Consider the following 55,539-nt stretch of genomic DNA (forward strand, 5'->3'; position numbering starts at 1 on the left):
CGATCAGGAACCCCGAGTCGTAGTAGATCGTCGTCAGCGGGCCGACGAGGATCCCCGACAGCACGCCGAGCCCTGCCGCGAGCGTGAACGCGAGCCGCCCGGCTTCGGTCGTGCCGATGCCGACGAGCCGCGCACCGAGCCGGTTCACCGACGTCGCACGCAGCGCCTTGCCGGCGATCGTGCGGCCGAAGTACACGTAGAGCGCACCGATCAGCACGAGCGCCGTGACGACGACCAGGATGCTCTGGGCCGATACCGTCATGCTGCCGATCGCGAACGACGCGTCCGAGAATCCGTTGGTGCGCGAGCCTTCCGCACCGAACATCACGAGGCCGAGGCCGACCATCGCGAAATGGACGGCGACCGACACGATCAGCAGCAGCAGTGTCGTGCCTTCGGCAATCGGCTGGTACACGAGCCGGTAGACGAACGGCCCCATCGGCACAACGATCGCGAGCGTCAGCGCGATCTGCGCGAGCATCGGCAACGGTTGCGCGGCAAAGCCGCGCGTGACCGCGAACACCGCGAGCGGCAGCAGCACGTAGCGGCTCGCCAGCGTCGCGAGCGTGCGGCCGAGCTGATGACGGCGTTCGCGATGGCGGATCAGGCCGCCGACTTCCAGCAGGAAGCACGCGATACCCATCACGAACAGCAGCCAGCAGGTGGCGGGGAATTTCTGCGCCTGCAACGCGGCCAGCGTCAGCACACCGTAGGCGACGAATTCGCCCTGGGGAATGAAGATCACCCGCGTGACGGAAAACACCAGCACGAGCGCCAGCGACAACAATGCATAAATGGCGCCGGTCGTGATGCCGTCTTGCGCGAGGATCGCCGCAATCGAGAGATCCATACGTTTCGTGTATCGAGAGAGAGAATGCTGCGGAGAAACGAAAGGCGAAAACGCCCGGGGCGCGCGCGAAGCGATTGGCCCGTCGCGCGCCATGCGGCGGCCCCCGGTGGTTCCAGGCGGCACGGGTGCGGCCCGTGGGGCGCGCCACCCTGCCGACGGCACACGCGGCGCCGTTCGCGCCGCGCACGCCGGTTTCACGCGATGCTTACTCGGCCTGCAACTTCCACTTGCCGTCGACGATCTGCACCATCACGCGCGCACGCGTGTCGAAGCCGTTGTGATCGGTCGCCGTCGTGTTGATCACGCCGTGCGAGACGGGCAGATCCTTCACGCTTTCGAGCGACGCGCGCAACGCTTCGCGGAACGCCTCGGTGCCCGGCTGGCCCTTCTTCAGCGCTTCCGGGATCGCCCTCTGCAGCAGCAGCCCCGCATCCCACGCATGGCCGCCGAACGTCGACAACGAACCCGCACCGTAGGCCTTCTCGTACGCGGCCTTGTAGCCGAGCGCCGGCTTCTTCACCGGATTCGAATCGGGCAATTGATCGGTCACGAGCACGGGGCCGGCCGGCAGGATCTCGCCTTCGCAATCCTTGCCGCACACGCGCAGGAAATCGTTGTTCGCGACGCCGTGCGTCTGGTACACCTTGCCCTTGTAGCCGCGCTCCTTCAGCGTCTTGGCCGGCAGCGCCGCCGGCGTGCCGGAGCCCGCGATCAGCACCGCATCGGGGTTCGAGCCCAGCAGCTTCAGCACCTGCCCCATCACCGACGAGTCGGTCCGGTTGTAGCGCTCGTTCGACACCAGCTTCAGCCCGTTCTTCGCGGCCGCCGCGTCGAACGTCTTGTACCAGCTGTCGCCGTACGCATCGGCGAAGCCGATGAAGCCGACCGTCTTCACGCCGTGCTTCGCCATGTAGCCGGCGATCGCGTCGGCCATCAGCTGATCGTTCTGCGGCACCTTGAACATCCACGCGCGCTTCGCGTCCATCGGCGCGATGATCTGCGCGCTCGCCGCAAGCGAGATCGTCGGCGTCTTGCCTTGCGACACGGGGTCGAGCATCGCGAGCGAGTTCGGCGTGACGGAGGAGCCGATGATCGCGTCGACGTGGTCCTCGTCGATCAGCTTGCGTACGTTCTGCACCGCGCGGCTCGTGTCGGAGGCGTCGTCGAGCACGATGTACTGCACGCTCTTGCCCGCGATTTCCTTCGGCAGCAGCGCGATCGTGTTCTTTTCCGGAATCCCGAGCGAGGCGGCCGGGCCGGTGGCCGACAGCGTCACGCCGATCTTGACCTGCGCCGACGCCGTGGCCGCCGCACACACGAGGCCCGCGGCAAGCAGGGCCTCCATCCATCGATTCATCTTCATTTACGTTGTCTCCAAACGCTGCTCGAAAAAACCACGGGTCGCTCGGGCGGCTCCCGGTCCCCAAAACAAGTTAATATCTTAATTATCCATCTCGTCCGCGCCCATGCTCGTTTTCCCGTGAAACGCTGCACCCATGCGCCGCATGCCGGCCGAAACGGTCATTCGGCCATCACGATGCGCAGCAGCAATGTCGTCAGGATGAAGAAGGCGAATAAAGGCGGGATCGCGCGGAAAATCGGTGCGTGCGCAACGATGGCGGAAACGCACGCCGTTCCGGCGCGATGCGGCCCAGTACGCGTGCGATGAAACGTCGGAAAACCGGGCGCTCATGAGGAGGATGCAGATACGGATGCGAGCGCAACGATCCGCGCGGGCGTCTGGACGCGCATCCAGGCCGCGGAGCGGCTCGGGAATGCCGCGACGACCCATCGCGCACCCGATGACGAACGAACGGCGCTCGCCGCCTCTCCTGCCCCGATCCACCGCGCTGCGCTGCTCATCCAACCGTACTCCCTCTTCTGCATTGTGCTTGTAGGAGAACTGCCGACCGATTTTCCCGACCGCACGGTCGGCGAAAGCCGAGTGTAACGGACGCATTTCGCCCACGCCAACCGGGTAAGCCCGGAGCGCCTGTGCAGGATTGCGCATCGTCTGCGAACGGATCGCGGGAAAGGGAAAACGGAGGGACGCGCGAAGCGCGGAAAGACGCGGTGCGAACGCAAACGCGGGAAGTGGCCGTCACGCGGGCCGATGCACCATCGATGGAATCCGTGCACGCAAATGAAAAAGCGCTGTTGGATTCCGTCCAACAGCGCTTTGGGGTCCGGGCACTTTGTGCCTCGATTGTCTCCTCGTTCTCCACCTGCAAATTCGTTTCGCGGTGCATCAGAACTGAGGTGAATCTTAAAGAGGCTTAAGCACCACGACAACTTAGCATTTACCCCTATGGTGCATCGCCGCACGAAAATGGGGCACCAGCGTGCCGCGCGGCGTCGGCCCCAACCCGCTGCGACGCCCTTCCCGGGCGTGCCGGATGGTGCTTCGCATCAACTCGCGGCGACGCGCACGGCCGGCTCACGACGAGGCTCTCAACGGCTTGATCCGCGCGACCATCTCGCCGACGATGCCGCGCCGGAATGCCAGCACGCATGCGATGAAGATCAGGCCGGTAACGATCGTCGCCGATTCGCCGAGCGAATGGAACCACGCAACGCCCGTCGTCGACGCGAGCCATTCGCCGATGTCGCCGAGCCGGTCTTCCAGCGCCACGATCAACGCGGCGCCCAGGAGCGGCCCGAACAGCGTGCCCATCCCGCCGACGAGCGTCATCAGCACGACGAGGCCCGACATCGTCCAGTACGCGTCCGACAACGTCTCGAAGCCGAGCACCAGTACCTTCATCGAGCCGGCCAGCCCCGCGAGCCCGGCCGACAGGATGAACGCGAGCAGCTTGAAGCGGTCGGTGTCGTAGCCGAGCGAGATCGCGCGCGCTTCGTTCTCCTTGATGGCGACGAGCACCTGGCCGAACGGCGAATGGACGACCCGCACGATGAACGCGCACGCGGCCACGACCACCACCAGCACGACGTAGTACAGCGCGACGTCGTTCGACAGGTCGAGCAGCCCGAACAGGCGTCCGCGCGGCACGCCCTGCAGGCCGTCCTCGCCGTGCGTGAACGGCGCCTGCAGATAAATGAAGTAGACCATCTGCGCGAACGCGAGCGTGATCATCGCGAAGTAGATGCCTTGCCGGCGGATCGCGAACAGCCCGACGACGAGCCCGAGCAGCGTCGCGGCGACGGTGCCGACCAGCACGCCGAGCTCCGGCGTGAAACCGAGCGTCTGTATCGAATAGCCGGTCGCATAGCCAGCCGTCGCGAGGAACATCGCATGGCCGAACGACAGCAGCCCCGTATAGCCGATCAGCAGGTTGAACGCGGCCGCGAACAGCGCGAAGGTGAGCACCTTCATCACGAACACCGGATACGCGCCGATGAACGGCGCGGCGAGCAGTGCGGCGAGCAGCACGCCGTAGAGCACTTTTCTCTGCATCATTTTTCCTTGCCGAAGAGGCCCGCCGGGCGGAACAGCAGCACGATCGCCATGATCACGAACACGACGGTGGCCGACGCTTCGGGATAGAACACGCGCGTGAAGCCCTCGATCACGCCGAGCAGCAGGCCCGTGACGATCGAGCCGAGGATCGAGCCCATCCCGCCGATCACGACCACCGCGAACACGGTGATGATCATCGGCTGGCCCATCAGCGGCGACACCTGGATCACGGGCGCGGCCAGCACGCCCGCGAACGCGGCGAGCGCGACGCCGAAGCCGTAGGTGAGCGTGATCATCATCGGCACGTTCACGCCGAACGCCTCGACGAGCTTCGGGTTCTCGGTGCCCGCGCGCAGGTACGCGCCGAGGCGCGTCTTCTCGATCACGAACCACGTCGCGAGGCACACCGCGAGCGACGCGACGACGACCCACGCGCGATAGTTCGGCAGGAACATGAAGCCGAGGTTGGTCGCGCCGGACAACTGCGACGGCACGTCGTACGGCTGGCCGGACGACCCGTAGATCGATCGGAACACGCCTTCGACGACCAGCGTGAGGCCGAACGTGAGCAGCAGCCCGTACAGGTGATCGAGCTTGTACAGCCAGCGCAGCATCGAGCGCTCGATCGCGATCCCGAACGCGCCGACGAGCACCGGCGCCAGCACGAGCATCGCCCAGTACGGCAGCCCGAAATACGACAGGCCCATCCACGCGAGCATCGCGCCCAGCATGAACAATGCGCCGTGCGCGAAGTTGATCACGTTGAGCAGCCCGAAGATCACCGCGAGCCCGAGGCTCAGGATCGCGTAGAACGAGCCGTTGACGAGCCCGAGCAGCAACTGGCTCAGCATCGCCGGCAACGGAATGCCAAAGATTTCCATCGACTTAGCCGTCAGAATGAGTTTCGTTGCGTGCGCAACGTTCATGCATCGCGCACGCGGGCGGCGCAGCGGGCACATCGCTGCAGCCGCCACCGTGCGGCGCGCCCGTGCGCGCCGCTAGGCGATGCTTACTTCCACAGCGCGCAGCGCGTTTCCTGCTTGGTGCCGAACGCCTGTTCGCCCGGAATCGTCGCGAGCACCTTGTAGTAGTCCCACGGCTCCTTCGATTCCGACGGCTTCTTGACTTCCATCAGGTACATGTCGTGGATCATGCTGCCGTCCTGGCGGATATAGCCCTTCGCGTAGAAGTCGCTGATCTTGATCTTCTTCAGCTCGGCCATCACCTTGTCGGAGTCGGTCGTCCCGGCGGCCTGCACGGCCTTCAGGTAGGTCGTCACCGACGAGTAGTCGGCCGCCTGCAGGCTCGACGGCATCTTCTTCATCTTGCCGAAGTAGCGCTGCGCCCACTGGCGCGACGCCGCGTCGCGGTTCCAGTACCAGCTGTCGGTCAGCACGAGGCCCTGCGTCGTTTCGAGGCCGAGGCTGTGCACGTCGTCGATGAACATCAGCAGCGCGGCGAGCTTCATCGTCTTCGTGATGCCGAACTCCTTCGCGGCCTTGATCGAGTTGATCGTGTCGCCGCCCGCGTTCGCCAGGCCGAGAATCTGCGCCTTCGACGCCTGCGCCTGCAGCAGGAACGACGAGAAATCCGACGCGGACAGCGGGTGACGCACCGCGCCGAGCACCTGGCCGCCGTTCGCCTTCACGACGTCCGAGGTGTTCTTCTCGAGCGCCTTGCCGAACGCGTAGTCGGCCGTCAGGAAGAACCACGTCTTGCCGCCCTGCTTCACCACCGCGGAACCGGTGCCCTTCGCGAGCGCCATCGTGTCGTACGCGTAGTGGACCGTGTACGGCGTGCACTGCTCGTTGGTCAGCGTGTCGGCGCCCGCGCCGATGTTGATGTAGACCTTCTTCTTCTCGGCCGCGACCTGGTTCATCGACAGCGCGGTCGCCGAGTTCGTGCCGCCGACCAGCAGGTCCAGCCCGCCGCGGTCCATCCATTCGCGCGCCTTCGACGCGGCGATGTCGGCCTTGTTCTGGTGATCGGCATAGACGACCTCGATCGGCTTGCCGAGCACCTTGCCGCCGAAGTCCGCGACCGCCATGCGGATCGCCTCGAGACCGCCCTGCCCGTCGATATCCGCGTAAAGCCCCGACATGTCGGTGATGAAGCCGATCTTCACGGTATCCGCCGCGTGGGCGGCGCCGGCGGTGAACGCGGCGGTCGCGAGCGCGAGACAGGCCTGTGCGAGGGTCTTCATTTTCATTGACGTCTCCTGTTGTTCTGATGCGTTGTGGTTGTTCGAGGGCCGCCACGGCTAGCGGCAAGGGAAACGGGGCGGCGTCACACCCCGAGCAGGTCGTGCAGGGTCGGCATCTTGCCTTCCAGTTCGGATGCGCGGAAATGCTCGACGATGCTGCCGTGCTCCATCACGTAGAAGCGGTCGGCGAGCGGCGCGGCGAAGCGGAAATTCTGTTCGACCATCACGATCGTGTAGCCGCGTGCCTTCAGCGCGACGATCATCCGTGCGAGCGTCTGCACGATCACCGGCGCCAGGCCTTCGGAAATCTCGTCGAGCAGCAGCAGGTTCGCGCCGGTGCGCAGGATCCGCGCGACCGCGAGCATCTGCTGCTCGCCGCCGGACAGCCGCGTGCCCTGGCTCTGCCGGCGCGACGCGAGGTTCGGGAACATCGCGTAGATCTCGTCGAGCGACATCGCGTGCTCGCGCGGCCCGATCAGCGGCGGCAGCATCAGGTTCTCCTCGCACGACAGGCTCGAGAAGATCCCGCGCTCCTCCGGGCAGTAGCCGATGCCGTAATGCGCGATGCGGTGCGTCGCGAGGCCGATCGTCTCGTGGCCCGCGACCTTGATCGACCCGCTGCGGCGGCCCGTGAGGCCCATGATCGCGCGCAGCGTCGTCGTGCGGCCCGCGCCGTTGCGGCCGAGCAGCGTGACGACCTCGCCGCGATGCACGGTCAGGTCGACACCGTGCAATATGTGGGATTCCCCGTACCAGGCCTCCAGGCCCGTGATCTCCAGCGCAGGCGTACCGCTCTCGACGCCGCTCAATTCGCGTTCCTCCCGTTCGCTGTGCTTCATGCGTGCGCCCCCGCGAGCGCCGCGTCGGCACTGCCCATGTAGGCCTCGATGACGAGCGGATTCTTCGACACTTCCGCATACGAGCCTTCGGCCAGCACCTCGCCGCGTTGCAGGACGGTGATCGTGTCGGAGATCCCCGCGATCACGTTCATGTTGTGTTCCACCATCAGGATCGTGCGCCCGCTCGCGACCTTCTTGATCAGCGCGGTCACGCGGTCGACGTCCTCGTGGCCCATCCCCTGCGTGGGCTCGTCGAGCAGCATCAGTTCGGGCTCCATCGCCAGCGTCGTCGCGATCTCGAGCGCGCGCTTGCGGCCGTAGGCCAGCTCGACGGTCGGCACGTGCGCGAAATCGGTGAGGCCGACCTGCGTGAGCAGGTCCATCGCGCGATCGTCGAGCCGCTTCAGCGTGCGTTCGCTGCGCCAGAAATGGAATTCGGTGCCGAGTGCCCGCTGCAGGCCGATGCGCACATTCTGCAGCGCGCTCAGGTGCGGGAATACGGCCGAGATCTGGAACGAGCGGATGATGCCGCGCCGCGCGACCTGCGCGGGCCGCTCGTCGGTGATGTCGATGCCGTTGAAGACGATCTGGCCGGCCGTCGGCGTCAGAAATTTGGTGAGGAGGTTGAAACAGGTGGTCTTGCCCGCGCCGTTCGGCCCGATCAAAGCATGGATCGCACCGCGCCGCACACGCAGGTTGACGCCGTTCACGGCGGTGAAGCCCCTGAATTCCTTCGTCAGTCCGCGTGTTTCCAGAATCGTGTCGCCGAGAATCATGTTCCCTTCCGTACGAAGTCAGGCGAAGCACCGGGAAGCCTGGCGCAAGCGGCCGCGAACAGGTCAGCGGATCAGCGGGCTGCCCCCGGGCGCCGTGGTACGCCTCGAGGGTGGTCTCCCGCGCCGACGCGTATGCACATTGCGCAACATTGTCGCGCCGTTGGTGCAGTGCAATCATCGGGATTTGCACTTATAGGGGTGGCCGCCATATCGGACGCGACTGCGTGCGGTTTTTCTCCACGCTTTTTTGATACGTGCATCATCACGCGTTGACCTGCTGCAGGACATGGCACGCGCGCCGAAAAAAGCCGCGCGACGGCGCGGCTTGCACGGATCTTGCCGTTCGAGCAGAAGCGACGTCAGCCATGCTTCGCATAGCGAATCAGCGGGTGTGCATGACGGCGCGCTGGCGCGCGTGTCAGCGGGCCGTCATGCAGCCGTCACCGCGGCCTCGGTTCGCACCGACGTCGTTTCGCGCGCCGCACGGCGGTCGGCACGAATCATGTCGCTCGCGCGCTCGGCGATCATCAGCGTCGGCGAATTGGTGTTGCCCGACGTGATGAACGGCATCACCGACGCATCGACGATTCTCAGCCCGGCGACGCCGCGCACGCGCAGCCGGCTGTCGACCACCGCGCGCTCGTCGTCGGCGCGCCCCATCCGGCAGGTGCCGACCGGGTGGAAGATCGTCGTGCCGACGGCGCCGGCCGCATCGATCAGTTCGGCCTCGGTCCGGTACTGCGTGCCCGGCAGGATTTCCTCGGGACGATAGCGCGCGAGCGCCGGCGCGGACGCGATCCGGCGCGTGAGACGCAGCGCGTTCGCGGCGACGTGCCGATCGTGATCGGTCGACAGGTAGTTCGGCGCGATCGACGGTGCGCTACCCGGATCGGCGCTCGTGACGTGCACGCTGCCGCGCGACGTCGGCCGCAAATGGCAGACCGACGCCGTAAAGGCGTTGAAGCCGTGCAGCGGCTCGCCGAAGCGTTCGAGCGACAGCGGCTGCACGTGGTATTCGAGATCGGGGCGCGTGAGTGCGGGATCGTCCGGGTCAGATTTCGCGAATGCGCCCAGTTGCGACGGCGCCATCGACATCGGCCCGCGCTGCAGCAGCGCATATTGGGCGCCGATCATCAGCTTGCCCCACCAGTGCGCGGACAGCGTGTTGAGCGTGCGCACGCCGTCGACGCGAAACGCCATCCGCAATTGCAGGTGATCCTGCAGGTTTTCGCCGACGCCCGGCAGGTCCTGCACGACGTCGATGCCGAGCGCCTGCAGCCGCCGACCGTCGCCGATGCCCGACAGTTCGAGCAATTGCGGCGAATTCACGGCGCCCGACGTCAGCAGCACTTCCGCCCGCGCCCGCGCGACGTAATCGGTGCCGCCGCCGTGGTATTCGACGCCGACCGCGCGCCGCCCGTCGAAGATCACGCGCTGCGCGTGCGCGCCGGTGATCACGGTCAGGTTCGGGCGCGCCATCGCGGGCCGCAGGAACGCCTTCGACGTATTCCAGCGCACGCCGCGCTTCTGGTTCACTTCGAAGTAGCCGACCCCGGCATTGTCGCCGCGGTTGAAATCGTCGGTAGCGGGGATGCCCGTCTGCTGCGCGGCCTGCGCGAACGATTCGAGAATCTCCCAGCGCAGCCGCTGCTTCTCGACGCGCCAGTAGCCGCCCGCCCCGTGCGCGTCGCTCGCGCCCGCATGGTGATCCTCGCTGCGCTTGAAGATCGGCAGCACGCTGTCCCACGACCAGCCGGCGTCGCCGGTTTCCCGCGCCCAGTCGTCATAGTCCTCGCGCTGGCCGCGCATGTAGATCATCCCGTTGATCGACGAGCAGCCGCCGAGCACGCGGCCGCGCGGATACGACAGCGCCCGGCCGTTGAGCGCCGCTTCGGGCTGCGTCTTGTACAGCCAGTCGGTGCGCGGGTTGCCGATGCAGTACAGATAGCCGACCGGGATATGAATCCAGTGATAGTCGTCCTTGCCGCCTGCTTCGAGCAGCAGCACGTGGATGTCGGGATCCTCGGTCAGGCGGTTCGCGAGCACGCAGCCCGCGGTGCCTGCGCCGACGATCACGTAGTCGAATTCGCCCTCGAGCGTGCGTTGAGTAGTCACTGCTTGTCTCCTGTCGACCAGCGTTAGCGCTTCAGCGCTTACGCTGGTCCCATGGCGTGGTTGGATGGAGTTAGCGCTTCAGCGCTTACTCCATCCCCACGGCGGTCGACCCAAGTTGGCGCTTCAGCACTTACTCGGGTCCCATGGCGTGGCTGGACGGAGTTGCCGCTTCAGCGGCTTACTCCATCCCCACGGCGGTCGACCCAAGTTGGCGCTTCAGCGCTCACTCGGCTCCAAACCTCTTTGTTATTGCACCGCGCGGCGCGATGCCGCGCGCCTTTTCAGCATAGTGCGTCGCGTAGCACCGCGCCTGCTGCCCCCGCGCACGACCCGATGAAGCGTACTCCCGCGCCCGGCCGCCGATCCAATGAGTTATGCTGAACCGCGTTATAAGCTACGCTCATATCACGACGATGGATCTCACCCTGCTCCGCGCGTTCGCGACGGTCGCGCGCGAAGGCAATCTGACGCGCGCCGCGGCGCAGTTGCACCTCACGCAGCCGGCCGTCAGCCTGCAGATCAAGCATCTGCAGGAAACGCTCGGCGTCGCGCTGTTCACGCGCACGTCGCGCGGCCTGGCGCTCACGCGCGACGGCCAGACGCTGCTGCCGCACGCGGAACGCGCGCTCGCCGCGGCCGCCGACGTGCAGCGCGCCGCAGCCGCGCTGCGGCACGAGGTGCGCGGCCGGCTGCGGATCGGCACGATCCTCGACCCGGGGTTCCTGCGGCTCGGCGGCTTCCTGCGCGCGCTGGTCGAGACCCATCCGCAGATCGAGACCGCGTTGCGGCACGGGATGTCGGGCTGGGTGATCGAACAGGTGCGCGCGCGGGCGCTCGACGTCGGCTACTACATCGGCCGGCCGGGCGAGGACGATCCGCTCGACGGCGCGCTGTTCCACACCCTCACGCTCACGCATTTCCAGTACCGCGTGCTCGCGCCCGCCGGCTGGAAGGAGCGCGTGCAGCGCGCGCACGACTGGCGCGCGCTCGCCGCGCTGCCGTGGATCTGGACGCCGCCGGCGTCCGCGCACCACCGGCTGCTGTCGCGGCGTTTCGCCGACGCCGGCGCACAGCCGGTGAAGGTCGCCGAGGTCGACCAGGAGCAATCGATGCTCGACCTCGTCAAATCGGGGATCGGGTTGACGCTCGCGCGCGATTCGACCGCGCTGGCCGAAGCGCACGCGCATGCGCTGACGATCGTGGAGCGCGTGACGGTGCCGACCGAACTGACGTTCGTGACGCTCGCCGAGCGGCGCGACGAACCGGCGATCGCGGCCGCGCTGCGGTTGATCGAAACGCAGTGGGCGATATGAGCGTTGCTGATGTCGATGCGGCCGGTTGCGCATCGGGTTTCGCCGCCTGACGCATTCCGCGGATCGCCGTGACGGACCGGATCGCCCGCTCCCGCGTCGTGTCGCCGCGTCCCGTCCGGTCGTCACGCCATCGTTGCAGGCTTTTTGCTAGATTGTGCGTTCGCACACCGCGAGACCCCGATTGAAGGAGACCCGCATGGCCCGCAACATCGAGATCAAAGCCCGCGCCCGCGAATTCGACCGGCTGCGCGAACAGGCGGCTCAGCTCGCGACCGAAGCACCGTTGTTCTACCGCCAGCAGGATTTCTTCTACGACGTGCCGCGCGGCCGGCTGAAGCTGCGCCGCTTCGAGGACGGCACGCCGGCCGAGTTGATTTTCTATCAGCGCGACGACCGCGACGGCCCGAAGGCGTCGTACTACACGCGCAGCCCGGTAACGAACCCCGACGCGATGCATTCGCTGCTCGCGACCGCACTGACCACGCGCGGGATCGTGACGAAGGAGCGGCACGTGTACCTCGCGGGCCGTACGCGCATCCACCTCGACCGCGTCGACGGCCTCGGCGATTTCATCGAGCTCGAAGTCGTGCTCGGCCCGGACGACGACGAAGCCGGCGGCGAAGCCGAAGCGCACGAGGTGTTCACGAAGCTCGGCGTGGCGCAGGACGATCTCGTCGCGGTCGCGTACGTCGATCTGCTGAACGCCGACACCCAACCCGAAACGGCCTGATCCGGCCCCACCGATGGCGCCCCGCACGGGACGCCCCCGGCGCCCGTGCCGCGGCCCCTCCCCGTCACGCGGCGCCGGGCGTCAGATGCGCGAGCGGCAGTGCGCCGTTGCGCTTGAAGGTCGTCAGGACGATGTTCGAGCGCACACTGTCGACGCCCGGTACCCGCATCAGCTTCTTCATCACGAACTGCGACAGCGCGTTGAGATCCGGCGCGACGATCCGCAGCAGGTAGTCGGCATCGCCCACCACCGCATGGCATTCGAGCACTTCCGGCAGCACGTCGATCTGCTGCTGGAACTGCTCGATGATCGAATCGCCGTGATGCTTGAGCTTCAGGCTCGTGAACGCGGTCACGCCGAGCCCGAGCTTTTCGGGCCGCAGCATCACGCGGTAGCCTTCGATCACGCCGGCCGCCTCGAGCCGCTGCAGCCGGCGGCCGATCTGCGACGGCGACAGCGGCACCTCCTCGCCCAGTTGCTGATGCGTCGCGCGACCAAAGCGCTGCAGCACGTCCAATAGCGCGAGATCGAAGTGATCGAGTTCCAGCATGAGCATTCTCCGCATTGATTCGTGATTTAATGCGAGATTATCGCATAATTATGCGATTCAACGCCAACTATGCGCCCATTCCGCGCGCGGCCCGCTCTACACTTGCATGGTCCCAATCCCAGCGTGCAGAGCCTGATCATGTCCACCGTCGTCACCGCGAAACTGCAGGAGCAGTTCGATGCGGGTCTCGAAACCCGCGCCGATTTCACCATCGACCAGCCGCTGCAGCGCTACGGCCAGGTCGACCACGCGGTGTGGACGCAACTCTATGCGCGCCAGTCGGCCCTGCTGCGCGGCCGCGCGTGCGATGCATTCGTCGCCGGGCTCGGCAAGATCGAGCTGCCGGTCGATCGCGTACCGTCGTTCGCCGACGTGAACCGCCAGTTGAAGCCCGTGACCGGCTGGGAAATCGTCGCGGTGCCGGGCCTCGTGCCCGACCGCGTGTTCTTCGAACACCTCGCGAACCGGCGTTTTCCGGTCACCTGGTGGATGCGCCGTCTCGACCAGCTCGACTACCTGCAGGAACCCGACTGCTTCCACGACCTGTTCGGCCACGTGCCGCTGCTGATCGATCCGGTGTTCGCCGACTACATGCAGGCGTATGGCCGCACCGCGCTCGCGGTCGCCGACGACGAAGCGGCGCTGGCGCGGCTCGCGCGCCTCTATTGGTATACGGTGGAATTCGGGCTGATCCGCGACCCGCGCGGAACCAACGGGCTGTCGATCTACGGCGCCGGGATCGTGTCGAGCAAGGGTGAAAGCCTGTACAGCCTCGAAAGCGCGGCGCCGAACCGGCTCGGGTTCGACCTCGAGCGCGTGATGCGCACGAAGTACCGGATCGACACGTTCCAGAAGACCTACTTCGTGATCGACGATTTCGCGCAGCTGTTCGCGCTCGCCGACGTCGACGGCCGCGCACTGGCCGACCGGCTCGCGGCGCTGCCCGAATTCGCGGCCGGCGCGGTGCTCGAGACCGACCGCGTGCTGCATCGCGGCACGGGCGAAGGCTGGCCCGACGACGACGCGTGACGCATGACACGCCGGCGCCGCGGCGCCGGCCGCCGGCCGCCCGTCGCCCGTCACCCTTTGCGCAACTATGAAACAATGAACGATGCCGGCTGCGCCGCGCGGCGCAGCCGTGCGCGGGCGCCGTTACCGAACGAGAGGTGCAAGATGATCCACAAGCTCACATCCGAAGAACGCAAGACCCGGCTCGAAGGCCTGCCGCTATGGACGGCCGTGCCGGGCCGCGACGCGATCCAGCGCCGCCTGCGCTTCGCCGATTTCAACGAGGCATTCGGCTTCATGACGCGTGTCGCCATCAAGGCGCAGGAGATGAACCACCATCCGGAATGGTTCAACGTGTACAACCGCGTCGACGTCACGCTGTCGACCCACGACGCCGACGGCCTGACCGAGCGCGACATCGAACTCGCGCGGTTCATCGACGGCGCCGCCGCGCACGCGCAACCGGGCGCCTGAGTCCCGCCTCTACCGCCGCGCGTCTTTTCGATGCGCGGCGCGTCAACTTTTCATTTCGCTAAACGTTTTCTAGGATGTACTCAGCGAAAGCCTTCAGCTTTCCAAGCCATCCTTAAGGCGCGCGTAAGTCTCGTACGCTTTCCGCGCCTTGGGGTCTAAACCTTCCAGTTGCAGCGCGCTTTCGCGCTGTACAATCAGCAGCGCATACGGCTTGGAGAGCGCGCTGGCCTCTTCGCAGAGTTTGAGTTCGTCGCCGCTCGACGGCGAGCGGGCGCGCCAGAAATTGATCGCGGCTTCTAGGTCGTGGATCGAAATATCGGACATGATTGGATCTAATCGTTCGCTGGCCGCCATGCTTGATGTCAGGCGATGCGGCGCCCCTGTGGAAACGGCTTCGTGCTGTCCGCGTGCCTGAACCGCCAACCCATTGTACTTGAGCGAACTTCATGCGACTCCTTCTGATCGAAGACGACCGCCCCATCGCACGCGGTATCCAGAGCAGCCTCGAGCAGGCTGGCTTCACCGTCGACATGGTGCATGACGGCATTTTTGCCGAACAGGCGCTGGCACAAAACCGCCACGAACTCGTGATCCTCGACCTCGGCCTGCCGGGCATCGACGGGATGACGCTGCTCACGCGCTTCCGCCAGACCAACCGCCACACGCCCGTGATCGTGCTGACCGCACGCGACGAGCTGAACGACCGGATCCAGGGCCTGAACTCCGGCGCCGACGACTACATGCTCAAGCCGTTCGAGCCGGCCGAGCTCGAAGCGCGCATCCGCGCGGTGATGCGCCGCAGCGGCCCGCACAGCGACATGCCGCGTCCGGAAGTGTCGCTCGGCGGCGTCCGCCTGTCGGGCGTCGACCGCCGCATCTTCAACGACGACAAGCCGCTCGAACTGTCGCCGCGCGAATTCGCGGTGCTCGAGATGCTGCTGCTGCGTCACGGCCGCGTCGTCAGCAAGGCCCAGTTGCAGGATCACCTCACGCACTTCGGCGGCGATCTCGGCGACACCGCGATCGAAGTCTACGTGCACCGCGTACGCAAGAAACTCGAACAGTGCCGAGTCGAAATCGTCACGGTGCGCGGTTTCGGCTACCTGCTGCAGGAAATCCGCCAGACGGCGAGCGTCTGAGCGACGCCGCGCGCCGGCCGGCCGCGTGCCGTCGGCGCATGCGTGCTGCTCCGCGTCGCCGCTCCCGGCGTACGACCGCGCCGCTCCCCGTGAGCGGCGCTTATCCATTTGCCCGTCGAAATGTCTCCTGATCCGGCTGTGACCACCAGCCTGCGCCGCTCGCTGCTCCGGCGCCTCGCCGCCCCGCTGTCGATGCTCGCGCTGATGAGCGGCCTGATCGCCTACTGGCTCGCGTGGCAATACACGCAGCACGTGATCGACCGTTCGCTCGCCGATCTCGCGACCGCCATCTCCAAACAGATCCAGATCGCCGGCCCCGACGCGCCGTTCACGGTGCCGCCGCTCGCGCAGGCGATGTTCTCCGATCCGGCCGAAGCGCTGATCTACCGGATCAGCGACGGCGAGCAGGAACTCGCCGGCGACCCGAAGCTGCCGCTGCAGGGCATCAACGTCCGCCGCATGCATCATGCGTACGTGTTCGAGGCCGAATACGACAACCGCGCGGTGCGGGTCGCGCAGGTGCGCGTCGACAACGTCGAAGGCGGCCGGCCGATGGTCGTCGAAGTCGCGCAGCCGGTACGGCACCGCTACCGGATCGCGGCCGAATTCCTCGTCGCGATCATGATGCCCCTGCTGCTGCTGCTGCTCGCGGGCTGGGGCATCGTGTGGCGCGTCGTGAACCAGCAACTGGGCCCGCTCACGCATCTCGCCGATTCGCTGAACCGGCAGACCCACACGTCGCTGGAACCGGTCGACGAAACCGACGTGCCGCTGGAGATCCGGCCGCTGACGAGCGCGATGAACGCGCTGCTCGGCCGTCTGAAGACCGCGCTCGACGCGCAGCGCAAGTTCATCGCCGATGCCGCCCACCAGCTGCGCACGCCGCTCACCGCGGTGAAGCTGCATGCCGAGCAGGCGGCCGTCGCGCGCGACCCGCACCAGACCTACGCCGCGGTGCGCGAGCTGCGCGCGGCCGCGGACCGCGCGGTGCGGCTGTCCAACCAGTTGCTGTCGCTCGCGCGTGCCGAGCCGGGCGAACAGGCCGCACGCTTCGTCGATGTCGATCTCGCGGCGATGGCGTTCGAGACGGGCGCCGAATGGGTGCCGCGCGCGCTCGCGTCGCACGTCGACCTCGGCTTCCAGCGCAGCGACGACGCGGGCGACGACGAGAAGCTGATCGTGCGCGGCAACCCCGTGCTGCTGCGCGAGGTGATCGCGAACCTGCTCGACAATGCGCTGAAATACGTGCCGCTCGCGCGGCCGAACGGCGCGCGGATCACGGTGAACGTCGCGCGCGCGGCGCTCGAGGACAGCCAGCCTGCCGCCGAGATCGTCGTCGAGGACAACGGCCCCGGCGTGCCCGCGAACCAGCAGGCCGACCTGTTCAAGCGTTTCTTCCGCGGCGACGCGCAAAGCGGCAACGGCGTCGAAACGGGCGCCGGGCTCGGGCTCGCGATCGTGCACGACATCATTGCGATGCACGGCGGCACCGTGTCGTACGAGGATGCAGCGGAAGGCGGCTCGCGCTTCGTGGTGAGGGTGCCGCTCGCCGCGCATACGGAGAAACCGGCCAGCGAAACGCCGGCCGCGGCGCCGACGCACTGAGCGATTCGCGGCGGGCAGCCGCCGGCCCGTTGACCGGGCGGCCCGCCGGGGAAGGAAAGCGAACGACGGCCTATACGACGCGGCAACCGTCGGCTGAAACGACAGCGGCAGCGCGAGATGCGCCGCCGCCTGCATCACTTCCTGTTCTTCTTGTCCTTCGAACCGGACGCGGACTTGCCGTCCTTCTTGTCCTTGTCCTTCTTCTTTTTCTTCTTTCCGCCTTCGTCGGACGTCGCGAGCAACGTGCCGCGGCACGACTCCGCCCCGCAGTGGCACGCGTATTCGCGCTTGAGCTTCTTCGTCAGCTTCGCGTCGATCACGAGGCCGTAGTCGTAGAACAGCTCTTCTTCCGGCCCGATGTCGCGCAGCGCGTGGATGTACACGCGGCCCTTGACCTCCTCGGCTTCGCAGTTCGGCGCGCACGAATGGTTGATCCAGCGCGCGCTGTTGCCGTCGATCTTGCCGTCGATCACGCCGCCTTCGTCGAGTGCGAAGTAGAACGTATGATTCGGCTCGCTCGGGTCGTGCGGATGACGGCGCAGCGCTTCCTTCCACGAGATTCGCTCGCCCTTGTATTCCACTACGCGCTCGCCGGCCTTGATCGGCGCCACGGCGAACACGCCCTTGCCGTGTACTCCCGAGCGGCGCACCGCGATCCTGCGTGAACTCATCGAACGATCCCTTGTGAAGACGACTTGAATGGAAGCGGCCGCGATCGCGGCCGGACGCCGCGCCAAACGAAAACGCGGCACCGGTCGGTGCCGCGTCGGGGCATGCGGCGAATCACCCGCATCCTACACGTTCACGATTGCTTCGTTCAACATCGCGCGCAATATTGCGCGATGTGCTCAGCGCTGGCCGAATGCGACGTCGCCGAACAGCGCCTTGTGCTCGCGCGGCTGCGAGCGCCAGTATTGCGGCGGCGCCGTCACCTGCGCGCCGAGTTCGGCCGCCGCGTGCCACGGCCAGCGCGGGTCGTACAGCATCGCGCGCGCCATCGCGACGAGATCGGCGTCGCCGGCCTCGATCAGCCGGTCCGCGTGCCCGGGTTCGTTGATCAGGCCGACCGCGATCGTCGGCATGCCGACCGCCCGCTTCACGGCCTGCGCGAACGGCACCTGATAGCCGGGCGACAGCGGAATCTTCTGGAGCGGCGACACGCCGCCGGACGACACGTCGATCCAGTCGCAGCCGCGGCGCTTCAGTTCGTGCGCGAACGCGATCGTATCGTCGAGCTCCCAACCGCCTTCGACCCAGTCGGTCGCGGACACGCGCACGCCGACCGGCCGGTCTTCCGGAAACGCGGCGCGCACGATCTCGAAGATCTCGAGCGGAAACCGCATCCGGTTTTCGCGCGAGCCGCCGTATTCGTCGGTGCGCCGGTTCGCGAGCGGCGAGAGGAACTGATGCAGCAGGTAGCCGTGCGCCGCGTGCACTTCGATCGCATCGATGCCGAGCCGCGCGGCCCGCCGGGCCGACGCCGCGAAGGCGTCGCGGATGCGGTTCAGGCCCGCGGCATCGAGTGCGAGCGGCGGCGTCTCGCCGTCCTTGTGCGGCACGGCCGACGGCCCGTGGGGCAACCAGCCGCCGTCGGCGACCGGCACGAGCTGGCCGCCTTCCCACGGCGCCGCGCTCGACGCCTTGCGGCCCGCATGCGACAACTGCATCGCGACGCGGACCGGCGAATGCTTGCGGATCGCGGCCAGCACCGGCTTCAGCGCGGCTTCGGTCACGTCGTCCCACAGGCCGAGGTCGCCATGCGTGATGCGCCCGTCGGGTTCCACCGCGGTCGCTTCGATGCACAGCAGCCCCGCGCCCGACAGCGCGAGATGGCCGAGGTGAATCATGTGCCAGTCGGTCGCTTCGCCGCGTTCGGCCGAGTACTGGCACATCGGGGAAATCACGATCCGGTTCGGAAGGGTTACGCCGCGCAGCGTGAACGGAGAAAACAGCGCTGTCATGGAAGCCGCTCGTCAGGAAAGGGAAAGAGCGGACGAGCGTAGCACGCACGCCTGAAGCGTGCAGACGGCGCGATCGACAGTAAGCGGATGGTCAGGTACGGCCGGCCGGATGCCGGCGGTCCGCGGAACGTGCGGTGTACGGCGATGCGCCGGCCCGCAGCGGATGCAGGCCGGACTCACCTTGGCAGCGGGGGGAGCCGCTGCCCGCGACGTCAGAGCCCGACGCTGCCGAGCCACTCCGCGAACATGCGCCGTGCGGCCGTCTCGAGCGCGGGGCCGTGCTGCGCGGTATCGGCGCGCAACTGGCGCGCGTCGACACCGGGCGTCGCGGCGATTTCGCCGGCGTTCGCGATCAGCCACGGTTCGAAGCGCTCGGTGCGGATCTCGGGATGACATTGCAGCGCCAGCACGTGCTGCCCCCATGCGAATGCCTGGTGGCGGCAGGCCGGCGTCGACGCGAGATGGATCGCACCGCCCGGCAGGTCGAACGTATCGCCATGCCAGTGCAGCATCGACGTCGTCGCGCCGTCGAGATGGCGCAACGGCGACGCACGACCGGCGTCGGTGAGCGTCAGCGGCGTCCAGCCGAGTTCGTGCCGTGCGGCCGGATAGACGTGCGCCCCGAGCGCCCGTGCGATGAACTGCGCGCCGAGGCAGATGCCGAGGATCGGCAGCCCCGCGTCGATGCGCTGGCGCACGAGCGCCAGGAGCGGCGCGATCGTCGGATACTGTGCATCGTCGTACACGCTGAGCGGCCCGCCGAGCACGACGAGCAGCGACGGCTCGAGCACGTCGAGCACCTCGACCCGCGACGATCCGACATCGACGTAGCGCACCCGTCGACCGCGTTCGCCGAGCACCTGCTCGAAACTCCCGAGATCCTCGAAATGCACGTGGCGGATCGCCACGACTTCAGCGTTCATCATCGGCCTCCCGGTCGATCGACGGACGTCAGCCTGCGAAAATCTTCCAGGTCTTCTTCTGCGTCGCCGCGTCGGCTTCTTCCTGCACCGAGCAGTCGAGACGCAGATCGCTGTCGGACATCGAAATGTCGAGCGCCGCGCAGTGATGCACGGTCTTCTTCGACAGCTTGCCCGGCTGGAAATGCGTGCACGTGAGGCACATGCGTTGCGGCGGCGTCGCACCGGCCACCTGCAGCTCGCGCAGCGTCTTCAGCAGCGCGCGATACAGCGTGCCCTGCTCGTCCGCGCCGAGCTTGCCGACCGCTTTCGTCAGGAATTCAGGCCATTGCAGCGCCTTCTTCGCGGCCGTGCGGCCACGCGCCGACAGGCGCACGGCCAGTGCCCGGCCGTCGTCCAGCGCACGGCGCTTCTCAACGAGCCCCTTCGTCTCGAGCGTGCTGACCGCATCGCTCGTGGTGGCCGCGGTGAGCTGCGTCTCGCGCGCGATCTCGCCGAGCCGCATCGGGCCCTTGCGCTGCAGCAGCAGCACGAGAATCTCGCCCTGCGTCGGCGTGAGGCCAGCGCCTTCCGCCCAATCCCATGCCTCGCTCCGCATGGCCGTGCTCAACCGCAGCAGGCTGTGGGTCACACGTCCCGCAGCCTGGTTCCCGTAAACGCCTTCGCTCATAGTCTTTTCGCTTTGCCGCCGCCCGGATGGCCGAGCGGCCGTAGTGTGGAGATCGAATCCATCTCAAAACAGACGCACTCTTTCGAGTGGCGTCAGCACGGCCGTCGCGAGGCACACGCGGCGGTCGCGTTCGCGGCGACCGGAGAGACACGCATCGTTTCCGGTGTCCGCAAAGCCGACATTCTAAGCGAGAGCGGAAAATCGCACAGCTAAGTTATCCCCTGCACTCTGTGGAAAATCGCTGGATAACCGGATTTTTTCGTTGTGCGTGCAATGTCGCGCGCCCGCGAAACGGGGCGCGCCGATATTTTCCTGTTCGGATCGGCCATCGGCCGCACGCCGATGATCCACCGGGTTATCCCGCCCGCAGAGCATTGACTTTGCAGTGGAATATCGGGTTATCCACAGATTTTCAGGACGCCCGACAACGATTTCGGCCGGACATGGCAGCGAACGCCATTCAGCGAATCGCGCCGCGGTCGATCCCGCAATCTGCAAAACATTTTTTCACTCGCGCCAACGCAAGCACTGCTGCCGGACCGTCTCGTTCAGCGATTTTTCCTGTTTGAAAACGGTTCTCAACCACGATGCGTCGTTCACGCGCGCCTTCGCGAGCGCACCGATCTCGTCGAGCGCCGCCCGCGAACCGAGCACGGCCGCATGCGGCGCGATCCGGTCGAGCGTGTCGAGGATGTCTTCCGCGATCGTGCGGCGCTCGCCCGTCTGAGGATTCACGCAGGTGCCTTCGAGCCCGAAGCGGCACGCTTCGAAACGGTTGAACGTGTAGACGAGGTAATCGTCCTCCGACAGCTTCAGCGGCCGGTCGGTCAGCAGGTAGCGTGCGAGCGTCTGGATGTAGCAGGCGATCGCCGCCGCGCGATCGACCGACAGCGGCGTGTCCATCACGCGCACCTCGATCGTGCCGTAGCCGGGCTTCGGCCGGATATCCCAGTAGAAGTCCTTCATCGAGTTGACGACGCCCGTGTTCACCATCTTCGTGAAGTACTCCTCGAAGCTGTCCCAGGTCAGCACGAACGGCGCGCGGCCCGACAGCGGGAACGCGAACACCGAATTCAGGCGTGCCGAATGGAAACCCGTGTCGACGTTCTGCACGAATGGCGACGACGCGGACAGCGCGATGAAGTGCGGAATGAAGCGCGACATCGAGTGCAGCAGGAACAGCGCGCTGTCGGGATCGGGGCAACCGATGTGCACGTGCTGGCCGAACACGGTGAACTGCTTCGCGAGATAGCCGTACAGCTCGGAGATGTACTGGAAGCGCGGCGCATCGTAGATCTGCCGGTCGCTCCATTGCTGGAACGCATGCGTGCCGCCGCCGGCCAGCCCGACGTTGAGCTGGTCGGCGGCCTTCACGAGCACGTCGCGGATCGCATGCAGTTCGCCGACGGCTTGCTCGTGCGAATGGCAGATGCCGGTCGACAGCTCGATCATGCTTTCTGTGATTTCCGGCGTGATGTTGCCCGGAAAGGTCTCGCCCTGGATCAGGCGCATCAGGTCGGATGCCGCTTTGGTCAGGTCGTAGTTGTGCGTGTTGACGACCTGGATCTCCAGTTCGACGCCGAACGTGAACGGTTCGGAATTGACGAAGGTTTCGAGTGCCATGGCAGGTTCCGGAATCAGTTGCCGTCGCTGCGTTCGCCGACCGCCGACAGGCAGCGGTAGACGACGAACGGGCTGACGAGCTGCAGGATCACGATCGAGCACATCACGATCGCGCGCAGGTGCGGGTCGAAATTCGGATAGAGCTGGTAGGTATCGTCGACGAGCAGGTACGACAGCGCGGACATCGGCGTGAGCGCGATGCCGAGCGCGACGCCCTGCTTCATCCCGATGCCGCTCGGCTTCGCGAACGCGACGACGCCGGCCAGCTTCGCGACGAGCCGCGTGACGATCAACACGATCGCGAGCAGCCCGCCGAGCGCGATGTCGCCCCACGTGAACGACGTGAGCGTCAGCACGAACAGCACCACCGTCAGCAGCCATCCGGCCGTGCCGAAATGCTCGGGCCACAGCTGCGGCCGCGCTTCGAGGTTCTTCACGATGATGCCGGCAAGCAGCAGCGTGAGCAGCGTCGACAGTTTCAACGCCTGCGCGACGGCAATCGCGAGCATCACGAGCCCGAACAGCGCGACGAACGAATGCTCGTCGCGCATCGTCGCGGTCATGTGACGGAACAGGTAATTGCACGAACGCGCGACGAGATACGCGACGATGAAGGAACCGGCGAGCAGGTAGAGCGGTTGCAGGATCGTCGCGAAAACGTTGCCGTACGCTTCCTGATGCAGCCAGCTCGTCACGAGCTTGGTCAGCACGATCGCATACACGCTGTTGAGCGCGGTGAGCGTGATGAGGCGTTGCGACACCTGCCCTTCCGCGCGCAGTTCGGTCTTGAGCTGGATCACCATCGACGGCGACGTCGCGATCGCAATCGCCGACAGCACCAGCGCGACCATCCCCGATACGCCGAGCGCGAGCATCACGAACAGCACGAGTACGAACGTGAGCGTGGCTTCCGCGAGACTCGACGCGACGAGCCACGGATTGCGCCGGATCCAGCGCAGGTCGAGGCGGCTGCCGAGCTCGAACAGCAGCAGGCCGAGCGCGACGTCCATCAGCAGTCGCGAGGTTTCGTCGGTGCTCGCGTCGATCACGCCGAATCCGAATGAACCGGCGATCAGGCCGATCACGGCATAGCCGGTGATGCGCGGCAGGCGCCACGCGCGATAGCACAGCTCGCCGCACAGGCCGGCTGCGAAGAGCGCGAGCCCGGCCCAGAACACGGCATCCGGCGCAAGCGGCCAGTTGGGCAGGAATGAGAACGCCGACTTCATCGTGGTGACTTCTCCTTTGGAAGCAACCGCCAGCGACGCGGGGTCAAGCGTCAGGAATGGATGCGCGCCGGCTGGGTATCGCCCCGAATGTGATTGTTGTGCTCGACGATGGCGGTACATGGGGTCCGCCTGTTCCGCCACAAGGCGGAACGTCGTTCAGGTTGCCGATCTGGATTGTCGGCCTGGTGTGTGAACGGACAGCGCAGTCTCGAAGATTCAGATTCGAAATCGTGCCGACCGTTCCATTGAAGCATGTCCGGCGCCTGGCCGAACGAACGCGAAGGAAACCGATTGTGCCACAGGTTTTTCGCTCTGGAACCGATTGAATCGACTCGCGGCGCTGTGCGGCACCACAGGTCTTTGGTTTCAAAGGTTTACTTGTATATATACATAGTAGAAGTTAACAAAGGGCGCACAGTTCTGTGGATAACTCCGGTTTACGCTGCCATATCAAGGCGTTGGCGAAACCATAACCGATTGCACAGGCTGTTCGTGCACAGACGTTTGAGTTGAGCAACTTTCGGGCCGCTTCACAGCTGTGCCGAGTTACCCAGTTTACGTCCACTGTGATTACACACGAAGTGCGTGCGGATTTTGCGCGGTTATCCACAGCGTGGCGTGGATAACCTTGCACGGGAAAATCGGGAAACTGTGAGAAAGGCGCGGCCGATCAGCCCGTCGAACCGACGCGGCGTGCGCGCAACGCGCGGATCAGGAAGCGGGCGGGATCGACCGCGTCGGCGAGTTCGCGCTCGAGCGGCCACGGCTCGCCTTCGAGTTGCGACGCGATCAGCTCGGCGCCGAGCGCAGCCCACACGAGGCCGCGCGAACCGAAGCCGAATGCGCCGTAGAGGCCGGGCATGCGCGGCAGGTCGCGCGCCTGCGCACCGCCCAGCGCGCGTGCGTTCGCGGTGGCCTGCGCTTCGTCGGCGAGTGGGCCGACGAGCGGCAGGCGGTCGCCGACGACCCAGCGGAACGCCACGCGCCCGCGCAGCGTGGCGGGGTCCGGCAGGTCGCCGATCAGGCCCGGCAGCAGGTGCCGCACGCGCTCGAGGTTTTCGACGTGGCCGGCCGTCCGCATCGCGGGATCGGTATCGTCGGGCTCGAACGTGGCGCCGATCAGCAGCGTGCCGTCGTCGAGCGGGACCGCGTAACCGTCGCCGATCGCCGGGCACGGCAGCGGCGCCGTGGTGCCCGGCGGCAACAGCGTGAGCTGGCCGCGCACCGGTTGCAGCGCGACATGCCGCAGCCCGGCAAGACGCGCGGCGTCGCCCGCGTTCGCGAGCACGACGACTGGGGCATCGGCCAGCGTGGCGCCGGTATCGTCGAGCGCATGCCAGGTGTCGCCCCGCCGTTCGAGCCGCGCGACGCGGGTGGACGCAAGCAGGCGCACGCGCTCGCCGGCCGCCGCATATTGCGCGGCACACAGCCCGGCCGGCCAGACGGCGCCGCCGTGCGGAAACAGCAGGCCGCCATGCGCGACCGGCAGATTCAGGTGCGCACGCGCGGCCTCGGCATCGAGCAGGGTGACGTAGTCGGACGGTGCGCCGAACGCATCGAACGCGTCGCGCATCCGCGCAAAATCGTCGGCCGATTCGGCGAGATGGATCATCCCGTGCGTGCTGCGTGCGAACGCATGCCCCGCGCGTTCGAGGGCGTGCCAGCGTGCGATCGCGTGCAGGAAGCCGCCGCGCGTGAGCCGGCTCGCGACGTTGTCGTCGCGCGTCATCAACGGATGGAAAACCCCGGCCGGGTTGCCCGACGCTTCGCTCGCGATCCGTTCGTGCCGCTCGATCAGCGTGACGTCCCAGCCGCGCGCAGCCAGGCGTTCGACCACCGCGCAGCCGGCGAGGCCCGCGCCGATCACGATCGCGCGGCGCGCGGCGACGGGCAGTGCACGCGGCGGCTCGTGCCGGCGCGCGCGCCAGCGCGGCGCATATTCGCCGACGAGACGATCGTCGACTTCGCGGAACGTGAAACCTGTTTCGCCGAGCGCGTGTTTTACGTCGTCGGACTTTGCATGCGTCGCAAACGTCGCGTGTTTGCCGGCGATTTTCGCGAGTGCGCGGATCCCGTCGTTCGATGCCGCGGCGCCATCGAGAAAAAACGCATCGGCGCGCGCGACGAGCTTCTTAGACAGATCGATCGCATTGCCGAACGCGAGCGTGAGCACCACGCGTCCTTCGTCGAATTCGAGCCGATGCAGGCCCGGCACGAGGATCGGCCATGCATCGATCAATGCGCCGACGTCTGCCGATATGGTTGTGCCTGCAACCATATGGGAAACCGCGCGGCGCAGGTCGTCGCGGGAGAACGGGTGCGGCTCGAGCGCGACGACATGCAGCCGTTCGCAACGCGCAGGATCGTCGCGCCACGCGGCCCAGGCCGCAAGGAAGCCGGCGCCCGCGCCGAACTCGGTCGTGACGATCGTGAACGTTCTGCGCCGCTGCCAGCGGGCGGGCAGCCCGTTACCCGCGACGAACGTGCGATGCGCGTGCGCGAGCGTGCCGGATGCGCCGCGATGAAGCTCGCCGAACTCGGGCGAGACGAGCGTGCCGTCGTCGCGAAGCGCGAGCGTGGCGTAAACAAGTCGGTCGGGCATGCGAAACAAAAAACGTGGCGGCCAAGCCTGGCAAGGGATTGCGGGAGGCCGTCCGACCGGCCGTTGGAAAAGGGCAACGGGGTGACGTACGGGCCGACCACGCTGCGTATCCTGTCCGCTTGGCGCAGGTCAAAAAACGGTCAATCGGCGATTCATTCGGCGAAATACCGATGAAAATCTTTGAAACCCTTGTCGTTATTGGGTTTGCGCTGCGCTATCATAGCAACGCCGTACCGCGGGGTGGCCGCCGGCAAGCCGGAGGGCGCGTCGCGCGGGCCAGGATTCGGCGCTGTGTCGTCGGAGTCTGACTCTCGACGGCACGGTTCGCGCACGTATAATCGGCGCGTTCGCGCTGTTCGTGTCAACCTAACCTGATAAAGGAACCTTAATGAACAAACAGGAACTGATCGACGCCGTCGCCGCCCAAACGGGCGCCAGCAAGGCTCAAACCGGCGAAACGCTGGACACGCTGCTCGAAGTCATCAAGAAGGCCGTGTCGAAGGGTGATGCGGTTCAGCTGATCGGCTTCGGCAGCTTCGGTTCGGGCAAGCGCGCAGCACGTACGGGCCGCAACCCGAAGACGGGCGAAACCATCAAGATCCCGGCAGCCAAGACGGTCAAGTTCACGGCTGGCAAGGCGTTCAAGGACGCCGTCAACAAGCGTTAAACCCGCGCCTGTTCCAGAAAAAAACCCGCCTTTCGGCGGGTTTTTTGTTGGGCGCGCGCGGCATTTTCGCCACAGTCCGCACCGCTCTTGCAAAAGTTAACGGTTACTTTTACGAGCCGTTACACGCGATCACGCATGCACGATCTGCGTGTCGCCGTGATCGTCGTCGTCGTGCGAATCGACGTCCCACGCCGGGAACGGATCGTCGAACGCCGCCCATCCCGTCGCGCCGAGTGCGAACTCCGCATCGGTCAGCAGGCACGCGTCGAGTTTCGCGCGCCACGCATCGGCATCGAGTGCGATGCCGATCAGCACGAGTTCCTGCCGGCGATCGCCGACCGTGCGATCGTCGAGATCGCCCAGCCATTCGGCGCGGATTTCAGCGAGCAACTCGTCGTCGTCCGGCCATTCCGCGCGATCCTGCGCCGCCCACCACGAACCCGCCGGCCCGTGCCGGCATACGCCGCCCGCCTGCGACAGCGAACCCGCGATGTCGTTGCGCGTCGCGAGCCAGAAGAAACCCTTGCTGCGCAGCACGCCCGGCCACTCCTGATGCAGCAGCGCCCAGAGCCGTGCCGGGTGAAACGGCCGGCGCGCGCGGTAAACAAAATTGCCGATCCCGAATTCGTCGGCTTCGCCGTGCACGTGCGCATGATGGTCGTCATGGCAGTCGGGGTCGTCGCAATGCGTGTGATCGTGGTCGAGCGACGCGAGCCAGCCCGGCGCATTCGCGGCTTCGTCGAAATCGAAGCGGCCGGTGTTCAGTACTTCGTCGAGCGGCACGTTGCCGAACGTCGATACGACCTGGTGCGCGCGCGGATTGAGGCGCGCGAGGATATGCTGCAGGCGCGCGAGATCGTCCGCGGCGACCAGGTCGGCCTTGTTGATCACCAGCACGTCGCAGAATTCGATCTGCTCGATCAGCAGCTCGACGAGCGTGCGGTCGTCGTCTTCCGACGCGGCGATGCCGCGCGTCGCGAGCGCGTCGTCGGAGCCGTAGTCGCGCAGGAAGTTGTACGCGTCGACCACGGTGACGAGCGTGTCGAGCCGCGCGACGGCCGACAGCGACGCGCCGTCGTCGTCGACGAACGTGAACGTTTCGGCGATCGGCATCGGCTCCGCGATACCGGTCGATTCGATCATGATCGCGTCGAAGCGGCCCTCGGACGCGAGCTTGCGGATCTCGATGAGCAGATCGTCGCGCAGCGTGCAGCAGATGCAGCCGTTCGACATTTCGACGAGGCGTTCCTCGACGTGCGACAGCGCCTGCGCATCGCGCACGAGCGACGCGTCGATGTTGACCGCCGCGAGATCGTTGACGATCACCGCGACTTTCAGGCCCGCGCGGTTCGCGAGGACGTGATTGAGCAGCGTGGTCTTGCCGGCGCCGAGGAAGCCGGACAGCACGGTGACGGGCAACGGCTGTTTCATTGCCGGATTCATGATGATATGCACCAACGGAAAAGATGAAAAAGCGGCCGCGGCGCCCTGCCGGGGCGCGATCGGCCCGCATGCGGGCGAAACGGCGGCGTCAGCCCGCATTGTGCATCAAACGCGCGCCGGCCGGCCCGGCGTCAGCCGGCGATGCGGCGCGGCATCACTGCGCGGCCTGAGAGGCCGGAGTGGTTTGAGCAGTTTGAGCAGTCTGCGTGGACAGCAACTTCCATTGCGTCAGGATGCCGGCGATCTGCCGCGCGTACTTGTCGCGCAGCGACGGCGTTTCCGAATGATAGGCGCCGACCGCCTGCCACGTGTTGCCGTAGCGGTTCATCTTCTGTCTGAGATGCCACGCGGCGATGTACACGTTCTTGCACGGTTCCATCAGCGTGTCGCGGCCGATCCCGTAGCGCGACAGCGTCGGCAGGTGGATCGAATTGATCTGCATCAGGCCGTAGTCGACCGAGCCGTTCGTATTCTTGTTCAGCGCACCGGGCCGGTTGCGCGACTCCTGCCACGCGATCGCGCGCAGGATCAGCGGATTGACCTGCTGGTATTTGGCCGCTTCGTCGAAACAGTCCGCGCGTGCGTTGCCGCTGGCGAACCACGCGCCGGCGGCGATCAACGCGATCGAAGCGAACCGTCTGTTCATCGTGCGGAAACGAAAAGGAATTGCGCGAAGCTCGGGGAAAACCCGTGCCTGTTTATTAGTGCGACGAGAAACGCGCCGCCCGTATCATACCGGCAGACCGCCGGATTGCGACAGGCAGGAATACGACAGCCCGGCTATACCGCATTTCCGTGTCGGTTCATCGCGAAATTGGGACGGCGGCGGGAGGCGACGGCCGGCATGCGGAGTATGACATCGATCCTTACATATTGCATACGGCTCGCCGGATACATGTCGTATGTGAGACAGTCTTCGGATCAATGTGATATTTCGGACATGAAAAACTGCTAATGTCGCCTCTTTCGGACCTGGATCCCAGCACTACCGCCGGAAGTGGCCTGAGCCGGCATCGACCCATTCATCCATGACAAGAAATCGCTTCGTTATGCGGCGTATCGCCACGACCCTGCTCGTGGCCGGCATCATCGTCTCGCAGGCCGCCTACGCTCAGGTCACGCTCAACTTCGTGAATGCGGATATCGACCAGGTCGCGAAGGCGATCGGCGCCGCGACCGGCAAGACCATCATCGTCGACCCCCGCGTGAAGGGGCAGCTCAATCTCGTGGCCGAACGGCCGGTGCCGGAAGACCAGGCGTTGAAGACGCTGCAGTCCGCGCTGCGCATGCAGGGCTTCGCGCTCGTGCAGGATCACGGCGTACTGAAGGTCGTGCCGGAAGCCGACGCGAAGCTGCAGGGCGTGCCGACCTATGTCGGCAATGCGCCGCAGGCGCGCGGCGACCAGGTGATCACGCAGGTGTTCGAACTGCACAGCGAATCGGCGAACAACCTGCTGCCCGTGCTGCGGCCGCTGATCTCGCCGAACAACACGGTGACGGCCTACCCGGCGAACAACACGATCGTCGTGACCGACTATGCGGACAATGTGCGCCGCATCGCGCAGATCATCTCGGGCATCGACAGCGCCGCGGGCTCGCAGGTGCAGGTCGTGACGCTGCGCAACGCGAACGCGATCGACCTCGCCGCGCAGATGCAGAAGATGCTCGACCCGGGCGCGATCGGCAACAGCGACGCGACGCTGAAGGTATCGGTCACGGCCGACCCGCGCACCAACTCGCTGCTGCTGCGTGCGTCGAACGCGTCGCGCCTGGCGGCCGCGAAACGCCTCGCGCAGCAGCTCGATGCGCCGAGCGCGGTGCCCGGCAACATGCACGTCGTGCCGCTGCGCAACGCCGATGCGGTGAAGCTCGCGAAGACGCTGCGCGGGATGCTCGGCAAGGGCGGCAACGACAGCGGCTCGTCGGCGTCGTCCAACGATGCGAACAGCTTCAACCAGAGCGGCGGCTCGTCGTCGAGCGGCAACTTCTCGACCGGCACGTCGGGCACCCCGCCGCTGCCGTCGGGCGGCCTTGGCGGTTCGTCGTCTTCGTCGTCGTACGGCAGCGGCTCGTCCAACGGTGGCGGCCTCGGCAGCGGCGGCCTGCTCGGCGGCGACAAGGAGAAGAACGACGACAACCAGCCGGGCGGGATGATCCAGGCCGACTCGGCGACCAACTCGCTGATCATCACCGCGTCCGATCCGGTTTACCGGAACCTGCGCTCGGTGATCGACCAGCTCGACGCGCGGCGCGCGCAGGTCTACATCGAAGCGCTGATCGTCGAGCTGAATTCGAATACGTCCGGCAACCTTGGCATCCAGTGGCAGGTGGCGAGTGGCCAGTTCCTCGGCGGCACGAACCTGAATCCGTCGGGCGGCCTGGGCAACAGCATCGTCAACCTGACGGCGGGCGGCTTGACCAACGCAGCCGGCGGGGTCACCGGCGGCGGGCTGGCCTCCAATCTCGGCCAGTTGGCCCAAGGGCTCAACATCGGCTGGCTGCACAACATGTTCGGCGTGCAGGGGCTCGGCGCGCTGCTGCAGTACTTTGCGGGCGTGAACGACGCGAACGTGCTGTCGACGCCGAACCTGATCACGCTCGACAACGAGGAAGCGAAGATCGTCGTCGGCCAGAACGTGCCGATCGCGACCGGCTCGTATTCGAACCTGACGAGCGGCACCACGAGCAATGCATTCAATACCTACGATCGTCGCGACGTCGGCCTGACGCTGCACGTGAAGCCGCAGATCACCGACGGCGGGATCCTGAAGCTGCAGCTCTATACCGAGGATTCCGCGGTCGTCGCCGGCACGACCAGCTCGCAGACCGGCCCGACCTTCACGAAGCGCTCGATCCAGTCGACGATCCTGGCCGACAACGGCGAGATCATCGTGCTCGGCGGCTTGATGCAGGACAACTACCAGGTATCGAACAGCAAGGTGCCGCTGCTCGGCGACATCCCGTGGATCGGCCAGCTGTTCCGTTCGGAATCGAAGGTGCGCGCGAAAACCAACCTGATGGTATTCCTGCGCCCGGTGATCATCTCCGATCGCAGTACCGCGCAGGAAGTGACGGCCAACCGCTACGACTACATCCAGGGCGTGACGGGCGCATACAAGTCGGACAACAACGTGATGCGCGACAAGGACGACCCGATCGTCCCGCCGATGCCGATCGGTCCGAGCCAGGGCGGCACGCCGGCCGGCAACCTGTTCGATCTCGACAAGATGCGTCGCCAGCAGTTGCAGCGCCAGGTGGCGCCGGTGCCGGCCCAGCCGTTGCCGGAAGCAACGCCCGCGCAGCCGCAGAGCGTGCCGCAGCAGGCCGTGCCGCAACAGCCGCTGACCACCGCGCCGGGAGCCTCGCAGTGAGCGACGTGCTCGCGTCTTCCACTCACGACGGCGCGCCGGGCGAACGCCAGCCGCCGTCGCCGCTCGCCGCTCGCCTGCTGCCGTACGGCTTCGCGAAGAGCGGCCAGGTGCTGATCGCGCATCAGCTCGACGACACGCTCGAGGTGTGGATCAGCGAACGCACGAGCGATGCCGCGCTCGCGGAAATCGCGCGCAACTTCGGCTCGATCGCCGTGCATCGCGTGCCGGCCGACGAGCTCGCGCAGGCGATCAACCAGGCCTACGCGCGCCAGGACGGCAGCGCCGCGCAGGTGGTCGGCGAGGTCGAAGGCGAAGTCGACCTGTCGCGGCTGATGCAGGACATCCCCGAGGTCGAGGATCTGCTCGAATCGGAAGACGACGCGCCGATCATCCGGATGATCAACGCGCTGCTCACGCAAGCGGCGCGCGAACAGGCGTCGGACATTCACATCGAGCCGTTCGAGAATGCGTCGGTCGTGCGCTTTCGCGTCGACGGCACGCTGCGCGACGTCGTGCGCCCGAAGAAGGCGCTGCATGGCGCGCTGATCTCGCGGATCAAGATCATGGCGCAGCTCGACATCGCGGAGAAGCGCCTGCCGCAGGACGGCCGTATCACGCTGCGCGTCGGCGGCCGGCCGGTCGACGTGCGCGTGTCGACGCTGCCGACCGGGCACGGCGAGCGCGCGGTGCTGCGTCTGCTGGAAAAGGATGCGGCGCGCCTGAACCTCGAAGCGCTCGGGATGGGTCGCGACACGCTCGTCCAGTTCGACAAGCTGATCGCGCGCCCGCACGGCATCGTGCTCGTCACGGGCCCGACCGGTTCGGGCAAGACGACCACGCTGTACGCGTCGATGTCGCGGCTCGAAACCGCGACGACCAACATCATGACCGTCGAGGACCCGATCGAATACGACCTGTCCGGCATCGGCCAGACGCAGGTGAACGAGCGGATCGGGATGACCTTCGCCCGCGCGCTGCGCTCGATCCTGCGCCAGGACCCGGACGTGATCATGATCGGCGAAATCCGCGACCTCGAAACCGCGCAGATCGCGGTGCAGGCATCGCTGACGGGCCACCTCGTGCTCGCGACGCTGCACACGAACGATGCGGCGTCCGCCGTCACGCGTCTGACCGACATGGGCGTCGAGCCGTACCTGCTCGCGTCGTCGCTGCTCGGCGTGCTCGCGCAGCGCCTCGTGCGCCAGCTCTGCCCCGTCTGCAAGGAAGAGCGGCACGAGGAAGGCCGCACCGTGTGGCATCCGGTCGGCTGCGACAAGTGCGGGTATTCGGGCTACTCGGGCCGGCGCGGCGTCTACGAACTGCTGCTGGTCGACGATTCGATCCGCGCGCTGATTCACCGCAACGCGGCCGATGCCGAGATTCTGGCCGCCGGCCGTGCGGAAGGGATGCGCACGCTGCGCGACGACGCCGAGCGCTGGCTCGCGTCGGGGGCGACGTCGCTCGAGGAAGTGCTGCGCGTGACGGGAGGCGCATAGCCCGATGCCGGCATTCCGTTTCGAAGCCATCGATTCGGCGGGACGCGCGCAGAAAGGCGTGATCGATGCCGACAGCGCACGCGCCGCGCGCGGCCAGCTGCGCACGCAGGGGCTCACCCCGCTCGCCGTCGAGCCGGCCGCGAGCGCGAAGCGCGGCGCGCGTTCGCAGCGGCTCGCGTTCGGCCGCAAGCTGTCGCAGCGCGAACAGGCGATCCTCACGCGCCAGCTCGCGAGCCTGCTAATCGCGGGGCTGCCGCTCGACGAGGCGCTCGGCGTGCTGACCGAGCAGGCCGAGCGCGACTACATCCGCGAACTGATGGCCGCGATCCGCGCGGAAGTGCTCGGCGGCCATTCGCTCGCGAATGCGCTGGGTCAGCATCCGCGCGATTTTCCGGAAATCTATCGCGCGCTGGTCGCGGCCGGCGAGCACACCGGCAAGCTCGGCATCGTGCTGTCGCGCCTCGCCGACTACATCGAGCAGAGCAATGCGCTGAAGCAGAAGATCCTGCTGGCGTTCACGTATCCGGGCATCGTCACGCTGATCGCGTTCGGCATCGTCACTTTCCTGCTGAGCTATGTCGTGCCGCAGGTCGTCAACGTGTTCGCGAGCACGAAGCAGCAGTTGCCGATCCTCACGGTCGTGATGATGGCGCTGTCGGAATTCGTGCGGCACTGGTGGTGGGCGATGCTGATCGCGGTCGCGCTCGTCGTGTGGTTCGTGAAGGCGACGCTGTCGCGCGCCGGGCCGCGGCTCGCATTCGATCGCTGGGTGCTGACCGCGCCGCTTGCGGGCAAGCTCGTGCGCGGCTACAACACGGTGCGCTTCGCGAGCACGCTCGGCATTCTCACCGCGGCCGGCGTGCCGATCCTGCGCGCGTTGCAGGCGGCCGGCGAGACGCTGTCGAACCGCGCGATGCGCGCGAACATCGACGACGCGATCGTGCGCGTGCGCGAGGGCTCCGCGCTGTCGCGCGCGCTGAACAACGTGAAGACGTTTCCGCCGGTGCTCGTGCACCTGATTCGTTCGGGCGAAGCGACGGGCGACGTGACGACGATGCTGGATCGCGCGGCCGAAGGCGAAGCGCGCGAGCTCGAACGCCGCACGATGTTCCTGACGAGCCTGCTGGAGCCGCTGTTGATCCTCGCGATGGGCGGCATCGTGCTCGTGATCGTGCTGGCCGTGATGCTGCCGATCATCGAGCTGAACAACATGGTGCAGTGACGCGACGGCCCGCGTGCCGGGCCGCCGCCGTTCAGCGCATGTAGATCGCGGGGGACGGCGTGTTGGCCGGGAGCTGGACTTCGGCGCGGGCGCCGTTGCGGTCGACGATGATCGAGCGCGGGCGTACTTCGGCGAGCTTCGCGCCGGGCGTGACGTCCGCGCCGAGCGACACGGCGCGCGGCGGTTCGCCGCCGACGCCGACGATCGCCGCGCCGCCGTGATCGAGCGCGAGAATGCCGAACAGGTGGATGTCCTGAACGGGATTCTTGTCGAGCTGACCGCCGAAGAGCGCGGCGGCGTCCTCGGTGCGGATCGGCAGCCGCGCGGCGGCGGCGGGCAGCGGCGCTTCGCGGGCCGACAGCGTGACGACCCAGTAGGTGGCCGTCGCGCACAAACCCGCGAAGAGGGCGAGGGAAAGGATCCGGATCGAGAGCGCGTTCATGCGCGCTATTGTACGGATGTATATGAAATTTGCGTTGGGTGAAAGCCCTCGGCGATGCGCGCCTTACAATGCGTGCTCCGCGCCCGCGGGTCCGGAAGGTTGCTGTCAGGCAATCGTCCGGTGCGCCGGGTGCGTCACTCAATCGACGACATTTTTTGGAAAGAGGTAGTCAGTCATGCAAACGTGGATCACTCGCCGCAACGCGGCCGTGCGTCGTCAGCGCGGTTTCACGCTGATCGAGATCATGGTGGTGGTCGCAATCCTCGGGATCCTGGCGGCGCTGATCGTGCCGAAGATCATGAGCCGCCCGGACGAGGCGCGCCGCATCGCCGCGAAGCAGGACATCGGCACGATCATGCAGGCGCTCAAGCTGTACCGTCTGGACAACGGCCGCTATCCGACCCAGGAGCAGGGCCTGAACGCGCTGATCCAGAAGCCGACCACCGACCCGATCCCGAACAACTGGAAGGACGGCGGCTATCTCGAGCGCCTGCCGAACGATCCGTGGGGCAACGGGTACAAGTACCTGAACCCGGGCGTGCACGGCGAGATCGACGTGTTCAGCTACGGCGCCGACGGCAAGGAAGGCGGAGAGAGCAACGACTCCGACATCGGCTCGTGGCAATAAGCCGACGCTGATCGCCCGACGTTTCATCGCCGCTCTTCATGCTCGCAATGCGCACGACTTTCCGCTGCGGCCGCGACTGCCGTGTGCATCGCGGTGCGGTGCCGTCCGTACCGGCCGGTGCCGATGGCGGCTTGACGAAGCGCCGCGCGGCGCGGCGTCGCGCGCGCGGCTTCACGCTGCTCGAAATGCTGGTCGTGCTCGTGATCGCGGGGCTGCTCGTGTCGCTCGCGTCGCTGTCGCTGACGCGCAATCCGCGCACCGACCTGCGCGAGGAAGCGCAGCGCATCGCGCTGCTGTTCGAGACGGCCGGCGACGAAGCGCAGGTGCGCGCGCGGCCGATCGCGTGGCAGCCGACCGCGCACGGTTTCCGTTTCGACGTGAGTTCGCCCGACGGCTGGCGCACACTGCGCGACGACCTGCTGCGCCCGCGCGACTGGGACGGCGGCGTCACGGGCGCCGACATCGATTACCCGGGGTCGGACACGCACGCGAACCGCGTCGTGTTCGGCACCGAGAGCATCGACACGCCGGTGCGCGTGACGCTGCATTCGGCCGCCGGCAGCGCGACGATCGTCGGCACCGGCAACGGCCGCTACGAGGTGCAATGACGATGCGTCGTCGCCTGCCCTTCCCCGTTTCTTCATCCCGCGGCTTCACGATGATCGAGGTGCTGGTCGCGCTCGCGATCATCGCGGTTGCGCTCGCCGCGTCGATCCGCGCGGTCGGCACGATGGCGACCAACGCGTCCGACCTGCATCGCCGGCTGCTCGCCGGCTGGAGCGCCGACAACGCGCTCGCGCAGTTGCGCCTCACGCATGCGTGGCCGGAGGTCGGCGAGCAGAGTTTCGACTGCCCGCAAGGCAACGTGCAGCTCGTCTGCACGCAGCGCGTGAGCACGACACCGAACCCGGTGTTCCGGCGCGTGCGGATTTCGGTGAGCATGCCCGGCCACGCCGGCGTGCTCGCGCAGATGGTGACGGTGGTCGCGAATGAAACCAGCCGTCCGCTCTGACGCGCCGATGCGCCGCCCATCCGCCTCCCCGGCCCGCCCGGCCCGCGGCTTCACGCTGATCGAGCTGATGATCGCGATCGCGATTCTCGCGGTGGTCGCGATCCTCGCGTGGCGCGGGCTCGACCAGATCATGCGCGGTCGCGACAAGGTCGCGTCCGCCATGGAAGACGAGCGCGTGTTCGCGCAGATGTTCGACCAGATGCGCATCGACGCGCGGCTCGCCGCGACCGACGACGAGGCCGGCCAGCCGGCGATCGGCGTCGCCGGCAATACGCTGCAGATCGTGCGCGAACTCGACGTGCCGGGCGTCGCGCCGCGGCTGCAGGTGGTCCGCTACCGGATCGCCGGCGGCCGCGTCGTGCGCTACGCATCGCCGCCGATCGACGACACGAACCGGCTGCGCACCCTGCTGAAGGACAGCAGCGTCGAAGGCTGGAGCTGGGTCGCGCTGATGGGCGGCGTCGGCGCGATCGACGCGAAGCTGTACGTGCCGCGCGTGGGCTGGACCACCAACCTGCAGACGGCCGACGAAGCGCTCGCGCAGAACAACGACGCGCTCAAGGTGCCGCAGATCGGCAACGCGCCGCCCGCGCGCGCGGTGACCGGGCTGCAGGTCAGCATCGGCGCGACGTCGCTGCGCGTGCCGGTCACGCGCATCTTCCTCGTCGGGGAATGACGATGCGTGCGCGCCCTGCCCGCCGAATGCCTGCCCGCCGCCAGCGCGGCGCCGCGATCATCACCGCGCTGCTCGTGGTCGCGCTGTCGGCGATCCTGGTATCGGGGATGCTGTGGCGCCAGCAGGTGCAGATCCGCCGCATCGAGAACCAGCGCACGATCGCGCAGGCGCAGTGGGTCGCGCGCGGCGCGCTCGACTGGACCCGGATGATCCTGCGCTCCGAAGGCGACACGGCGCCCGGCATCACGTATCTCGGCGGGATCTGGGGCGTACCGATCGCGAAGACGAAGCTGTCGGATTTCCTCGGCAGGATCGGCGCGCCCAACGACAGCGGCGGCGAAGACACCTATATCTCCGGCTCGATCGAGGACGCGCAGGCGAAGTTCAACCTGCGCAACCTCGTGTCGTCGCCGGCGCCCGGCGTGCTGCAGTTGAACGTCACGCAGATGCAGGCGTTCCAGCGCCTGCTGACGACGCTCGGCTACGACAGCGCGTTCGCGAAGCGCATCGCGCTGCAGGTGCGGGCGGGCCTGCTGCATTCGGCCACGCGGTTCCAGATGCCGAACCTGCCCGGCGGCGGCGGGACCGCCGCGAACGCCGCGACCGCACCGGTGACGAGCGGCGACATGCAGGGCAGCGGCTTCACCGACGATCCCGGGATGTCCGGCGGGGACCGCGGGCCCGCGCCGCTGATGATGACGCGTGTCGACAGCCTGCTCGACGTCGACGGCGTGACACCCGAGATGGTCGCGCGGCTGCGCCCGTTCGTCACCGTGCTGCCGACCACGACGCCCGTGAACATGAACACCGCGCCGGCCGAAGTGATCGCGGCGCTGGTGCCGGGGATGAGCGTGTCGTCCGCGCAGGCGCTCGTGTCGCGCCGCGAGACCGTGTTTTTTCGGAACGTCGGCGACGTGCAGCTCGCGCTGCGCGGCGCCGGCGCGCCGCCGAACGTGACGATCGACTCGAGCCTCGTCGACGTCAATTCGAGCTATTTCATCGTGCATGGCCGGATCCAGCACGAACGCGCGGAGGTCGACCGCACCTCGCTCGTGTATCGTGATCCGACCACGCACTCGACGCGGGTCGTGCGTATCCGCGACCAGCTATAACGACGCCAATCGGGAGAGGAGCTCTTGTGAGCACGTTGATTGTTTCTTTGCCGCCGCGCGAGCCTGCCGTGCCGTTGCAGGAATGGCAGTGGCCCGAGCTGCCGTTCACGCTCGTCGACAAGGCCGGCCAGGTGCAGCGCGCGGGCCGCGCCGCGCTGGCGCTGCTGCCGCGGGCGAGCGCGACGGTGCTGATCGTCGCCGCGCGCGACGTGCTGCTGCTGGCCGCGACCGTGCCGCCGCTGAAGGGGCCGAAGCTGCGCCAGGCGCTGCCCAACATCGTCGAGGATCAGCTGATCCAGGATCCGCTCGGCTGCCACATCGCGCTCGACCCGGCCGCGCTGCCCGACGGGCGCCGCGTGCTGGCCGTCGTCGATCGCGCGTGGTTCCGCACGATCTGCGATGCGTTCGCGGCGGCCGGCCACCGGCACCTGAGCGCGGTGCCCGCGACCCGCTGCCTGCCGGCGCCGCGCGCGCCGGCCGAAGCGGCATCCGCCGTGCTGGCCGACGGCGAGGCCATCGACGCCGCCCCGCTTGCCGCGGTCGCGGCCGTGGCCGCGCCGCCTGCCCGCCCGGCGACGGTCGCCGCGGTGCTCGGGCTTGCGACGGCGGTCGAACCGGTGCTCGTCGAAGCCGGCGCGCTGCCGGCGGCGGCCGGTGCGCCGCGCCTCGAGCTGGCGGTCGCGCGCGGCGCGCTCGGCGAAGGTTTCGCGGCGCCCGCGTCGCGCGCGGCCGGCACGCTGGCCGCGCTCGCCGGCGGCGGCGACATCGAACTGTACGAACTCGGCGAACCGGGCGCGGAGCCGCGGCTCGCGTCGGTCAGCCGCACCGACGGTCCGCTGCTGCCGGGCGCCGCGCCGCTGTCGTTCGACACGTTCGCGCGCCGGGCGCTGACCGAGCCGTTCGATCTGTGCCAGTTCGAATTCGAATCGCAGCCGTGGCGCTTCGACCGCGCGACGGTGAAGCGTCTGCGCGTGCCGATCGCGCTTGCCGCGGCGACGCTCGGCGTCGCGGTGGTCGGGATGAACCTGCACTGGTGGAAGCTGTCGCGCGAGCGCGATGCGCTGTCCGCGCAGATCACCGAGACGCTGCTGTCCGCGTTCCCGAAGACGACCACCGTGCTCGACCCGCCCGCGCAGATGCAGCGTCAGCTCGACCAGTTGCGCCTCGCGGCCGGCGAGCTGTCGCCGAACGATTTCCTCGCGCTGTCGAGCGGCTTGTCGCGCTCGATGGGCGCGCTGCCGCTGAACGGCATCGCATCGCTCGACTATCACGACCGGCGGCTCGACGTCGGCTTCAAGCCGGAGGTCAAGGTCGATCCCGATTTCACGCAGCGCCTCGCGCGTAACGGACTGTCCGGCGAAGTCGACAGCAACACGGGCAAATGGACGATCCGGAGCCGCTCATGAAAACCGAACAACTGAACCAGACGCTGGCCCAGTTCTGGGGCGAGCGCTCGCCGCGTGAGAAGACGCTGCTCGGCTGGGGCGGCGCCGTGCTGGCGGTCACGATCGCGTATTCGGTGCTGTGGTCGCCCGCTCAGGAAGGCCGCGCGCGGATCCAGCGCGAACTGCCGACGATGCGTCACGAACTCGCGCAGATGACCGCGCAGGCGAACGAGGCGAAGTCGCTGACGGCCGCCGCACAGGGCGTCGCGCCGACCGGCCTCGCGCTGAAGGACGCGCTCACCGCGTCGCTGTCCGATCACGGGTTGCAGGGCGCGCAGGTGCAGATCGTCGGCAACGGCGTGCAGATCCAGATGAAGAACGTGTCGTTCCCGGCATGGACCCAGTGGCTCGACGATGCGCGCCGGCAGTTCAAGGTGCAGGTCGGCGAAGCGCACGCCACGGCGCTGAAGGACGACGGCCAGGTGGACCTGACGGCCGTGATGCAACCTTCCGTCCAGAAATAGATGACGGCAGTGGATGACGCAAACGAAGGCCGGCCGATGCGGCCGTGGGCAAGGTGGCTCGTCGCCGTGTTGCCGTGGGTGCTGGCGGGCGGCCTGGCGACGGCGGTGACGCTCGTCGCGCTCGCGCCGGCCGCGTGGATCGCGCCGCAGTTCGCGCGTGCGACCGGCGGCCACGTGAATCTCGTCGATCCGGACGGGTCGCTGTGGCACGGCTCGGGCACGCTGATGCTCGCGCCCGGCGCCGATCAGAGCGCGGCGACGCTGCTGCCGGGCCGGGTCGAATGGACCACGCGCTTCTGGCCGCTGCTGACCGGACGCGTGCAGATGCGCATGCGGCAGACGGAAGCGATGCCCGATGCGGTCACGCTCGATGCGACGTGGCGCGGCGCGGTGCTGTCGGCGGGCACGATGGCCGTGCCCGCATCGCTGCTCGCGGGGCTCGGCACGCCGTTCAACACGCTCGACCTGCAGGGCGACGTGCGGCTCGGCTGGAGCGACTGGCGGCTGTTCGGCAACAACGCGTTCGGCCAGTTGACGGTGACGATCGATTCGATGAGTTCGCGCGTGTCGCGCGTGAAACCGCTCGGTTCGTACCGGGCGGTATTGCAGGCGAAGGGTGTGGGCGCCGATCTCGATCTATCGACGGCGCAGGGCCCGCTGTTCCTCGACGGGCACGGCAGCTTCGGCCCCGGCCAGGGCGCGTTCCGCGGGACCGCGCATGCGGCGCCCGAGCAGCAGGCGAACCTCGCCGGGCTGTTGAACCTGCTTGGGCACCCGATCGGCAACAACCAGGTGTCGCTGATCTTCGGCGACGCGCAGCGCTGAACGCGCGCGTCGCCCGCTTCCCTTCCTACTTCTGCACGAGCGACGCGGCGGCCGACGGTACGGTGGCCGCGGGCGCGGCCGCACCGGACGCCGGCAAAGGCGCCGGCGCGGCCATGTCGCCGTTCTCGCGCGCCATCTCCGATACGTTCCAGCCGCCGCCGAGTGCCTTCACGAGCCCGACCGACGACACCATCCGCTGGCCGGCGATCGTCGCGAGCTTCTGCTGGGCGGTGAACGCGGTGGTCTGCGCGGTCAGCACGTTCAGGTATGCGACCGTGCCGGCCTTGTACTGGTTCGTGACGATCGCGAGCGAGTGCTCGGCGCTGTCGACGGCCTGCCGCTGCACGTCGATTTCCTGCGCGAGAATGCGCTGCGACGCGAGGTTGTCCTCGACGTCCTGGAACGCGGTGAGCACCGCGAGGCGATAGGCGGCGACGTCCTGATCGTAGGTCGCGCGCGCGGCGTCGGTCTGCGCGGCGCGCAGACCCGCGTCGAACAGCGTGGCCGCGAGCTGCGGGCCGACCGTCCAGAAGCGCGCCGGCAACGTGAACAGCTGCGACCACACCGAACTCTGGAAGCCGCCGGTGGCCGACAGCGTGAGCGTGGGGAAGAACGCGGCGATCGCGACGCCGATCTGCTCGTTCGCGGCCGCCGCGCGGCGCTCGGCCGCCGCGATGTCGGGCCGGCGCTCGAGGATCGCGGACGGCACGTCGACCGGCGTGATCGGCGGCTCGGCCGCGAGCGGGTTCGGCGGCAGCGAGAAGGTCGACGCCGGTTCGCCGATCAGCGTCGCGATCGCATGCTCGTACTGCGCGCGGGCGACGCCATTGTCGATCTGCGCGGCCTGCGCGCTCTGCAACTGCGTCTGCGCTTGGATCACGTCCGCACGCGCGGCGACGCCCTGCGCGTACTGGTTCTGCGTGAGCTGCAGCGACCGTTCGTACGACTTCACGGTGTCGTCGAGCAGCTTTTGCAGCGCATCGGACGTGCGCAACTGGAAATAGGTTTGCGCGAGCAGCGCCTGCTGCGACAGCCGCGCGTTCGCGAGATCGGCCGCGGCGGCCGCTTCGCCGGCGCGCTGCGCGCTGACGGTGCGGCTCACCTTGCCCCACAGATCGGGTTCCCAACTGGCGTCGAGGCCGACGCTGTAGCTGTTGTTGATCGACCCCGTCGACCCGCTGCCGAAATTCGACGACGAGCCCGACGACAGCGAGGTGCGCGGCGTCCGCGCGCGCGAGCCCGATGCGGTCAGCCCGACGGTCGGGAAATACGCGGCGCGCGCCTCGGTGACGAGCGCGCGCGCCTGCCGGTAGGCGGCCGCCGATTGCGCGATGGTCTGGTTCGACGCGTTGAGTTTGCCGATCAGCGCATCGAGCTGCGGGTCGCCGTAGACCGTCCACCACGCGCCGCGGTCGGCGCGATCGGCGGGCTGCGCGACTTTCCAGCCGGCCGGCGCTTCCTTGAAGGCGGCGGGGATCGACGTGTCGGGCCGGTGATAGTCGGGCCCGACGGCGCAGCCGGCGAGCAGCACGGCCGTCGCAATGGCGACGGCGGCGCTCAGCGGGCGAACGGCGCGCGGGAGTGAGGTGTACGGCATGGTGGTTTTCCTGTCTGGGCGCGGCGACCGGCGGGCGGCGCCGCGCGGTGCGGTCGTCATGCCGCTGGCGGACAAATGGTAACTGACGGCGGGAAAGCTGCGCAGCCCTAAGGGTACGGTGCGCGGCGGGCCGGATGTGTTACCGGCGCGACCGGCCGGTTTACCGGCCATTACGGCTTGCTTGCGGGAAAACGGGCGTGCGAACGGGTGGATGACGCCGGCCGCGCGTGACGCGGCCGGCGATCAGGCCGGATAGTGTGGTGCGCGCAGGCGGTGCGGCGTCAGTGGCAGCGCACGGGCGCCGCGACGGGTTCGGCGGCCCGCCATGTCGACGGCTCCGTCGCGGCCGGCTGGCTCGTGCGGCGGACGCCGCCCTTCGCGTTGCGCTGCCGGCGATGATCGAACCACGCGAACCCGAGCGCCGCGAGCGAGCCGCCAGGCACGACCAGCATCGTCACGTACAGCGCGATTTTCCAGCCGCGGTGCGGCCCGGAAAACACATGATGAGCGGTATCGGTCAGGTTGCGGCGCAGCGCGCCGGCGGCATTTTTCAGGAACAGCATCGCGAACATCCTCGGGTGCCCGGCAGCGCGGGCCAATCGGTCAGAACATAGTCTCCGGCAGTGCAACATGCACGTCGTAACTGGTTGACTCAAATAATATTGACTAAGCAATCATTTTTCAAGATACTGGACGCGTTTTAACCCGAAACGCACTATTGCTGCGCGCGCAATCGTATGACCGGCGGCCTCTACGATCCCGAGAACATCGCGCTGGAAACGAGCCTCGGCTATTACCTGTCGAAGGCGAAGCAGGCGCTCGTCGAGCGGATGGATCGCGCGCTCGAGCCGCTCGACCTCACCGCGCAGCAGATCGGCGTGATCCTGCTGCTGTCGCGCGGCTACGCACGCACGCCGTTCGAACTGTCGCGCAAGATGTCGTACGACAGCGGTTCGATGACGCGCATGCTCGACCGGCTCGAACGCAAGGGGCTGATCGCGCGCACGCGCAGCGAGCAGGATCGCCGGATGATCGAGCTGACGCTGACCGAGCGCGGCGTCGAAGCCGCCCGCGCGTTGCCGTCGCTGGTCGCGACCGTGCTCAATGCGCAGCTCGAAGGCTTCTCGGCCGACGAACTCGCGACGCTCACCGGCCTGCTGCAGCGCTTCATCGCCAACGGGCTCGGTTCGACCGGCTGCCCGAAGCCCGACGAACCCGACTGCTGATGCGCGCGGAGTCCCCTCATGTCCAAGTTAAACACTCGCTTATTTCTCTGTCTGGGCAGAAAATGACGAGGCACGCGCTCCGCTTTTTCCCTTTTTCATTCCACCCGGCCGGGCCGCGCTGCATCGCGCGTCCGTGCGTTGTGCCGGCGCGTCGCGCGCGCCGCGTCTAGGAGATTCCGATGTCCGCCACCACGGCATCCGCCCCCTCCCCCGCTGCCGAACCCGCGCCGCTGACCGGCGGCGCGCTCGCGCTGCTGACCGTCGGGCTTGCGCTCGGCACCTTCATGGAAGTGCTCGACACGTCGATCGCGAACGTCGCGGTGCCGACCATCTCGGGCAGCCTCGGCGTCGCGACGAGCGAAGGCACGTGGGTGATTTCGTCGTACTCGGTCGCGTCCGCGATCGCGGTGCCGCTGACCGGCTGGCTCGCGCGCCGGGTCGGCGAGGTGCGGCTGTTCACGATGTCGGTGCTCGCGTTCACGATCGCGTCGGCGCTGTGCGGCCTCGCGACCAATTTCGAGACGCTGATCGCGTTCCGGCTGCTGCAGGGCCTCGTGTCGGGGCCGATGGTGCCGCTGTCGCAGACGATCCTGATGCGCAGCTACCCGCCCGCGAAACGCGGGCTCGCGCTCGGGCTATGGGCGATGACGGTGATCGTCGCGCCGATCTTCGGTCCGTTACTGGGCGGCTGGATCAGCGACAACTACACGTGGCCGTGGATCTTCTACATCAACCTGCCGATCGGCGTGTTCTCGGCGACCTGCGCGTACTTCCTGCTGCGCGGTCGCGAAACGAAGACGTCGAAACAGCGGATCGACGCGATCGGCCTCGCGCTGCTCGTGATCGGCGTGTCGTGCCTGCAGATGATGCTCGACCTCGGCAAGGACCGCGACTGGTTCAACTCGTCGTTCATCGTCGCGCTCGCGCTGATCGCGGTCGTGTCGCTCGCGTTCATGCTCGTGTGGGAGGCGACCGAGAAGGAGCCGGTGGTCGACCTCACGCTCTTCAAGGACCGCAACTTCGCGCTCGGCGCGCTGATCATCTCGTTCGGCTTCATGGCGTTCTTCGGCTCGGTCGTGATCTTCCCGCTGTGGCTGCAGACCGTGATGGGCTACACGGCCGGCAAGGCCGGCCTCGCGACCGCGCCGGTCGGGCTGCTCGCGCTCGTGCTGTCGCCGCTGATCGGCCGCAACATGCACCGGCTCGACCTGCGGATGGTCGCGAGCTTCGCGTTCATCGTGTTCGCGGGCGTGTCGCTGTGGAACGCGACGTTCACGCTCGACGTGCCGTTCAACCACGTGATCCTGCCGCGGCTCGTGCAGGGCATCGGCGTCGCGTGCTTCTTCGTGCCGATGACGACGATCACGCTGTCGAGCATCTCCGACGAGCGGCTCGCGAGCGCGTCGGGGCTGTCGAATTTCCTGCGCACGCTGTCCGGCGCGATCGGCACCGCGGCCAGCTCGACGTTCTGGGAGAACGACGCGATCTACCATCATGCGCGGCTGTCGGAGTCGGTGAGCGTCTACGCGCAGAACACGACCGACTACCAGGGCGCGCTCGCGCAGCTCGGCATCGTCGGGCAGACGGCCAATGCGCAACTCAATCAGCTCGTCACGCAGCAGGGCTTCATGATGGCGACCAACGACTTCTTCCACCTGTCGGCGGTGATGTTCATCGCGCTCGCGGCGCTCGTGTGGATCACGAAGCCGAAGAAGGGCGCGGGGCCGGCGATGGGGCATTGACGGTCGGGCGCGGCCAGGCCTGTCGGCAGGCGACCGCGGTGTTGCGGACATGCACCATATGAACTAAGCTAAGGTTGTACTAAACTTAGTTCATTTGAGGGATGGCCATGCAGACCTACAACATGCATGACGCGAAGACGAACCTGTCGCGTCTGATCGACGAGGCAGTTCACGCGGGTGAACCCTTCGTGATCGCGAAGGCCGGCAAGCCGCTCGTCAAGGTTGTGCCGATCGATGCGCCCGAGGCGACCCGGCCGCCCAGGATCGGCTTCATGAAGGGGCAGATCGTGGTGCCGGCCGACTTCGACACGATGGGTGACGAGGCCATCCGGAAGCTGTTCGAGGGCGACGCGTGAAACTGCTGCTCGACACGCACCTGATTCTTTGGGCGGCGGCGGACGCGGCCGAATTGCCGGATCGTGCCCGTACGCTCATCGAGGATCCCGCCCATGCCCTGTTGTTCAGCGTCGCCAGTCTCTGGGAGATCGTGATCAAGCGCGGGCTCGACCGCGACGATTTTCAGGTCGATCCGCACGCGCTGCGTCGCAATCTGCTCGACGCCGGCTACGTCGAATTGCCGATCACGAGCACGCATGTTCTCGCAGTCGAACAACTGCCGGCAGTGCATCGCGATCCGTTCGATCGACTCCTGATTGCTCAGGCGATTTCGGAAGGCGTCACGTTGCTCACGCACGACCATACGGTGGCCCGGTATCCGGGCCCGATTCAGCACGTCTGATTTACGCCGAGCCAGGGCGCCACCCTTCATTCCCGCGCCCGCAATCCGCCAAACGCGAGATCGTCGCCCGGCGCGAGCGGCAGCGTCGCCCGCGCAACGTCGAGCCATGCCCGCGCCGCGTGCGACAGGTAACCTTTCTTCAGCCAGCCGAGCGCGATCGCCCACGTGATTTCCGGCTCGACGATCGGCCGGCACGTGAACTGGCCCGCGTCGAGCCGCCGGCAATACGGCTCGGGCAGCAGCGCGATGCCGACGCCCGCATGCACGAGCGCGGCCATGAAATCCCAGTGGCCGCTGCGGCTCACGATCGACGGCGTGAAACCGGCCTGCCGGCACGCATCGAGCACCGCATCGTGCAGCGCGAGGCTTTCCGCATAGAACACGAACGATTCGCGCGCGAGATCCGCGAGCGGTACGGCCGCGTGCTCCTCCCAGCGCGACTCGCGCGGCGCGACGAGCCACAGCGGCGCGCGCACCATCGGCAGCCGCTCGAACGTGCCGGGATCGACCGGCTCGAGCAGCCCGCCGAGCTCCAGCTCGCCCGACGTCAGCGCGGCCTCGATCATCCGCGCGCCCTGCTCGAACAGCTTCAGCTCGATGTTCGGATAGCGCTGCTTGTAGGCGGCGATGATCGGCGTGAACAGCGAACCGCCGAGCGGCGGAACGCCGATGGTCAGCTCGCCGCGTCCGAGCGTGCCGAGATCGTTCAGCTCCGATTGCAGCTGCGCCTGCGCGGCGAGCACGTCCTGGCCGCGCTGGAACACGATCCGCCCGGCGTCGGTCAGCACCATCTGCCGGCCGTCGCGCAGCAGGAGCGGCGAGCCGATCTCGTCTTCCAGCGCCTTCACCATCTTGCTGATGGTCGGCTGCGTGACGAACAGCTTGTCGGCCGCCGCGGTGAAGCTCTGCTGGCGAACCACCTCGACGAAGTACCGCAGCGCGCGCAATTCCATCGATCACTCCCCAGATTGGTGCGGCAACATCAAAATGAATTCCGAAATGGAATGACAAGGATAGAGACAAGTCATTTTATTTATGGTTAGGGGAAACCCTATACTGACGCCATCGACCGAAACATCTGGATGGAGCCCGTCATGAACAAGCCGACCGCCACTGCCGCCGCCCGCCCTGCTGCATCGGGCAACCTCGCGCACACCGGCCGGATCGTGCTGCAGGCCGCCGCGCTCGGCGTGCTGTGGATGGCGGTCGACTGGGCCGTGCGCAAGGTCGGGCTGCCGATTCCGTCCGGCGTGATCGGCCTCGCGGTGCTGCTCGTGCTGCTGTTCTCGGGCCGCGTCGCACCGGCATGGGTGAAGGACGGCGCAAACTGGCTGCTCTCCGACATGCTGCTGTTCTTCGTGCCGGCCGCCGTCGCGGCCGTGCAGTACGGCGGGCTGTTTCGCGAGGACGGCTGGCGCATCGCGCTGGTGATGCTCGCCGGCACCGCGTTCGTGATGGTCGCGGTGGCCGTGGCGGTCGATCTGGCCGCGAAGCTCGAACGTCGGCTCGCCGCGCAGCGCGCCTTCGCCGAGCGCCGCCGTACGCGCCTGAGCGCCGTCGCTCACTGAGCCGGAGCCGCCCATGCTCGCCGCGCTTTCGACCCTGCACGCCGACCGCGTGAATACCGCGATCTCCGTCGGCTGCTTCGTGCTGACGGTCGTGCTCTATTTCGCGTCGAAGCGGCTCTATGCGTACAAGAAGACGCTGCTGTTCTCGCCGCTCGTGTTCGTGCCGGGCGTGCTGGTGCTGCTCGTGCTGCTGACCGGCATCCCGTACTCGGTCTATTTCCGCGACACGCGCTGGCTGATGTGGCTGCTCGGCCCGGCGACAATCGCGTTCGCGGTGCCGATCTACGAGTATCGCGAGCTGATCCGCCGCCACTGGCTGTCGCTGTCGGTCGGCGTCGCGGTCGGGATCTCCGCGGGCGTATGCGGGTCGCTGCTGCTCGCGAAGCTGCTGCACCTGTCGCCCGAGCTGCAGCGCTCGCTGATGACGCGCTCGGTGTCGACGCCGTTCGCGCTCGCCGTGTCGGACAAGATCCACGCGCCGAAGGATCTCACGGCGCTCTTCGTGATCGCGACCGGCATCTGCGGGATGCTGCTCGGCGAACTGGTGCTGGCGCTCGTGCCGATGCGCACGCGGCTCGCGCGCGGCGCGCTGTTCGGCGCGGCCGCCCACGGCGTGGGCACGGCGAAGGCGCGCGAGATCGGCAGCGAGGAAGGCGTCGTGTCGAGCCTGACGATGATGATCGCGGGCGTCGCGATGGTGCTGATCGCGCCGCTGCTGTCGCTGTTGCCGATCTGACGATGCACGGGGCGGCGGCAACCGCCCGCCCAGCCGTTCTGCCCGCTCGCTCCGTCTGACGGCCCGACTCCCGCCCGCGCTCCGCCCCCATCTCTCGTTTTCCCCGCCGTTGCTGCCCGGCATCGAGCCGACACCCGGCCGAGCATCGGGACAATCGGCTGAGATAGCCGCAATTCCCCCCTCTTTTCCGCCCATCGGCCTCGGCCCGGATGCCGAACAATGCATGCTACGAGACATCACGCACGCATTCACATGGCCACGACCGCAACCCCGACCGCCGACAAGCCGGCTTCATCCGGCAAGTTCAAGCGCATCGCGCTCATCGCCGTCATCGCGCTGGGCGCGGCCGCCGCCGCCGCCGGCGGCATGTACGTGTTCCTGGGCAAGGCAGGCGTCGGCCATGCGAGCGCGCCCACCGAGCCGGCGCCGCTTGCCGCGCCGGCGTTTTTCGCGCTCGACCCGCTGACCGTGAACCTGCAGTCCGACGACGGCGCGCAGCACTACCTGCGCGTCGGCCTGTCGCTGAAGCTCACCGACCCGAAGGCGCAGGAGCAACTGACCGCGCGGATGCCGGAAATCCGCAGCCGGATCCTGCTCGCGCTGTCGAACAAGCATCCCGAGGAACTCGCGACGCCGGACGGCAAACGTTCGCTCGCGAACGAGCTGCGGGACCTGATCGAGCAGCCGACGCAGCCGGGCAACCAGCGCGCGAAGGTCGACGACGTCCTGTTCACCGAGTTCGTCGTCCAGTAACGCGGCCGAGAAAGGAGCGCGTATGGGTCACCAGGAGTTCATGTCCCAGGAGGAGGTCGATGCCCTCCTCAAGGGCGTCACGGGCGAAACCGATGCGGTCGACGAGCAGCGCGACACATCGGGCGTCCGCCCCTACAACATCGCGACGCAGGAGCGAATCGTCCGCGGCCGGATGCCCGGCCTCGAGATCATCAACGACCGCTTCGCGCGCCTGTTGCGGATCGGCATCTTCAACTTCATGCGGCGCACGGCGGAAATCTCCGTGAGCCAGGTGAAGGTGCAGAAGTACAGCGAATTCACCCGCAACCTGCCGATCCCGACGAACCTGAACCTCGTGCACGTGAAGCCGCTGCGCGGCACGTCGCTGTTCGTGTTCGACCCGAACCTCGTGTTCTTCGTCGTCGACAACCTGTTCGGCGGCGACGGACGCTTCCACACGCGCGTCGAGGGCCGCGATTTCACGGCCACCGAGCAGCGGATCATCGGCAAGCTGCTGAACCTCGTGTTCGAGCACTACGCGAGCGCGTGGAAGAGCGTGCGGCCGCTGCAGTTCGAATTCGTGCGCTCGGAAATGCACACGCAGTTCGCGAACGTCGCGACGCCGAACGAGATCGTGATCGTCACGCAGTTCTCGATCGAATTCGGACCGACGGGCGGCACCCTGCACATCTGCATGCCGTACTCGATGATCGAGCCGATCCGCGACGTGCTCAGCTCGCCGATCCAGGGCGAGGCACTCGAAGTCGATCGCCGCTGGGTGCGCGTGCTGTCGCAGCAGGTGCAGGCCGCCGAGGTCGAGCTGACCGCGAATCTGGCCGAGATCTCGTCGACGTTCGAGAAGATCCTGAACCTGCGCGCGGGCGACGTGCTGCCGCTGGAGATCGAGGACACGATCACCGCGAAGGTCGACGGCGTGCCGGTGATGGAATGCGGCTACGGAATTTTCAATGGTCAATATGCGTTGCGCGTGCAGAAGATGATCGGCGCGAGCGATTCGATGAAGGAAGGTGGATATGAGTGAGCTGAACCAGACGCCCGACGACGACATGCAGGCGATGGCCGATGCAGCCCTCGCGGCATCGGCCGCCGACGCGCAGGCGCCGGCCGCGGCAGAGGAAGATCCGGGCATGGACGACTGGGCGGCCGCGCTCGCCGAGCAGAACGAGCAGCCGGTGCAGGTGGGTGCGACGGGCGCCGGCGTGTTCCAGCCGCTGTCGAAGGCCGCAGCGAGCTCGACGCACAACGACATCGAGATGATCCTCGACATCCCGGTCAAGATGACCGTGGAGCTCGGCCGCACGAAGATCGCGATCCGCAACCTGCTGCAGCTCGCGCAGGGGTCGGTCGTCGAACTCGACGGCATGGCCGGCGAGCCGATGGACGTGCTCGTGAACGGCTGCCTGATCGCGCAGGGCGAGGTCGTGGTGGTCAACGACAAGTTCGGGATTCGCCTGACCGACATCATCACGCCGGCCGAACGCATCCGGAAGCTGAATCGTTGAACATCGTGATGCCCGTCCAGCGCGCATGCGGCGCGATCTCCGCGACGGCGCTTGCCGTCGCCGCGGCGATCGCGTGCGCGCCGGCAAGCGCCGCCGACATGAACGCCGTCAACCACGCCGGTTCGATCGCGTCGAGCGTGACGGTCGGTTCGGCCGCACCGTCGCTCGGCATCGGCGCGGTGCTGCAGACGCTCGTCGGGCTCGCGGTCGTGATCGGCCTCGTGTTCGCGTGCGCATGGCTCGCGCGCCGCTTCGGCTTCCAGCCGGCGCGGCGCGGCGGCCCGCTGAAGGTCGTGTCGAGCGTCGGGCTCGGCGCGAAGGAAAGCGCGACGATCGTCGAGATCGGCGACACCTGGCTCGTGCTCGGCGTCGCGCCGGGCAACGTGCGCCTGCTGCATACGCTGCCGGCCGGTTCGGCGGCGGCCGCCGCGACCGCGGGTTCGACCTCGGCCGACGCGTCCGCCGGCGGCAATGCGTCCGACGCCGGCTTGCCCGGCACGTTCGGCTCGCGGTTTCGCGACGCGCTCGCGAGCGAAGCCGCGAAACGCCTCGGTCGCGGCAAGGACCGCTGACATGGCGCCGCGCCCTTTTTCCGACCTCGCATTCCGATGAAACACGCAATCCTGCGGCGCGCGGCGCGCATCGCGCCCGTGCTGATCCTCTGTCTCGCCCCGGCGCTTGTCTACGCGCAGGCGAACGGCCTGCCCGCGTTCAACGCGAGCCCGGGCCCGCACGGCGGCACCACCTATTCGCTGAGCGTGCAGACGATGCTGCTGCTCACGATGCTGTCGTTCCTGCCCGCGATGCTGCTGATGATGACGAGCTTCACGCGCATCATCATCGTGCTGTCGCTGCTGCGCCAGGCGCTCGGCACCGCGACGACGCCGCCGAACCAGGTGCTCGTCGGCCTCGCGATGTTCCTCACCTTCTTCGTGATGTCGCCGGTGCTCGACCGTGCGTACAACGACGGCTACAAGCCGTTCTCCGACGGCTCGATGCCGATGGAGCAGGCCGTGCAGCGCGGCGTCGCGCCGTTCAAGACCTTCATGCTGAAGCAGACCCGCGAGACCGATCTCGCGCTGTTCGCGAAGATCTCGAAGGCCGCACCGATGCAGGGCCCCGAGGACGTGCCGCTGTCGCTGCTGGTGCCCGCGTTCGTCACGAGCGAGCTGAAGACCGGCTTCCAGATCGGCTTCACGGTGTTCATCCCGTTCCTGATCATCGACATGGTTGTCGCGAGCGTGCTGATGTCGATGGGGATGATGATGGTGTCGCCGTCCACCGTGTCGCTGCCGTTCAAGCTGATGCTGTTCGTGCTGGTCGACGGCTGGCAGCTGCTGATCGGCTCGCTCGCGCAGAGCTTCACGTAAGCGGAGGAACACGCGCGATGACGCCCGAACAAGTGATGACGCTGGCGCACCAGGCGATGATGGTCGGCCTGCTGCTCGCGGCCCCGCTGCTGCTGGTCGCGCTCGCGGTCGGCCTCGTCGTGAGTCTGTTCCAGGCCGCGACGCAGATCAACGAAGCGACGCTGTCGTTCATCCCGAAGCTGCTCGCGGTTGCCGCGACGCTCGTGATCGCCGGCCCGTGGATGCTGACGACGATGCTCGACTACCTGCGGCAGACGCTGCTGCACGTCGCGACGCTCGGCGCCGGCTGAGCGGCGCGCAGCACCCGGCGGCGATGTTCTCGGTTACCTACGCGCAGCTCAACGGCTGGCTCACGGCGTTCCTGTGGCCGTTCGTGCGGATGCTCGCGCTCGTCGCGACCGCGCCCGTGGTCGGCCACGCGGCGGTGCCCGTGCGCGTGAAGATCGGTCTGGCCGCGTTCATGGCGCTGGTCGTCGCGCCGACGCTCGGCGCGATGCCGGACGTCACCGTGTTCTCCGCGCCGGGGATCTGGATCCTCGTCACGCAGTTCCTGATCGGTGTCGCGATGGGCTTCACGATGCAGCTCGTGTTCGCGGCCGTCGAGGCGGCCGGCGACTTCATCGGGCTGTCGATGGGCCTCGGCTTCGCGACCTTCTTCGATCCGCACACGAGCGGCGCGACGCCGGTGATGGGCCGCTTTTTGAACGCGGTCGCGATGCTCGCGTTCCTCGCGGTGGACGGCCACCTGCAAGTGTTCGCGGCGCTCGCCGCGTCGTTCCAGTCGCTGCCGGTGTCGGGCGACCTGCTGCACGCGCCCGGCTGGCGCACGCTCGCCGCGTTCGGCGCGACCGTGTTCGAGATGGGGCTACTGCTCGCGCTGCCGGTGGTGGCGGCGCTGCTGATCGCGAACCTCGCGCTCGGCATCCTGAACCGCGCGGCGCCGCAGATCGGCGTGTTCCAGGTCGGTTTTCCGGTGACGATGCTGGTCGGGCTGCTGCTCGTGCAGCTGATGGTGCCGAACCTGGTGCCGTTCGTGTCGCATCTGTTCGACATGGGGCTCGATGCGATGGGGCGTGTGCTGATCGGGTGGCGCTAGGCGTCTGGCCGGCCCCTTTCACCCTCCCTCGGCGTCTGTCACCCCGTTCCGGCCCTCCGTTGCTGGAAAACCCCTAAAGGTTCAGCCAACCCGCGAAAGGTTGCAGAAGGTTTCTCCTCCCTATACTCGTCGTGACGATGCAGCAAGCATCGCGCCATGAATACAACGAACGGAGACGACCCCATGCGACCCATCCTGCGCACCCTCGCCGTTGCAGCCAGCCTGAGCTGCGCGCTCGCCGCTCACCCTGCTCTCGCCGACGACGGCGGCAAGATCACGATCATGGTCGGCGGGATCGCGAAACTGATCTATCTGCCCGCGCGGCTCACGCAGGAGCTCGGCAACTTCAAGGCCGAAGGGCTCGACGTCGAGCTGCTGTCGCAGCCGGCCGGCGTCGACGCCGAGAACGAACTGCTCGCGGGCGCCGTGCAAGGCGTCGTCGGCTTCTACGACCACACGGTCGACCTGCAGAGCAAGGGCAAGGACGTGAAGGCGATCGCCGTGTTGTGCCAGGTGCCGGGCGAAGTCGAGATGGTGTCGACCAAGGCCGCGCCGACGTTCAAGTCGATGGGCGACGCGAAAGGCAAGACGCTCGGCGTGACGGGCCTCGGCTCGTCGACGAGCTTCCTCACCCAATACCTCGCGCTGGCGCACGGCGTGCCGTCGACTCAGTACACGATGCTGCCGGTCGGCGCCGACGCGAGCTTCATCGCCGCGATCAAGCAGAGCCGCATCGACGCCGGGATGACGACCGAGCCGACGGTGTCCGCGCTCGAGAAGATGGGCGATGCGAAGGTGCTGGTCGACATGCGCACCGTCGACGGCACGCGCGCCGCGCTCGGCGGCACCTACCCGGCCGCGAGCCTGTACGTGCAGTCGGCCTGGGCCGACGCGCACAAGGCGGAGGCGACCAAGCTCGCGCACGCGTTCGCGAAGACGATGCAGTTCATCCACACGCACAGCGCCGAGGAAATCGCCGCGAAGATGCCCGCCGACTACCAGAAGGACAAGGCGCTGTACGTGGCCGCGCTGAAGGCGTCGCTGCCGATGTACACCGCCGACGCGAAGATGCCGGCCGACGGCCCGGCGACGGTGCTGAAAGTGCTGTCGGCGTTCAATCCGTCGGTGAAGGGCAAGCACATCGATCTGGCGCGCACGTACACGAACGACTTCGTGAACGCGAAGTAAGCAGCGACGCCGGCGGCGGCGATCCCGCCGCCGTGCGTTCCCCGTTCCGGCCCGGTTGACCGGCCCGGCGCCGCCGCAGCACGCGGCGCTCTCCTCACCCGCAGGACGAATGCGATGAATCAGGCAGTTTCTCCGAGCACACCGGCGATCGAATTTCGCAATGTGTCGTGCCGCTTCATTTCGCCGGAAGGCAAGGCCACCGTCGCGTTGCGCGACTTCAGCATGAGCGTCGCGCGCGGCGAATTCGTCGCGATCGTCGGCCCGACCGGCTGCGGCAAGTCGACGACGCTGAACCTGATCACCGGGCTGCTCAAGCCCGTGTCGGGCGACGTCCGCGTGATGGGCCGCCCGGTCGACGGGATCGACCCGCGCATCGGCTTCGTGTTCCAGGCCGACGCGGTGTTCCCGTGGCGCAACGTGATCGACAACGTCGCGGCCGGCCCGCTGTTTCGCGGCCGCTCGAAGGACGTCGCGTATGCGCAGGCCGAGGAATGGATCCGCAAGGTCGGCCTCGACAAGTTCACGAAGCACTACCCGCACCAGCTCTCCGGCGGGATGAGAAAGCGCGTCGCGCTCGCGCAGACCTTCATCAACCAGCCGGAAATCCTGCTGATGGACGAGCCGTTCTCCGCGCTCGACATGCAGACGCGCACGCTGATGCAGGACGAGCTGCTGCAGCTGTGGTCGGCGAACAAGGGCTCGGTCGTGTTCGTCACGCACGATCTCGAGGAAGCGATCGCGCTCGCCGACCGCGTATTCGTGCTGACCGCACGCCCCGCGACGCTCAAGCGCGTGTACGAAATCGATCTGCCGCGCCCGCGCGTCATGTCGGAAGTGCGCTACGACGCGCGCTTCATCGAAATTTCCAAGGACATCTGGCACGACCTGCGCGAAGAAGTGCAGATCGGCTGACGCATACGCCGCACGGCAAGAACAGCAAGGACAGGAGCATGACCGACATGACGATTCCCACCACCGCCCTTCCGGCGACGACGCTCGAGGACGACGAGCGCGCCGCGCAACGCCGGCTGCGCCGCCGGCGCAATCTGATCGTCACGCTGCGGATCGCCGTGCTCGTGATCGTGCTGGGCGGGTGGGAACTCGCCGCACGGCTGAAGTGGATCGATCCGTTCTTCTTCTCGATGCCGTCGCTGATCTTCGAGCAGATCCAGGACTGGTTCGTGAACGGCACGT

The 55,539-nt window shown here is 67.3% G+C and carries 58 protein-coding genes (2 of these 58 only partly in view); 34 read left to right on the forward strand and 24 right to left on the reverse strand.

Translation table 11 applies throughout. The features are described from left to right. The 9 genes from C4B30_RS16800 to C4B30_RS16840 form a co-directional block, all read right to left on the reverse strand. Positions 1–850: the 5' portion of a branched-chain amino acid ABC transporter permease gene (locus C4B30_RS16800; RefSeq protein WP_105132716.1), read on the reverse strand. Its footprint begins 206 nt before the window's first position; the window shows 850 of its 1,056 coding nt (coding positions 1–850); it begins with the start codon at positions 848–850; its stop codon lies beyond the left edge, outside the window. A gap of 205 nt (positions 851–1,055) precedes the next feature. Then, on the reverse strand, positions 1,056–2,213 hold the full coding sequence (locus C4B30_RS16805) for an ABC transporter substrate-binding protein (protein ID WP_105132717.1): 1,158 nt from the start codon (positions 2,211–2,213) through the stop codon (positions 1,056–1,058). Between the two features lie 78 nt (positions 2,214–2,291). Beyond that, complete coding sequence (locus C4B30_RS35360) at positions 2,292–2,861, reverse strand: hypothetical protein (RefSeq protein WP_158683506.1); 570 nt, start codon at positions 2,859–2,861, stop codon at positions 2,292–2,294. 426 nt (positions 2,862–3,287) lie between these two features. Continuing rightward, a complete protein-coding gene (locus C4B30_RS16815) occupies positions 3,288–4,265 on the reverse strand; it encodes a branched-chain amino acid ABC transporter permease (protein WP_199779072.1) in 978 nt (325 codons plus the stop codon). Further along, on the reverse strand, positions 4,265–5,149 hold the full coding sequence (locus tag C4B30_RS16820) for a branched-chain amino acid ABC transporter permease (protein WP_027783150.1): 885 nt from the start codon (positions 5,147–5,149) through the stop codon (positions 4,265–4,267). Before C4B30_RS16820 ends, C4B30_RS16815 begins: the two co-directional genes overlap by 1 nt. A 128-nt stretch (positions 5,150–5,277) precedes the next feature. After that, the gene (locus C4B30_RS16825) at positions 5,278–6,477 is read right to left on the reverse strand and encodes an ABC transporter substrate-binding protein (RefSeq protein WP_027783149.1); all 1,200 of its coding nucleotides are present in this window, start codon (positions 6,475–6,477) and stop codon (positions 5,278–5,280) included. A gap of 77 nt (positions 6,478–6,554) precedes the next feature. Beyond that, on the reverse strand, positions 6,555–7,310 hold the full coding sequence (locus C4B30_RS16830) for an ABC transporter ATP-binding protein (RefSeq protein ID WP_027783148.1): 756 nt from the start codon (positions 7,308–7,310) through the stop codon (positions 6,555–6,557). After that, entirely contained in the window at positions 7,307–8,086 is a 780-nt protein-coding gene (locus C4B30_RS16835; RefSeq protein ID WP_027783147.1) for an ABC transporter ATP-binding protein, read from the reverse strand. Before C4B30_RS16835 ends, C4B30_RS16830 begins: the two co-directional genes overlap by 4 nt. Positions 8,087–8,515: 429 nt before the next feature. Further along, positions 8,516–10,201, reverse strand: coding sequence for a GMC family oxidoreductase (locus tag C4B30_RS16840; RefSeq protein WP_105132719.1), 1,686 nt, complete (start codon positions 10,199–10,201; stop codon positions 8,516–8,518). 413 nt (positions 10,202–10,614) lie between these two features. On the opposite strand from C4B30_RS16840, the gene C4B30_RS16845 reads away from it, so the two are divergent. Further along, positions 10,615–11,514: a LysR family transcriptional regulator gene (locus C4B30_RS16845; protein ID WP_105132720.1), complete on the forward strand. Its 900-nt coding sequence runs from the start codon at positions 10,615–10,617 to the stop codon at positions 11,512–11,514. A gap of 196 nt (positions 11,515–11,710) precedes the next feature. Then, positions 11,711–12,244, forward strand: a complete 534-nt coding sequence (locus tag C4B30_RS16850; protein ID WP_027783144.1) for a class IV adenylate cyclase — start codon at positions 11,711–11,713, stop codon at positions 12,242–12,244. A 64-nt stretch (positions 12,245–12,308) separates the two neighbouring features. On the opposite strand, the gene C4B30_RS16855 is transcribed toward C4B30_RS16850, so the two are convergent. After that, positions 12,309–12,794: an Lrp/AsnC family transcriptional regulator gene (locus C4B30_RS16855; protein ID WP_199779073.1), complete on the reverse strand. Its 486-nt coding sequence runs from the start codon at positions 12,792–12,794 to the stop codon at positions 12,309–12,311. Positions 12,795–12,932: 138 nt separating this feature from the next. On the opposite strand from C4B30_RS16855, the gene phhA reads away from it, so the two are divergent. Continuing rightward, complete coding sequence (phhA, locus tag C4B30_RS16860; RefSeq protein WP_234015434.1) at positions 12,933–13,823, forward strand: phenylalanine 4-monooxygenase; 891 nt, start codon at positions 12,933–12,935, stop codon at positions 13,821–13,823. A 75-nt stretch (positions 13,824–13,898) separates the two neighbouring features. Next, a complete protein-coding gene (locus tag C4B30_RS16865; protein ID WP_256980638.1) occupies positions 13,899–14,276 on the forward strand; it encodes a 4a-hydroxytetrahydrobiopterin dehydratase in 378 nt (125 codons plus the stop codon). 93 nt (positions 14,277–14,369) lie between these two features. On the opposite strand, the gene C4B30_RS16870 is transcribed toward C4B30_RS16865, so the two are convergent. Beyond that, a complete protein-coding gene (locus C4B30_RS16870; RefSeq protein ID WP_027783141.1) occupies positions 14,370–14,600 on the reverse strand; it encodes a DUF3717 domain-containing protein in 231 nt (76 codons plus the stop codon). A 122-nt stretch (positions 14,601–14,722) separates the two neighbouring features. Between C4B30_RS16870 and C4B30_RS16875 the strand changes: the two genes are divergently transcribed. Both C4B30_RS16875 and C4B30_RS16880 read left to right on the forward strand, forming a co-directional pair. Next, the gene (locus C4B30_RS16875; RefSeq protein ID WP_006401494.1) at positions 14,723–15,415 is read left to right on the forward strand and encodes a response regulator; all 693 of its coding nucleotides are present in this window, start codon (positions 14,723–14,725) and stop codon (positions 15,413–15,415) included. Positions 15,416–15,535: 120 nt separating this feature from the next. Then, a complete protein-coding gene (locus tag C4B30_RS16880) occupies positions 15,536–17,020 on the forward strand; it encodes a sensor histidine kinase (RefSeq protein ID WP_027783140.1) in 1,485 nt (494 codons plus the stop codon). Positions 17,021–17,154: 134 nt separating this feature from the next. On the opposite strand, the gene C4B30_RS16885 is transcribed toward C4B30_RS16880, so the two are convergent. From C4B30_RS16885 to mnmC, 7 genes are all read right to left on the reverse strand, one after another. Continuing rightward, entirely contained in the window at positions 17,155–17,691 is a 537-nt protein-coding gene (locus C4B30_RS16885) for an SET domain-containing protein (RefSeq protein ID WP_105132723.1), read from the reverse strand. Between the two features lie 177 nt (positions 17,692–17,868). Then, positions 17,869–18,981 (reverse strand): NADH:flavin oxidoreductase/NADH oxidase, encoded by a 1,113-nt coding sequence (locus tag C4B30_RS16890; protein WP_105132724.1) that lies wholly within the window; start codon positions 18,979–18,981, stop codon positions 17,869–17,871. A gap of 212 nt (positions 18,982–19,193) precedes the next feature. Next, a complete protein-coding gene (locus C4B30_RS16895) occupies positions 19,194–19,904 on the reverse strand; it encodes a glutamine amidotransferase (protein ID WP_105132756.1) in 711 nt (236 codons plus the stop codon). 28 nt (positions 19,905–19,932) lie between these two features. Beyond that, positions 19,933–20,571 carry a MarR family winged helix-turn-helix transcriptional regulator gene (locus C4B30_RS16900; protein WP_027783136.1) on the reverse strand — a complete coding sequence of 213 codons (639 nt, stop codon included), beginning with the start codon at positions 20,569–20,571 and terminating at the stop codon, positions 19,933–19,935. A gap of 507 nt (positions 20,572–21,078) precedes the next feature. Next, complete coding sequence (locus tag C4B30_RS16905; RefSeq protein WP_105132725.1) at positions 21,079–22,194, reverse strand: YbdK family carboxylate-amine ligase; 1,116 nt, start codon at positions 22,192–22,194, stop codon at positions 21,079–21,081. A 14-nt stretch (positions 22,195–22,208) separates the two neighbouring features. Further along, a complete protein-coding gene (locus C4B30_RS16910; protein ID WP_105132726.1) occupies positions 22,209–23,423 on the reverse strand; it encodes a cation:proton antiporter in 1,215 nt (404 codons plus the stop codon). 670 nt (positions 23,424–24,093) lie between these two features. After that, positions 24,094–26,025, reverse strand: coding sequence for a bifunctional tRNA (5-methylaminomethyl-2-thiouridine)(34)-methyltransferase MnmD/FAD-dependent 5-carboxymethylaminomethyl-2-thiouridine(34) oxidoreductase MnmC (mnmC, locus tag C4B30_RS16925; RefSeq protein ID WP_105132728.1), 1,932 nt, complete (start codon positions 26,023–26,025; stop codon positions 24,094–24,096). A gap of 388 nt (positions 26,026–26,413) precedes the next feature. Between mnmC and C4B30_RS16930 the strand changes: the two genes are divergently transcribed. After that, entirely contained in the window at positions 26,414–26,692 is a 279-nt protein-coding gene (locus C4B30_RS16930; RefSeq protein ID WP_006401505.1) for an HU family DNA-binding protein, read from the forward strand. Between the two features lie 129 nt (positions 26,693–26,821). Here C4B30_RS16930 and C4B30_RS16935 read toward each other — a convergent pair whose 3' ends face one another. Then, the gene (locus C4B30_RS16935; RefSeq protein WP_105132757.1) at positions 26,822–28,135 is read right to left on the reverse strand and encodes a GTP-binding protein; all 1,314 of its coding nucleotides are present in this window, start codon (positions 28,133–28,135) and stop codon (positions 26,822–26,824) included. A gap of 154 nt (positions 28,136–28,289) precedes the next feature. Then, positions 28,290–28,781, reverse strand: coding sequence for a lytic transglycosylase domain-containing protein (locus tag C4B30_RS16940; protein ID WP_105132729.1), 492 nt, complete (start codon positions 28,779–28,781; stop codon positions 28,290–28,292). A 382-nt stretch (positions 28,782–29,163) separates the two neighbouring features. Here C4B30_RS16940 and gspD point away from each other — a divergent pair, with 382 nt between their 5' ends. Genes gspD through gspF form a run of 3 tightly spaced genes read left to right on the forward strand, consistent with a single transcriptional unit; the run spans position 29,164 to position 34,224 of the window. Continuing rightward, entirely contained in the window at positions 29,164–31,506 is a 2,343-nt protein-coding gene (gspD, locus tag C4B30_RS16945) for a type II secretion system secretin GspD (protein WP_105132730.1), read from the forward strand. A gap of 5 nt (positions 31,507–31,511) precedes the next feature. Beyond that, complete coding sequence (gene gspE / locus C4B30_RS16950; protein ID WP_325047945.1) at positions 31,512–33,002, forward strand: type II secretion system ATPase GspE; 1,491 nt, start codon at positions 31,512–31,514, stop codon at positions 33,000–33,002. 4 nt (positions 33,003–33,006) lie between these two features. Beyond that, positions 33,007–34,224, forward strand: a complete 1,218-nt coding sequence (gene gspF, locus C4B30_RS16955) for a type II secretion system inner membrane protein GspF (RefSeq protein ID WP_105132732.1) — start codon at positions 33,007–33,009, stop codon at positions 34,222–34,224. Between the two features lie 31 nt (positions 34,225–34,255). Here the strand turns inward: gspF and C4B30_RS16960 are convergent, their stop codons facing one another. Then, positions 34,256–34,666 carry a type II secretion system protein N gene (locus tag C4B30_RS16960; RefSeq protein ID WP_105132733.1) on the reverse strand — a complete coding sequence of 137 codons (411 nt, stop codon included), beginning with the start codon at positions 34,664–34,666 and terminating at the stop codon, positions 34,256–34,258. Positions 34,667–34,841: 175 nt separating this feature from the next. Here C4B30_RS16960 and gspG point away from each other — a divergent pair, with 175 nt between their 5' ends. Genes gspG through gspN form a run of 8 tightly spaced genes read left to right on the forward strand, consistent with a single transcriptional unit; the run spans position 34,842 to position 40,828 of the window. Then, on the forward strand, positions 34,842–35,294 hold the full coding sequence (gene gspG, locus C4B30_RS16965; RefSeq protein WP_027783126.1) for a type II secretion system major pseudopilin GspG: 453 nt from the start codon (positions 34,842–34,844) through the stop codon (positions 35,292–35,294). Between the two features lie 38 nt (positions 35,295–35,332). Then, positions 35,333–35,902 (forward strand): GspH/FimT family pseudopilin, encoded by a 570-nt coding sequence (locus tag C4B30_RS16970; protein WP_105132734.1) that lies wholly within the window; start codon positions 35,333–35,335, stop codon positions 35,900–35,902. A gap of 2 nt (positions 35,903–35,904) precedes the next feature. Next, positions 35,905–36,306, forward strand: a complete 402-nt coding sequence (gene gspI, locus C4B30_RS16975) for a type II secretion system minor pseudopilin GspI (protein WP_027783124.1) — start codon at positions 35,905–35,907, stop codon at positions 36,304–36,306. Next, positions 36,284–36,982: a PulJ/GspJ family protein gene (locus C4B30_RS16980; protein ID WP_105132735.1), complete on the forward strand. Its 699-nt coding sequence runs from the start codon at positions 36,284–36,286 to the stop codon at positions 36,980–36,982. The genes gspI and C4B30_RS16980 overlap by 23 nt, the downstream gene beginning before the upstream one ends. A 2-nt stretch (positions 36,983–36,984) precedes the next feature. Continuing rightward, the gene (gspK, locus tag C4B30_RS16985) at positions 36,985–38,094 is read left to right on the forward strand and encodes a type II secretion system minor pseudopilin GspK (protein WP_027783122.1); all 1,110 of its coding nucleotides are present in this window, start codon (positions 36,985–36,987) and stop codon (positions 38,092–38,094) included. 26 nt (positions 38,095–38,120) lie between these two features. Continuing rightward, positions 38,121–39,500: a type II secretion system protein GspL gene (gspL, locus tag C4B30_RS16990; protein WP_105132736.1), complete on the forward strand. Its 1,380-nt coding sequence runs from the start codon at positions 38,121–38,123 to the stop codon at positions 39,498–39,500. Next, positions 39,497–40,003: a type II secretion system protein GspM gene (gene gspM, locus C4B30_RS16995; RefSeq protein WP_027783121.1), complete on the forward strand. Its 507-nt coding sequence runs from the start codon at positions 39,497–39,499 to the stop codon at positions 40,001–40,003. Before gspL ends, gspM begins: the two co-directional genes overlap by 4 nt. A gap of 36 nt (positions 40,004–40,039) precedes the next feature. Further along, on the forward strand, positions 40,040–40,828 hold the full coding sequence (gene gspN, locus C4B30_RS17000) for a type II secretion system protein N (protein WP_105132758.1): 789 nt from the start codon (positions 40,040–40,042) through the stop codon (positions 40,826–40,828). Between the two features lie 25 nt (positions 40,829–40,853). Here the strand turns inward: gspN and C4B30_RS17005 are convergent, their stop codons facing one another. Together C4B30_RS17005 and C4B30_RS17010 are read right to left on the reverse strand one after the other, a co-directional pair. Continuing rightward, a complete protein-coding gene (locus C4B30_RS17005) occupies positions 40,854–42,425 on the reverse strand; it encodes an efflux transporter outer membrane subunit (RefSeq protein WP_105132737.1) in 1,572 nt (523 codons plus the stop codon). Between the two features lie 281 nt (positions 42,426–42,706). Continuing rightward, positions 42,707–42,988, reverse strand: coding sequence for a multidrug ABC transporter ATPase (locus tag C4B30_RS17010; protein ID WP_105132759.1), 282 nt, complete (start codon positions 42,986–42,988; stop codon positions 42,707–42,709). A gap of 174 nt (positions 42,989–43,162) precedes the next feature. On the opposite strand from C4B30_RS17010, the gene C4B30_RS17015 reads away from it, so the two are divergent. The 4 genes from C4B30_RS17015 to C4B30_RS17030 all read left to right on the forward strand — a co-directional run bounded on the left by C4B30_RS17015 (position 43,163) and on the right by C4B30_RS17030 (position 46,132). After that, positions 43,163–43,651, forward strand: coding sequence for a MarR family winged helix-turn-helix transcriptional regulator (locus tag C4B30_RS17015; protein ID WP_089499368.1), 489 nt, complete (start codon positions 43,163–43,165; stop codon positions 43,649–43,651). 179 nt (positions 43,652–43,830) lie between these two features. After that, positions 43,831–45,393, forward strand: coding sequence for a DHA2 family efflux MFS transporter permease subunit (locus tag C4B30_RS17020; RefSeq protein ID WP_027783116.1), 1,563 nt, complete (start codon positions 43,831–43,833; stop codon positions 45,391–45,393). A gap of 107 nt (positions 45,394–45,500) precedes the next feature. Further along, positions 45,501–45,749, forward strand: a complete 249-nt coding sequence (locus C4B30_RS17025; RefSeq protein ID WP_027783115.1) for a type II toxin-antitoxin system Phd/YefM family antitoxin — start codon at positions 45,501–45,503, stop codon at positions 45,747–45,749. Continuing rightward, positions 45,746–46,132 (forward strand): type II toxin-antitoxin system VapC family toxin, encoded by a 387-nt coding sequence (locus tag C4B30_RS17030; RefSeq protein ID WP_027783114.1) that lies wholly within the window; start codon positions 45,746–45,748, stop codon positions 46,130–46,132. The genes C4B30_RS17025 and C4B30_RS17030 overlap by 4 nt, the downstream gene beginning before the upstream one ends. Positions 46,133–46,158: 26 nt before the next feature. On the opposite strand, the gene C4B30_RS17035 is transcribed toward C4B30_RS17030, so the two are convergent. Continuing rightward, entirely contained in the window at positions 46,159–47,085 is a 927-nt protein-coding gene (locus tag C4B30_RS17035) for a LysR family transcriptional regulator (protein ID WP_105132738.1), read from the reverse strand. Between the two features lie 141 nt (positions 47,086–47,226). Here C4B30_RS17035 and C4B30_RS17040 point away from each other — a divergent pair, with 141 nt between their 5' ends. The 12 genes from C4B30_RS17040 to C4B30_RS17095 form a co-directional block, all read left to right on the forward strand. After that, a complete protein-coding gene (locus C4B30_RS17040; RefSeq protein ID WP_105132760.1) occupies positions 47,227–47,700 on the forward strand; it encodes a CidA/LrgA family protein in 474 nt (157 codons plus the stop codon). Positions 47,701–47,713: 13 nt separating this feature from the next. After that, complete coding sequence (locus C4B30_RS17045; RefSeq protein ID WP_105132739.1) at positions 47,714–48,436, forward strand: LrgB family protein; 723 nt, start codon at positions 47,714–47,716, stop codon at positions 48,434–48,436. A 252-nt stretch (positions 48,437–48,688) separates the two neighbouring features. Beyond that, a complete protein-coding gene (fliL, locus tag C4B30_RS17050; RefSeq protein WP_199779075.1) occupies positions 48,689–49,189 on the forward strand; it encodes a flagellar basal body-associated protein FliL in 501 nt (166 codons plus the stop codon). Between the two features lie 22 nt (positions 49,190–49,211). Beyond that, the gene (gene fliM / locus C4B30_RS17055; RefSeq protein ID WP_027783109.1) at positions 49,212–50,210 is read left to right on the forward strand and encodes a flagellar motor switch protein FliM; all 999 of its coding nucleotides are present in this window, start codon (positions 49,212–49,214) and stop codon (positions 50,208–50,210) included. Then, a complete protein-coding gene (fliN, locus tag C4B30_RS17060; RefSeq protein ID WP_027783108.1) occupies positions 50,203–50,691 on the forward strand; it encodes a flagellar motor switch protein FliN in 489 nt (162 codons plus the stop codon). Before fliM ends, fliN begins: the two co-directional genes overlap by 8 nt. Further along, the gene (gene fliO / locus C4B30_RS17065) at positions 50,688–51,263 is read left to right on the forward strand and encodes a flagellar biosynthetic protein FliO (RefSeq protein ID WP_027783107.1); all 576 of its coding nucleotides are present in this window, start codon (positions 50,688–50,690) and stop codon (positions 51,261–51,263) included. Before fliN ends, fliO begins: the two co-directional genes overlap by 4 nt. Positions 51,264–51,299: 36 nt before the next feature. Next, positions 51,300–52,061 (forward strand): flagellar type III secretion system pore protein FliP, encoded by a 762-nt coding sequence (fliP, locus tag C4B30_RS17070; RefSeq protein ID WP_027783106.1) that lies wholly within the window; start codon positions 51,300–51,302, stop codon positions 52,059–52,061. 17 nt (positions 52,062–52,078) lie between these two features. Next, positions 52,079–52,351: a flagellar biosynthesis protein FliQ gene (fliQ, locus tag C4B30_RS17075; protein WP_006401718.1), complete on the forward strand. Its 273-nt coding sequence runs from the start codon at positions 52,079–52,081 to the stop codon at positions 52,349–52,351. A 23-nt stretch (positions 52,352–52,374) separates the two neighbouring features. Continuing rightward, positions 52,375–53,157: a flagellar biosynthetic protein FliR gene (fliR, locus tag C4B30_RS17080; RefSeq protein ID WP_089499361.1), complete on the forward strand. Its 783-nt coding sequence runs from the start codon at positions 52,375–52,377 to the stop codon at positions 53,155–53,157. A 183-nt stretch (positions 53,158–53,340) separates the two neighbouring features. Next, positions 53,341–54,345 (forward strand): ABC transporter substrate-binding protein, encoded by a 1,005-nt coding sequence (locus tag C4B30_RS17085; RefSeq protein ID WP_027783103.1) that lies wholly within the window; start codon positions 53,341–53,343, stop codon positions 54,343–54,345. A gap of 114 nt (positions 54,346–54,459) precedes the next feature. After that, complete coding sequence (locus tag C4B30_RS17090; RefSeq protein ID WP_027783102.1) at positions 54,460–55,257, forward strand: ABC transporter ATP-binding protein; 798 nt, start codon at positions 54,460–54,462, stop codon at positions 55,255–55,257. A 38-nt stretch (positions 55,258–55,295) separates the two neighbouring features. After that, positions 55,296–55,539 carry the 5' end (the start) of an ABC transporter permease gene (locus C4B30_RS17095; protein WP_105132741.1) on the forward strand. It continues 614 nt past the right edge of the window, so only the first 244 of its 858 coding nucleotides appear in the window; it begins with the start codon at positions 55,296–55,298; the stop codon falls past the right edge of the window.

Origin of the sequence: Burkholderia sp. BE12 (genome assembly GCF_002959955.1) — a bacterium.
In the GTDB taxonomy this organism is placed as follows: domain Bacteria; phylum Pseudomonadota; class Gammaproteobacteria; order Burkholderiales; family Burkholderiaceae; genus Burkholderia.

Bases quoted from the DNA above. Each gene is read 5' to 3' on its own strand.
- C4B30_RS16805 (WP_105132717.1), bottom strand. From the start codon at position 2,213: ATGAAGATGAATCGATGGATGGAGGCCCTGCTTGCCGCGGGCCTCGTG.
- C4B30_RS35360 (WP_158683506.1), bottom strand. From the start codon at position 2,861: ATGCGCAATCCTGCACAGGCGCTCCGGGCTTACCCGGTTGGCGTGGGC.
- C4B30_RS16815 (WP_199779072.1), bottom strand. From the start codon at position 4,265: ATGCAGAGAAAAGTGCTCTACGGCGTGCTGCTCGCCGCACTGCTCGCC.
- C4B30_RS16820 (WP_027783150.1), bottom strand. From the start codon at position 5,149: ATGGAAATCTTTGGCATTCCGTTGCCGGCGATGCTGAGCCAGTTGCTG.
- C4B30_RS16825 (WP_027783149.1), bottom strand. From the start codon at position 6,477: ATGAAAATGAAGACCCTCGCACAGGCCTGTCTCGCGCTCGCGACCGCC.
- C4B30_RS16830 (WP_027783148.1), bottom strand. From the start codon at position 7,310: ATGAAGCACAGCGAACGGGAGGAACGCGAATTGAGCGGCGTCGAGAGC.
- C4B30_RS16835 (WP_027783147.1), bottom strand. From the start codon at position 8,086: ATGATTCTCGGCGACACGATTCTGGAAACACGCGGACTGACGAAGGAA.
- C4B30_RS16845 (WP_105132720.1), top strand. From the start codon at position 10,615: ATGGATCTCACCCTGCTCCGCGCGTTCGCGACGGTCGCGCGCGAAGGC.
- C4B30_RS16850 (WP_027783144.1), top strand. From the start codon at position 11,711: ATGGCCCGCAACATCGAGATCAAAGCCCGCGCCCGCGAATTCGACCGG.
- C4B30_RS16855 (WP_199779073.1), bottom strand. From the start codon at position 12,794: ATGCTGGAACTCGATCACTTCGATCTCGCGCTATTGGACGTGCTGCAG.
- phhA (WP_234015434.1), top strand. From the start codon at position 12,933: ATGTCCACCGTCGTCACCGCGAAACTGCAGGAGCAGTTCGATGCGGGT.
- C4B30_RS16865 (WP_256980638.1), top strand. From the start codon at position 13,899: ATGAACGATGCCGGCTGCGCCGCGCGGCGCAGCCGTGCGCGGGCGCCG.
- C4B30_RS16870 (WP_027783141.1), bottom strand. From the start codon at position 14,600: ATGTCCGATATTTCGATCCACGACCTAGAAGCCGCGATCAATTTCTGG.
- C4B30_RS16875 (WP_006401494.1), top strand. From the start codon at position 14,723: ATGCGACTCCTTCTGATCGAAGACGACCGCCCCATCGCACGCGGTATC.
- C4B30_RS16880 (WP_027783140.1), top strand. From the start codon at position 15,536: ATGTCTCCTGATCCGGCTGTGACCACCAGCCTGCGCCGCTCGCTGCTC.
- C4B30_RS16885 (WP_105132723.1), bottom strand. From the start codon at position 17,691: ATGAGTTCACGCAGGATCGCGGTGCGCCGCTCGGGAGTACACGGCAAG.
- C4B30_RS16890 (WP_105132724.1), bottom strand. From the start codon at position 18,981: ATGACAGCGCTGTTTTCTCCGTTCACGCTGCGCGGCGTAACCCTTCCG.
- C4B30_RS16895 (WP_105132756.1), bottom strand. From the start codon at position 19,904: ATGAACGCTGAAGTCGTGGCGATCCGCCACGTGCATTTCGAGGATCTC.
- C4B30_RS16900 (WP_027783136.1), bottom strand. From the start codon at position 20,571: ATGAGCGAAGGCGTTTACGGGAACCAGGCTGCGGGACGTGTGACCCAC.
- C4B30_RS16905 (WP_105132725.1), bottom strand. From the start codon at position 22,194: ATGGCACTCGAAACCTTCGTCAATTCCGAACCGTTCACGTTCGGCGTC.
- C4B30_RS16910 (WP_105132726.1), bottom strand. From the start codon at position 23,423: ATGAAGTCGGCGTTCTCATTCCTGCCCAACTGGCCGCTTGCGCCGGAT.
- mnmC (WP_105132728.1), bottom strand. From the start codon at position 26,025: ATGCCCGACCGACTTGTTTACGCCACGCTCGCGCTTCGCGACGACGGC.
- C4B30_RS16930 (WP_006401505.1), top strand. From the start codon at position 26,414: ATGAACAAACAGGAACTGATCGACGCCGTCGCCGCCCAAACGGGCGCC.
- C4B30_RS16935 (WP_105132757.1), bottom strand. From the start codon at position 28,135: ATGAATCCGGCAATGAAACAGCCGTTGCCCGTCACCGTGCTGTCCGGC.
- C4B30_RS16940 (WP_105132729.1), bottom strand. From the start codon at position 28,781: ATGAACAGACGGTTCGCTTCGATCGCGTTGATCGCCGCCGGCGCGTGG.
- gspD (WP_105132730.1), top strand. From the start codon at position 29,164: ATGACAAGAAATCGCTTCGTTATGCGGCGTATCGCCACGACCCTGCTC.
- gspF (WP_105132732.1), top strand. From the start codon at position 33,007: ATGCCGGCATTCCGTTTCGAAGCCATCGATTCGGCGGGACGCGCGCAG.
- C4B30_RS16960 (WP_105132733.1), bottom strand. From the start codon at position 34,666: ATGAACGCGCTCTCGATCCGGATCCTTTCCCTCGCCCTCTTCGCGGGT.
- gspG (WP_027783126.1), top strand. From the start codon at position 34,842: ATGCAAACGTGGATCACTCGCCGCAACGCGGCCGTGCGTCGTCAGCGC.
- C4B30_RS16970 (WP_105132734.1), top strand. From the start codon at position 35,333: ATGCTCGCAATGCGCACGACTTTCCGCTGCGGCCGCGACTGCCGTGTG.
- gspI (WP_027783124.1), top strand. From the start codon at position 35,905: ATGCGTCGTCGCCTGCCCTTCCCCGTTTCTTCATCCCGCGGCTTCACG.
- C4B30_RS16980 (WP_105132735.1), top strand. From the start codon at position 36,284: ATGAAACCAGCCGTCCGCTCTGACGCGCCGATGCGCCGCCCATCCGCC.
- gspK (WP_027783122.1), top strand. From the start codon at position 36,985: ATGCGTGCGCGCCCTGCCCGCCGAATGCCTGCCCGCCGCCAGCGCGGC.
- gspM (WP_027783121.1), top strand. From the start codon at position 39,497: ATGAAAACCGAACAACTGAACCAGACGCTGGCCCAGTTCTGGGGCGAG.
- gspN (WP_105132758.1), top strand. From the start codon at position 40,040: ATGCGGCCGTGGGCAAGGTGGCTCGTCGCCGTGTTGCCGTGGGTGCTG.
- C4B30_RS17005 (WP_105132737.1), bottom strand. From the start codon at position 42,425: ATGCCGTACACCTCACTCCCGCGCGCCGTTCGCCCGCTGAGCGCCGCC.
- C4B30_RS17010 (WP_105132759.1), bottom strand. From the start codon at position 42,988: ATGCTGTTCCTGAAAAATGCCGCCGGCGCGCTGCGCCGCAACCTGACC.
- C4B30_RS17015 (WP_089499368.1), top strand. From the start codon at position 43,163: ATGACCGGCGGCCTCTACGATCCCGAGAACATCGCGCTGGAAACGAGC.
- C4B30_RS17020 (WP_027783116.1), top strand. From the start codon at position 43,831: ATGTCCGCCACCACGGCATCCGCCCCCTCCCCCGCTGCCGAACCCGCG.
- C4B30_RS17025 (WP_027783115.1), top strand. From the start codon at position 45,501: ATGCAGACCTACAACATGCATGACGCGAAGACGAACCTGTCGCGTCTG.
- C4B30_RS17035 (WP_105132738.1), bottom strand. From the start codon at position 47,085: ATGGAATTGCGCGCGCTGCGGTACTTCGTCGAGGTGGTTCGCCAGCAG.
- C4B30_RS17040 (WP_105132760.1), top strand. From the start codon at position 47,227: ATGAACAAGCCGACCGCCACTGCCGCCGCCCGCCCTGCTGCATCGGGC.
- C4B30_RS17045 (WP_105132739.1), top strand. From the start codon at position 47,714: ATGCTCGCCGCGCTTTCGACCCTGCACGCCGACCGCGTGAATACCGCG.
- fliL (WP_199779075.1), top strand. From the start codon at position 48,689: ATGGCCACGACCGCAACCCCGACCGCCGACAAGCCGGCTTCATCCGGC.
- fliM (WP_027783109.1), top strand. From the start codon at position 49,212: ATGGGTCACCAGGAGTTCATGTCCCAGGAGGAGGTCGATGCCCTCCTC.
- fliN (WP_027783108.1), top strand. From the start codon at position 50,203: ATGAGTGAGCTGAACCAGACGCCCGACGACGACATGCAGGCGATGGCC.
- fliP (WP_027783106.1), top strand. From the start codon at position 51,300: ATGAAACACGCAATCCTGCGGCGCGCGGCGCGCATCGCGCCCGTGCTG.
- fliQ (WP_006401718.1), top strand. From the start codon at position 52,079: ATGACGCCCGAACAAGTGATGACGCTGGCGCACCAGGCGATGATGGTC.
- fliR (WP_089499361.1), top strand. From the start codon at position 52,375: ATGTTCTCGGTTACCTACGCGCAGCTCAACGGCTGGCTCACGGCGTTC.
- C4B30_RS17085 (WP_027783103.1), top strand. From the start codon at position 53,341: ATGCGACCCATCCTGCGCACCCTCGCCGTTGCAGCCAGCCTGAGCTGC.
- C4B30_RS17090 (WP_027783102.1), top strand. From the start codon at position 54,460: ATGAATCAGGCAGTTTCTCCGAGCACACCGGCGATCGAATTTCGCAAT.